The organism is Wolbachia endosymbiont of Drosophila pseudotakahashii (assembly GCF_026015925.1).
Lineage (GTDB): Bacteria > Pseudomonadota > Alphaproteobacteria > Rickettsiales > Anaplasmataceae > Wolbachia > Wolbachia pipientis.
The window spans coordinates 1,093,746-1,151,416 of sequence record NZ_CP110359.1 but is presented as its reverse complement, the minus strand read 5'-3'; the positions used below and the strand labels follow the sequence as shown (position 1 = coordinate 1,151,416).

Annotated in this window: 56 protein-coding genes, 2 tRNA genes, 1 other RNA gene and 3 pseudogenes (2 of these 62 cut by a window edge); 37 read left to right on the top strand and 25 right to left on the bottom strand. The window is 35.0% G+C overall.

The genetic code is table 11. The features are described from left to right. Window positions 1-450, bottom strand: the 5' end (the start) of a protein-coding gene (gene ftsA, locus ONI09_RS05995; RefSeq protein WP_010962406.1) for a cell division protein FtsA. 789 nt of this gene lie to the left of the window's left edge; the window shows 450 of its 1,239 coding nt (coding positions 1-450); its start codon is at window positions 448-450; its stop codon lies off the left edge, out of view. Between the two features lie 138 nt (window positions 451-588). Here ftsA and def point away from each other — a divergent pair, with 138 nt between their 5' ends. The 11 genes from def (at window position 589) to uvrC (ending at window position 12,833) form a co-directional block, all read left to right on the top strand. Beyond that, on the top strand, window positions 589-1,128 hold the full coding sequence (gene def / locus ONI09_RS05990) for a peptide deformylase (RefSeq protein ID WP_006279678.1): 540 nt from the start codon (window positions 589-591) through the stop codon (window positions 1,126-1,128). Further along, window positions 1,118-1,939, top strand: a complete 822-nt coding sequence (locus tag ONI09_RS05985; protein WP_265013956.1) for a uracil-DNA glycosylase — start codon at window positions 1,118-1,120, stop codon at window positions 1,937-1,939. The genes def and ONI09_RS05985 overlap by 11 nt, the downstream gene beginning before the upstream one ends. A 646-nt stretch (window positions 1,940-2,585) precedes the next feature. After that, window positions 2,586-2,792 (top strand): hypothetical protein, encoded by a 207-nt coding sequence (locus ONI09_RS05980; protein ID WP_265013955.1) that lies wholly within the window; start codon window positions 2,586-2,588, stop codon window positions 2,790-2,792. Window positions 2,793-2,858: 66 nt separating this feature from the next. Continuing rightward, on the top strand, window positions 2,859-3,071 hold the full coding sequence (locus tag ONI09_RS05975) for a hypothetical protein (protein WP_017532424.1): 213 nt from the start codon (window positions 2,859-2,861) through the stop codon (window positions 3,069-3,071). 5 nt (window positions 3,072-3,076) lie between these two features. Beyond that, window positions 3,077-5,125 (top strand): NADH-quinone oxidoreductase subunit NuoG, encoded by a 2,049-nt coding sequence (gene nuoG, locus ONI09_RS05970; protein WP_265013954.1) that lies wholly within the window; start codon window positions 3,077-3,079, stop codon window positions 5,123-5,125. Then, complete coding sequence (gene nuoH, locus ONI09_RS05965; protein WP_265013953.1) at window positions 5,109-6,134, top strand: NADH-quinone oxidoreductase subunit NuoH; 1,026 nt, start codon at window positions 5,109-5,111, stop codon at window positions 6,132-6,134. The genes nuoG and nuoH overlap by 17 nt, the downstream gene beginning before the upstream one ends. After that, on the top strand, window positions 6,127-7,122 hold the full coding sequence (gene hemB / locus ONI09_RS05960; protein ID WP_265013952.1) for a porphobilinogen synthase: 996 nt from the start codon (window positions 6,127-6,129) through the stop codon (window positions 7,120-7,122). The genes nuoH and hemB overlap by 8 nt, the downstream gene beginning before the upstream one ends. A 146-nt stretch (window positions 7,123-7,268) precedes the next feature. Continuing rightward, window positions 7,269-8,027, top strand: coding sequence for a phosphatidylglycerophosphatase (locus ONI09_RS05955; protein ID WP_265013951.1), 759 nt, complete (start codon window positions 7,269-7,271; stop codon window positions 8,025-8,027). A 44-nt stretch (window positions 8,028-8,071) separates the two neighbouring features. After that, window positions 8,072-8,911, top strand: coding sequence for a glycine--tRNA ligase subunit alpha (locus tag ONI09_RS05950; protein WP_264707059.1), 840 nt, complete (start codon window positions 8,072-8,074; stop codon window positions 8,909-8,911). 3 nt (window positions 8,912-8,914) lie between these two features. Then, window positions 8,915-11,032, top strand: a complete 2,118-nt coding sequence (glyS, locus tag ONI09_RS05945; protein ID WP_265013950.1) for a glycine--tRNA ligase subunit beta — start codon at window positions 8,915-8,917, stop codon at window positions 11,030-11,032. Next, window positions 11,016-12,833, top strand: a complete 1,818-nt coding sequence (gene uvrC, locus ONI09_RS05940) for an excinuclease ABC subunit UvrC (RefSeq protein ID WP_264705548.1) — start codon at window positions 11,016-11,018, stop codon at window positions 12,831-12,833. The genes glyS and uvrC overlap by 17 nt, the downstream gene beginning before the upstream one ends. Before the next feature lie 101 nt (window positions 12,834-12,934). On the opposite strand, the gene ONI09_RS05935 is transcribed toward uvrC, so the two are convergent. Then, window positions 12,935-13,011 (bottom strand) — tRNA-Arg (locus ONI09_RS05935). Window positions 13,012-13,159: 148 nt separating this feature from the next. On the opposite strand from ONI09_RS05935, the gene ONI09_RS05930 reads away from it, so the two are divergent. From ONI09_RS05930 to ONI09_RS05905, 6 genes are all read left to right on the top strand, one after another. Then, entirely contained in the window at window positions 13,160-13,933 is a 774-nt protein-coding gene (locus tag ONI09_RS05930; RefSeq protein ID WP_265013949.1) for an ABC transporter ATP-binding protein, read from the top strand. Window positions 13,934-14,061: 128 nt separating this feature from the next. After that, complete coding sequence (gene tatA / locus ONI09_RS05925) at window positions 14,062-14,229, top strand: twin-arginine translocase TatA (protein ID WP_006013840.1); 168 nt, start codon at window positions 14,062-14,064, stop codon at window positions 14,227-14,229. Between the two features lie 166 nt (window positions 14,230-14,395). Beyond that, entirely contained in the window at window positions 14,396-15,052 is a 657-nt protein-coding gene (locus ONI09_RS05920; RefSeq protein ID WP_010962397.1) for an exopolysaccharide biosynthesis protein, read from the top strand. Between the two features lie 90 nt (window positions 15,053-15,142). Continuing rightward, window positions 15,143-15,799, top strand: a complete 657-nt coding sequence (locus tag ONI09_RS05915; protein ID WP_038249253.1) for an exopolysaccharide biosynthesis protein — start codon at window positions 15,143-15,145, stop codon at window positions 15,797-15,799. Continuing rightward, window positions 15,792-17,165 carry a cysteine--tRNA ligase gene (cysS, locus tag ONI09_RS05910; protein ID WP_265013948.1) on the top strand — a complete coding sequence of 458 codons (1,374 nt, stop codon included), beginning with the start codon at window positions 15,792-15,794 and terminating at the stop codon, window positions 17,163-17,165. Before ONI09_RS05915 ends, cysS begins: the two co-directional genes overlap by 8 nt. A 6-nt stretch (window positions 17,166-17,171) precedes the next feature. Beyond that, a complete protein-coding gene (locus ONI09_RS05905) occupies window positions 17,172-17,591 on the top strand; it encodes a YqaA family protein (RefSeq protein WP_077188498.1) in 420 nt (139 codons plus the stop codon). Here the strand turns inward: ONI09_RS05905 and ONI09_RS05900 are convergent. The 3 genes from ONI09_RS05900 to gatB form a co-directional block, all read right to left on the bottom strand. After that, window positions 17,575-17,958 carry an ankyrin repeat domain-containing protein gene (locus ONI09_RS05900; protein WP_265013947.1) on the bottom strand — a complete coding sequence of 128 codons (384 nt, stop codon included), beginning with the start codon at window positions 17,956-17,958 and terminating at the stop codon, window positions 17,575-17,577. The two genes, ONI09_RS05905 and ONI09_RS05900, sit on opposite strands and share 17 nt — an antisense overlap. After that, window positions 17,927-20,896, bottom strand: a complete 2,970-nt coding sequence (locus ONI09_RS05895; protein ID WP_265013946.1) for an ankyrin repeat domain-containing protein — start codon at window positions 20,894-20,896, stop codon at window positions 17,927-17,929. The genes ONI09_RS05900 and ONI09_RS05895 overlap by 32 nt, the downstream gene beginning before the upstream one ends. Before the next feature lie 132 nt (window positions 20,897-21,028). Beyond that, the gene (gene gatB, locus ONI09_RS05890) at window positions 21,029-22,453 is read right to left on the bottom strand and encodes an Asp-tRNA(Asn)/Glu-tRNA(Gln) amidotransferase subunit GatB (RefSeq protein WP_264707063.1); all 1,425 of its coding nucleotides are present in this window, start codon (window positions 22,451-22,453) and stop codon (window positions 21,029-21,031) included. Window positions 22,454-23,147: 694 nt separating this feature from the next. Here gatB and ONI09_RS05885 point away from each other — a divergent pair. Together ONI09_RS05885 and ruvX are read left to right on the top strand one after the other, a co-directional pair. Further along, the gene (locus ONI09_RS05885; RefSeq protein ID WP_138264918.1) at window positions 23,148-23,333 is read left to right on the top strand and encodes a hypothetical protein; all 186 of its coding nucleotides are present in this window, start codon (window positions 23,148-23,150) and stop codon (window positions 23,331-23,333) included. A 295-nt stretch (window positions 23,334-23,628) separates the two neighbouring features. After that, the gene (ruvX, locus tag ONI09_RS05880) at window positions 23,629-24,096 is read left to right on the top strand and encodes a Holliday junction resolvase RuvX (protein WP_010082183.1); all 468 of its coding nucleotides are present in this window, start codon (window positions 23,629-23,631) and stop codon (window positions 24,094-24,096) included. Window positions 24,097-24,140: 44 nt separating this feature from the next. Here ruvX and ruvC read toward each other — a convergent pair whose 3' ends face one another. The 10 genes from ruvC to pheS form a co-directional block, all read right to left on the bottom strand. Then, window positions 24,141-24,629 (bottom strand): crossover junction endodeoxyribonuclease RuvC, encoded by a 489-nt coding sequence (gene ruvC, locus ONI09_RS05875; protein WP_038199503.1) that lies wholly within the window; start codon window positions 24,627-24,629, stop codon window positions 24,141-24,143. Next, window positions 24,630-25,457, bottom strand: coding sequence for a cytochrome c oxidase subunit 3 (locus ONI09_RS05870; protein ID WP_264707209.1), 828 nt, complete (start codon window positions 25,455-25,457; stop codon window positions 24,630-24,632). 47 nt (window positions 25,458-25,504) lie between these two features. Next, the gene (locus tag ONI09_RS05865) at window positions 25,505-26,164 is read right to left on the bottom strand and encodes a TenA family protein (protein ID WP_265013945.1); all 660 of its coding nucleotides are present in this window, start codon (window positions 26,162-26,164) and stop codon (window positions 25,505-25,507) included. A gap of 44 nt (window positions 26,165-26,208) precedes the next feature. Next, the gene (locus ONI09_RS05860; RefSeq protein ID WP_265013944.1) at window positions 26,209-26,892 is read right to left on the bottom strand and encodes a TenA family protein; all 684 of its coding nucleotides are present in this window, start codon (window positions 26,890-26,892) and stop codon (window positions 26,209-26,211) included. Between the two features lie 126 nt (window positions 26,893-27,018). After that, window positions 27,019-28,191, bottom strand: coding sequence for a methionine adenosyltransferase (metK, locus tag ONI09_RS05855; protein ID WP_265013943.1), 1,173 nt, complete (start codon window positions 28,189-28,191; stop codon window positions 27,019-27,021). 57 nt (window positions 28,192-28,248) lie between these two features. Further along, window positions 28,249-28,325 (bottom strand) — tRNA-Ile (locus ONI09_RS05850). Window positions 28,326-28,334: 9 nt separating this feature from the next. Beyond that, on the bottom strand, window positions 28,335-28,604 hold the full coding sequence (rpmA, locus tag ONI09_RS05845; RefSeq protein WP_006279564.1) for a 50S ribosomal protein L27: 270 nt from the start codon (window positions 28,602-28,604) through the stop codon (window positions 28,335-28,337). Between the two features lie 10 nt (window positions 28,605-28,614). After that, window positions 28,615-28,917, bottom strand: a complete 303-nt coding sequence (gene rplU, locus ONI09_RS05840) for a 50S ribosomal protein L21 (RefSeq protein WP_006279565.1) — start codon at window positions 28,915-28,917, stop codon at window positions 28,615-28,617. 1,020 nt (window positions 28,918-29,937) lie between these two features. Continuing rightward, entirely contained in the window at window positions 29,938-31,230 is a 1,293-nt protein-coding gene (gene glmU / locus ONI09_RS05835; RefSeq protein WP_265013942.1) for a bifunctional UDP-N-acetylglucosamine diphosphorylase/glucosamine-1-phosphate N-acetyltransferase GlmU, read from the bottom strand. Then, window positions 31,231-32,274 (bottom strand): phenylalanine--tRNA ligase subunit alpha, encoded by a 1,044-nt coding sequence (pheS, locus tag ONI09_RS05830; protein WP_265013941.1) that lies wholly within the window; start codon window positions 32,272-32,274, stop codon window positions 31,231-31,233. It lies immediately after the preceding gene. A 146-nt stretch (window positions 32,275-32,420) separates the two neighbouring features. Between pheS and ONI09_RS05825 the strand changes: the two are divergent. The 15 genes and pseudogenes from ONI09_RS05825 to ispG all read left to right on the top strand — a co-directional run bounded on the left by ONI09_RS05825 (window position 32,421) and on the right by ispG (window position 43,123). Further along, window positions 32,421-34,161, top strand: a pseudogene (locus tag ONI09_RS05825) (hypothetical protein). Between the two features lie 67 nt (window positions 34,162-34,228). After that, the gene (locus ONI09_RS05820; RefSeq protein WP_264705558.1) at window positions 34,229-34,969 is read left to right on the top strand and encodes a riboflavin synthase; all 741 of its coding nucleotides are present in this window, start codon (window positions 34,229-34,231) and stop codon (window positions 34,967-34,969) included. A gap of 57 nt (window positions 34,970-35,026) precedes the next feature. Further along, complete coding sequence (locus ONI09_RS05815; protein ID WP_265013940.1) at window positions 35,027-35,617, top strand: CvpA family protein; 591 nt, start codon at window positions 35,027-35,029, stop codon at window positions 35,615-35,617. A gap of 124 nt (window positions 35,618-35,741) precedes the next feature. Next, window positions 35,742-36,078: a transfer-messenger RNA gene (ssrA, locus tag ONI09_RS05810) on the top strand. 23 nt (window positions 36,079-36,101) lie between these two features. Then, a complete protein-coding gene (locus ONI09_RS05805; RefSeq protein ID WP_006279412.1) occupies window positions 36,102-36,539 on the top strand; it encodes a ClpXP protease specificity-enhancing factor SspB in 438 nt (145 codons plus the stop codon). 200 nt (window positions 36,540-36,739) lie between these two features. Next, entirely contained in the window at window positions 36,740-36,958 is a 219-nt protein-coding gene (locus ONI09_RS05800) for a hypothetical protein (RefSeq protein ID WP_265013939.1), read from the top strand. Continuing rightward, on the top strand, window positions 36,939-37,232 hold the full coding sequence (locus ONI09_RS05795) for a type II toxin-antitoxin system RelE family toxin (RefSeq protein WP_320109957.1): 294 nt from the start codon (window positions 36,939-36,941) through the stop codon (window positions 37,230-37,232). The genes ONI09_RS05800 and ONI09_RS05795 overlap by 20 nt, the downstream gene beginning before the upstream one ends. 97 nt (window positions 37,233-37,329) lie before the next feature. After that, window positions 37,330-37,551 (top strand): hypothetical protein, encoded by a 222-nt coding sequence (locus tag ONI09_RS05790; protein WP_265013938.1) that lies wholly within the window; start codon window positions 37,330-37,332, stop codon window positions 37,549-37,551. Beyond that, window positions 37,542-37,817, top strand: a complete 276-nt coding sequence (locus ONI09_RS05785) for a type II toxin-antitoxin system RelE family toxin (RefSeq protein WP_015588829.1) — start codon at window positions 37,542-37,544, stop codon at window positions 37,815-37,817. Before ONI09_RS05790 ends, ONI09_RS05785 begins: the two co-directional genes overlap by 10 nt. A gap of 171 nt (window positions 37,818-37,988) precedes the next feature. Next, a complete protein-coding gene (locus ONI09_RS05780; RefSeq protein ID WP_006279515.1) occupies window positions 37,989-38,267 on the top strand; it encodes a YggT family protein in 279 nt (92 codons plus the stop codon). Further along, entirely contained in the window at window positions 38,268-40,382 is a 2,115-nt protein-coding gene (locus tag ONI09_RS05775; protein ID WP_265013937.1) for an FtsK/SpoIIIE family DNA translocase, read from the top strand. It begins immediately after the preceding gene. Window positions 40,383-40,553: 171 nt separating this feature from the next. Then, a complete protein-coding gene (locus ONI09_RS05770; protein ID WP_265013936.1) occupies window positions 40,554-40,787 on the top strand; it encodes a hypothetical protein in 234 nt (77 codons plus the stop codon). After that, the gene (locus ONI09_RS05765; RefSeq protein ID WP_265013935.1) at window positions 40,763-41,017 is read left to right on the top strand and encodes a hypothetical protein; all 255 of its coding nucleotides are present in this window, start codon (window positions 40,763-40,765) and stop codon (window positions 41,015-41,017) included. Before ONI09_RS05770 ends, ONI09_RS05765 begins: the two co-directional genes overlap by 25 nt. A 188-nt stretch (window positions 41,018-41,205) precedes the next feature. Beyond that, on the top strand, window positions 41,206-41,826 hold the full coding sequence (locus ONI09_RS05760) for a TRP75-related protein (protein ID WP_065094679.1): 621 nt from the start codon (window positions 41,206-41,208) through the stop codon (window positions 41,824-41,826). A 16-nt stretch (window positions 41,827-41,842) separates the two neighbouring features. Further along, complete coding sequence (ispG, locus tag ONI09_RS05755; RefSeq protein ID WP_265013934.1) at window positions 41,843-43,123, top strand: flavodoxin-dependent (E)-4-hydroxy-3-methylbut-2-enyl-diphosphate synthase; 1,281 nt, start codon at window positions 41,843-41,845, stop codon at window positions 43,121-43,123. 14 nt (window positions 43,124-43,137) lie between these two features. On the opposite strand, the gene ONI09_RS05750 is transcribed toward ispG, so the two are convergent. The 9 genes from ONI09_RS05750 to ONI09_RS05710 form a co-directional block, all read right to left on the bottom strand. Continuing rightward, entirely contained in the window at window positions 43,138-43,608 is a 471-nt protein-coding gene (locus tag ONI09_RS05750; protein ID WP_265013933.1) for a hypothetical protein, read from the bottom strand. Window positions 43,609-43,758: 150 nt separating this feature from the next. Further along, complete coding sequence (locus ONI09_RS05745) at window positions 43,759-44,715, bottom strand: IS5 family transposase (RefSeq protein WP_253303014.1); 957 nt, start codon at window positions 44,713-44,715, stop codon at window positions 43,759-43,761. 197 nt (window positions 44,716-44,912) lie between these two features. Continuing rightward, complete coding sequence (gene gyrB, locus ONI09_RS05740) at window positions 44,913-47,300, bottom strand: DNA topoisomerase (ATP-hydrolyzing) subunit B (RefSeq protein WP_265013932.1); 2,388 nt, start codon at window positions 47,298-47,300, stop codon at window positions 44,913-44,915. Between the two features lie 95 nt (window positions 47,301-47,395). Beyond that, window positions 47,396-47,641: a hypothetical protein gene (locus tag ONI09_RS05735; RefSeq protein ID WP_264707604.1), complete on the bottom strand. Its 246-nt coding sequence runs from the start codon at window positions 47,639-47,641 to the stop codon at window positions 47,396-47,398. A 5-nt stretch (window positions 47,642-47,646) separates the two neighbouring features. Continuing rightward, window positions 47,647-48,609, bottom strand: coding sequence for an IS110 family RNA-guided transposase (locus tag ONI09_RS05730; protein ID WP_265013931.1), 963 nt, complete (start codon window positions 48,607-48,609; stop codon window positions 47,647-47,649). A 184-nt stretch (window positions 48,610-48,793) separates the two neighbouring features. Continuing rightward, a complete protein-coding gene (locus ONI09_RS05725; RefSeq protein ID WP_265013930.1) occupies window positions 48,794-48,928 on the bottom strand; it encodes a hypothetical protein in 135 nt (44 codons plus the stop codon). A 30-nt stretch (window positions 48,929-48,958) separates the two neighbouring features. Then, window positions 48,959-49,567 (bottom strand): SCO family protein, encoded by a 609-nt coding sequence (locus tag ONI09_RS05720; protein ID WP_265013929.1) that lies wholly within the window; start codon window positions 49,565-49,567, stop codon window positions 48,959-48,961. A 44-nt stretch (window positions 49,568-49,611) separates the two neighbouring features. Then, entirely contained in the window at window positions 49,612-50,307 is a 696-nt protein-coding gene (gene dnaQ / locus ONI09_RS05715; RefSeq protein WP_065094937.1) for a DNA polymerase III subunit epsilon, read from the bottom strand. Between the two features lie 17 nt (window positions 50,308-50,324). Continuing rightward, window positions 50,325-50,975 carry a Tim44/TimA family putative adaptor protein gene (locus ONI09_RS05710; RefSeq protein ID WP_010962367.1) on the bottom strand — a complete coding sequence of 217 codons (651 nt, stop codon included), beginning with the start codon at window positions 50,973-50,975 and terminating at the stop codon, window positions 50,325-50,327. Window positions 50,976-51,132: 157 nt separating this feature from the next. Between ONI09_RS05710 and secB the strand changes: the two genes are divergently transcribed. From secB to putA, 3 genes and pseudogenes are all read left to right on the top strand, one after another. After that, on the top strand, window positions 51,133-51,636 hold the full coding sequence (gene secB / locus ONI09_RS05705) for a protein-export chaperone SecB (RefSeq protein WP_265013928.1): 504 nt from the start codon (window positions 51,133-51,135) through the stop codon (window positions 51,634-51,636). A gap of 14 nt (window positions 51,637-51,650) precedes the next feature. Beyond that, entirely contained in the window at window positions 51,651-54,236 is a 2,586-nt protein-coding gene (acnA, locus tag ONI09_RS05700) for an aconitate hydratase AcnA (RefSeq protein WP_265013927.1), read from the top strand. A gap of 134 nt (window positions 54,237-54,370) precedes the next feature. Continuing rightward, window positions 54,371-57,511 (top strand): annotated as a pseudogene (gene putA, locus ONI09_RS05695) (bifunctional proline dehydrogenase/L-glutamate gamma-semialdehyde dehydrogenase PutA). Window positions 57,512-57,652: 141 nt separating this feature from the next. Here putA and ONI09_RS05690 read toward each other — a convergent pair. Continuing rightward, a pseudogene (locus tag ONI09_RS05690) lies at window positions 57,653-57,671 on the bottom strand (IS4 family transposase) (it continues 1,142 nt past the right edge of the window).

Below are 57,671 nucleotides of genomic sequence, written 5' to 3'. Positions count from 1 at the left end.
ACCAACTTCTTTTATGTCAGTCATGTCATCTAAGTGATATTTTAGTGGTATATTGTGAATGATAACATTGTCTTCAATATATTTCTCAAATGTTTGAAAAACTACACGCCTTATATCACGCTCAGAAATCTCATGGTTAGCTGCAATAATTTCATTATGTACATTGAAAGATGAGATGCCACATCCAGCAATGTTCACATATATCTGATCTATGGTTTCTTCTGATACTTGTTCAGCTAAACCTATAGTTGATGAGATGGAGTAATTTGCGTGTTTTACATTAGTTATTGATCCACCGTTTACACCTTCTGCAATCTTATAACCCGTTCCTGTTACTTTATAGCTGAAGTTGCCATTTATCTTAACGATTAGACAGATAATTTTTGTTGTACCTATGTCTAAAACAGCAAAAACATTTCTCTTTGGTTTTGCTATTACTGCAGAGTACATTAGTTAACCTTATTACGCAATTTCATTTAAATTGTAGCTTTCTTTAATAATTTATATTTCTATTATAGATATAGCAACATTTTAATATACACTAAATTCTGGACAAAAGGAAAAGCAAAACATAAAATTATGATTTTTATGTCCATATTACCAATTGTAATTGCCCCTGATGAAAGACTAATCACACGTGCCAGTGAAGTAACAGATATAAACGATAAAATTAAAGAATTAGTAAACGACATGTTCGAAACTATGTATGATGCAGAAGGTCTTGGCCTTGCTGCAGTGCAAGTTGGAGTGTTAAAGAGAATTTTTGTTGTGGATGTTCAGCTAGAAACAATTGAAAATGAGCCAGCAGGATATGAATCAATTGGCAAATTTTGCATGATTAATCCAGAAATTACGGAATTATCTGATGAACAAGTGACTCTCAAGGAAGGGTGCCTTTCAATTCCAGAGCAAAGCTATGAAATTAAGCGTCCAAAGTATTTAACTGTGAAATACAGAGACTTAAATAACGAAGAACAGACGCTAAAAGCTAGTGGTTGGCTTGCAAGGTGTATTCAGCATGAATTAGATCACTTAAACGGCATATTATATATTAGACATTTATCTAAATTAAAGTATGATATGGCCATGAAAAAAGCACAAAAGGTTAAAAAGCATTATGAGCAATAAAGACCTAGAATTATTAAAATTTTACCATGAAGTGGGCGTTGATTGCACACTAATGGAGGGTGAAGAGGAAAAAAAATTGGAGAGCAAAGAGAGTGTACAACCCTCTGTTATCCAAACTGGGACCAAGAAGAAAGATGGAGATACGCGCTGGGGTGACACTAAAGATGGAAAAGACATGTTTCCAAGTGACTGGATAATCGAAGCAAGGAAACTTGCAAGCAAATGTAATAGTGTGGATGAACTAAGAAGTGCAGTTGAATCATTTGAAGGTTGTGAGATAAAAAAAACTGCAACTAATACTGTCTTTTCCGATGGTAATCCAAACGCAAAAGTTATGCTCGTTGGTGAAGCTCCAGGAGCAAATGAAGACCTTCAAGGCATACCATTTTGTGGTGCAAGTGGAATGTTGCTCGATAAAATGTTAAATGCAATCAATCTTGATCGCACTAAGGTATACATAAGCAATACTGTATTTTGGCGTCCACCTGGCAATAGAAAGCCAACCGACCTAGAGCTTGATATGTGCAGACCATTTGTCGAAAAACACGTTGCACTAGTTTCACCACAAATTTTAATTTTGGTCGGGGGAATCGCATGTTATAGCCTTCTTGACAGCACAAAAACTATATCGAATTTGCGTGGTAGATTTCATACGTACACTAACCAATATTTGTCCAATTCAATCACCACAGCCGCTATATTTCATCCAGCTTACTTACTTCGCCAACCGGCACAAAAACGTTTAGCCTGGGAGGATTTGAAGAAGATTAGGGAGTATCTTGATAACACCAATAACTGTACGAATACTTAACACCACTGGTGTCGGAAAGTAGCCTGCAGAAACGAAAAAACTTCCTTGACAAACTCCGCCACCCCCCTTATCATGACAGTGAAGCTATTGTATTTGCTTTCGCCAATCTGGAGATTAAAAGGTAAGGATTACTTAATGTATCGGCGTCTTATGTTCAATTTTTTGCAGTATATAGATACTGTATGTCTTTACAAAACTTCATCTACATCTAGATTTTTATCTAAATAAGCTGAACGCGCTTATAAAGCGTTACAAGACATCAAAAAATGCCAATACTCGACAGAGATAGTAAAAGACTAGCTAACTCGGGGATTCTTTGTCTTTTTTTCTGCTTAGTAAATTTCTTAAACATTTGCAGCGTAGGTTAGTTGCAATTAAAAGCAGCTGAATCTCGCTTGTCAAGCGTTTAAAACATAAAAAACGCCAATATTTTAAAGCAGATAATAACCCCAGGGCTTCTTTTGCCTTTTTTTTATTTGGTAAATTTCTTAAATATTTATAGCTAAACGACAATCGTCATCCCGCTGCTTGTTAGCGGGGTCTATGCTTTGAGATACCGCGAATAAATCGCGGTATGACGTAGAGCTCGCGTTAGCTATACTTTTATGCTTACCAACTCAGTATCCAATCAAAATCCTGGATTTCAGTGTCAAGCACTGAAATGACACCAAAAGGGCTACTGCTGTTTTGGATGGAAACCAGTGTCAGCTACTTGAATCTGCCACGCAAATTGCCTGTAAATTGCAATGTTCGTACAGCTGTGCGTCATGCGCTGGAATGGCATCAAGGGGTAACTTTTTATTTAAACAATGATTGTAAAATGATTATAATAAGAGATCTATTGAAATTTTAAAGTTATTAAATATTGACGCTGTATACTTAAGTGTTAAAATAAAATGAAAAGTTTTTAGGAGTTTATATGGCAGCAGGTGGGAAAGCAAAGACAGCTAGTAAAAATAACCCTACTCAGCGTAAGAAGGCCGAGCAAAAAATGTATAAAGATAAACCGGTAAAACCTGTTAGATATATAGATCGTGACTCGCGCATGAATTATATGTCTGCTCAATATGACAACGGCAATCTGGTTGAAGATGAGATAAGCGGCAATCCTATAAAGTGGGAAGCTGTATAATAGTTGTGGTTAAAGTTACTATTAATTCTAAGGAATGTGAAGTAGAGCATGGGCTCACTATAATTCAAGCTTGTGAAGTTGTGGGCGTTGAAATTCCACGTTTTTGTTATCATGAGCGTTTAGCAATTGCTGGTAACTGCAGAATGTGTTTGGTTGAAGTGGAGGGTGGACCTCCAAAACCAGTAGCCTCTTGTGCAATGCCAGTTGCAGAAGGGATGGTTATTCACACTGATACCCCTAAGGTTAAAAAAGCACGTGAAGGTGTGCTTGAGTTTTTGCTAATTAACCACCCGCTTGATTGCCCAATTTGCGATCAAGGTGGTGAATGCGATTTGCAAGATATCACGATGGCTTATGGGAAAGGAACCAGCAGACTTGATGAGCATAAGAGGGCTGTGCCAAAAAAACACTTCGGACCACTGATTGAGACTGCGATGAATCGATGCATTCATTGCACTCGGTGTGTTAGATTTTTGTCTGATGTTGCAGGTACAAATGAACTTGGAGGAATCGGAAGGGGAGAAAATGTAGAGATTAGCACTTACATAAAAAGGCATATTAGTTCTGAATTATCTGGAAATATCATAGATCTCTGCCCGGTAGGGGCTTTAACTTCAAAGCCTTACTCCTTTACAGCGCGTCCATGGGAGCTATCACATTGTGAGACTATAGATGTGCTAGATGCTGTGGGTAGCGCAATTAGAGTTGATTATCGTGGCCCGGAGGTTATGAGGATATTACCAAGGCTGAGCGAAGAGGTAAATGAAGAATGGATATCAGATAAAACCCGCTTTGCCTATGATGGACTAAAAGTTCAGCGTCTTGATCGACCTTATATAAAAAAAGATGGTAAATTAGCCCCAGTTGATTGGAATGAAGCATTAACTGTTGCTGCAAAGAAATTAAAGAATACAAAATCAAATAAAATAGCTGCAATTGCAGGTGATTTAGCAGATTGTGAGTCTATGCTTCTACTCAAAGAAGTGATGCAGAAGCTCGGCTCGGGGAATATAGACTGTAGGCAAGATGGTGCAAAGCTTATACCAAGTAATCGTGGATCGTATGTGTTCAATACCACTATTGAAGGTATAGAAAATGCAGATTTATGTCTGCTTATAAATACAAATCCAAGGATAGAAGCACCGATTATTAACGTAAGATTGAGAAAGAGATATTTACAGGGCAACTTTCCTGTTGCAAGTGTTGGTCCTAACATTGAATATTTGTATCATGTTGAGAAATTGGGCGATAATCCTGATATTTTGAGTGAAATAGCAAATGGAAATCATAAGTTCTGTGAGCTGCTGAGTGCTGCTCAGAGCCCTATGCTGATTATCGGTCAAGATGCATTAGTAAGAGACGATTCTGAATCAGTTCTAGTTCTAGCTGGCAAAATTGCAGAAAAATTTAACATGGTCAGAGATGACTGGAATGGCTTTAATATGCTGCATAAAGCTGCAGCAAGAGTTGGTGGGCTAGATACTGGGTTTGTTCCTAAAAAAGGCGAAAGGGATATTAATCAAATATTGGAACATGCAGAAAGTGGTGAAATAGAAGTGGTTTATCTTCTTGGTGCAGATGAAATTGATACATCAAAATTAGAAAATACATTTGTAATTTATCAAGGTCATCACGGTGATAAGGGTGCACATGTGGCAGATGTTATCTTGCCTGGTGCTGCATATACAGAAAAATATGCAACTTATGTAAACACTGAAGGTCGAGTGCAAAGAACAAATTTAGCTGTATTTCCTCCAGGTGAAGCAAAGGAGGATTGGTTAATTATTAAAAATCTCTCGCAATATTTGGATCTTTCCTTACCATATGATAGTTTATTTGACGTAAGAAAAAAATTAGATACTATCGGTCCACAGTTTAGAAATGCTGATCAAGTGGTAAAAAACACATGGGTACCAATCAGCAATGGTAAAATAAATTTAAGTAATACACCTTTTACTTTAAAGGGGTGTAATTTTTATATGACGGATTCAATAAGTCGCGCTTCAAAAATAATGGCAGATTGTACTAAAGCTTTTTATGAACACGCTAGTTAATATTTTATTTATTTTAGTACCGCTACTACTTTCAGTTGCATATTTGACATACTTTGAGCGTAAGGTCCTTGCTGCAATTCAACTAAGGCACGGCCCGAGTGTAGTTGGACCTTTTGGGCTATTGCAGCCATTTGCAGATGCTATTAAGCTACTGATTAAAGAGCCGATAATACCATTTAGAGCGAGCACCATACTGTTCATTATGGCTCCAATGCTTACCTTTATCTTGGCATTAATTGCCTGGGCAGTTATACCGTTTGGTGCTGAAGTAATTGTAGAAAATGGCCAGCAAGTAGTTATTCCTAAGGTTATAGCAAATATTAATGTTGGAGTGCTTTACGTGCTAGCTATATCGTCGCTGGGAGTATACGGCGTGATTATTGCAGGCTGGTCAAGCAACTCCAATTATGCATTCCTTGGCGCTATACGGTCGGCTGCTCAGATGATTTCATATGAAGTTTCAATAGGCTTAATAGTTGCTGCAGTCGTTATTACCACTGGAACATTAAATCTTGGAGAGATGGTGGTAGCGAAACACAATATGCCATTTTGGGTTGATTTGCTACTAATGCCTATAGGAATAATATTTTTTATTTCTTTGCTTGCAGAAACTAATCGTCACCCATTTGATTTACCAGAAGCTGAAGCAGAGCTTGTCTCTGGATATAACGTTGAATATTCATCCATGCCTTTTGCCCTCTTTTTTCTTGGAGAATATGCAAATATGATTTTAGTAAGTGCTATGATGACGATATTCTTTCTAGGAGGGTGGTATCCTCCGTTAGAACTTGGTTTGCTTTATAAAATTCCAGGTTTAATTTGGTTCGTTTTGAAGATAATTATACTTTTATTCGTATTTATTTGGATTAGAGCAACAATACCTCGTTATCGATATGATCAGCTAATGCGCCTTGGTTGGAAAGTGTTTCTGCCAATATCGGTGCTTTGGGTGATACTCATTTCAGGGGTGTTGCTCTTTACTGGGAATTTACCTGGATCCAATGTTTAATTTTCCAAATACAAGATTAAGGCGCAGGCGCTCGAGCAAATGGGTTCGCAATTTAACAAGTGAAAATAGTTTATCAGTAAATGATCTGGTTCTTCCTCTGTTTGTTCATAACAGAGAAGAAACAACTGAACCAATTTCTGGCTTACCAGGCGTAAAGTGTTATTCAATAGATGGATTAGTGTCTATAGTTAAGGAAGCTAAAGATTTAGAAATTAATGCTGTTGCAATTTTTCCTGTAGTTGATAGTAAACTAAAATCTGAAAACGCTGAGGGAGCATATAATTCTGACAACTTAATCTGCAAAGCAATCCGTGCTGTAAAATTAAAGGTACCTGAAATTGGTATTATTGCAGACGTTGCACTGGATCCATACACTATTCATGGCCATGACGGCATTTTAAAAGATAATCAGATGGATGTAGAAAACGATGAAACTATATCAGTGCTGTGTAAGCAAGCGTTTGCTTTAGCGAAAGCAGGATGTGATATAGTTGCTCCTTCTGATATGATGGATGGTAGAATAGGAAGAATCAGAAAATCATTAGATGATAACAACTTTCAAGACGTATTAATATTATCTTATGCAGTGAAATACTGCTCTAGCTTCTATGCTCCATTCAGGCAAGTCGTTGGTTCATGTGGGCTATCACATTCTATAGACAAAAGTGGTTATCAAATGGGTTATAAAAATGCGCGCGAAGCAATGTGCGAAATTGAAATGGATATAAATGAAGGTGCAGATTTTATTATGGTTAAACCGGGTATGCCATATTTGGATATTATCAAAACAGCAAGTGATAAGTTTAATTTTCCGATTTTTGCTTACCAAGTAAGCGGTGAGTACGCAATGATAAAAGCTGCTGCAAATAATGGCTGGCTAGATTATGACAAGGTGATTTATGAATCTTTAATTGGCTTCAAACGTGCGGGTGCAAGTGCAATATTCACTTACGCTGCACTTGATATTGCAAAAAATTTAAGTGCATAAGCCCTATAAAATTATTAAATTTTTGGCGCACGTTCTTCTACTGTTGCTGCATATTACCTAAAATCTTCCAATACATGTTTTAAGCTATTGATAAGTCTATTACAATACAGTATTATAAATAATATAAACCAAGTGTTACTTAGAACATGGGGATTTTTTTTAAATTTTTGGGGAAGATGCTAGGCAAGGTTTTTCCTGCTAAAACAGTAAGCTCTCTTTTAGGAATAGGATATTTACCAAGTTGGCAGAACTATTGGTCTTCTTTTTTAATATTATTTATTGTCGATGTTATATTAATTCTTACATATGGAGGCGAATACTTACTATATAAAATGCCAGACTCAGGAATAGTTGTAGCTGCTGTTTTTACAAAATTGGCAATAGTTATGTTAGTAATGCAATTAATTGGAATATTTATTTTTCATGCTCAAGACCCTTCAGCAAACAGTGGTGAAGAAATAGTAATACAAATAGCGTCAGGGCAAGTACTGACTGTAGCACTTTCAATGCCATCAATAATGTCAATTTATTATGCTGTAAGTAAACTCTATGGGAATATATGTAAGCAGATGTTTCAATGCCCATTTTGGTTTAATGATTTTATGCACTTTTTCTTTTTTCTTATGATACCTTACGTATTTTTTAATGTCGTAGAAGTGATAAAACCATGGCCAATAAGTTCAATACAGCTCAGCTATAATAATGCAATGTCAATTACATTTGAGGGGATTTTTCACACATTTTATGCGGTGATTTTACTGTATTTAACAGCATTTATATTCTGCGATTTAACTATGCATGATGCAATTGTCCTAAATAAAAGCATAATTCAGTATGTGAGAGAAAGTTCAGCAGTCTTAGGTGATTATTTACATGATACTGTTAAAAAAATAGGTATTGAATAGTACTTATTTATTTATATATTTAGTATAAAAAGTGTGCAATTTGTGTGAATTTACAAAGTATAATAAAAGAGTTACAAGATTTTTGGGCTAGTGAAGGATGTGTTATACTTCACCCATACACATCTGAAGTTGGTGCTGGCACATTACATCCTGCAACAATTATGTCTGCAATTGATACAAAACCGGCAAAAATTGCATATCTACAACCAGTAATTAGGCCAGCAGATGGGCGCTATAGTGATAATCCTAATCGTTTGTATCAACATCACCAATATCAAGTTATAATAAAGCCATCTGGTAATAATTTACAAGACGTCTATTTAGATAGCTTAAAAGTTCTTGGCATATCTACAGAAAAATATGATATTAAGTTTGTTGAAGATGATTGGGAAAATCCGAGCGTTGGAGCATCAGGACTTGGATGGGAAGTTACATGCAATGGAATGGAAGTAACACAGCTTACTTATATACAGCAAGTTGGAGGAATTGACTGCAAGATGATTCCTGGTGAGGTGGCATATGGGTTGGAACGTTTAGCAATGTGCATACAAGGTGTAGATAATGTTTACGATATAATTTGGAACGATAACGGTGTAACTTACGGAAATATTTTTAAACAAAGAGAATATGAATTTTCTTATCTAGCATTAGATTATTATGATACTAAAGTGGTACAGCAGCAATTCGAAGATACGGAAAAATTGTGCAAGTTTCTTATTGAAAAGGAGCTACCAATGGCAGCTTATGACCAATGTATTAAAACTAGTCACCTACTTAATCTGCTTGATGCAAGAGGTGTGCTTGGTGTGAATGAACGTACAGCTTATATTGGTAGAGTTAGAGAGCTGACAAAAAAATGTTGTGAATTGTACATGAGTAAATAGCGTATGTCGTTGCAGTTGTTATTTGAGTGCCTTTCAGAAGAAATACCACCGAGAATGCAGAATTCAGCTACAGTTCAAGTTAAGAGCTGTATTGCCAATGTTTTTAACAAAAATAATGTAAAATTTACATCAATGGAGGTTTTTATAACGGCACGTCGCATTACCCTATTTGTCGACAACATAAATGCTTTGGAGCTAAAGGATTCCAATAACGAAGTTAAGGGACCAAACATTAACGCACCAAAAAGTGCTATCGAAGGTTTTTTAAGAAAATATCAGAAAAATGAAGAAGATTTGCTCGTTCGAAAAGTAAATAATGAGGATTTTTACTTCATTAAAAGAGAAAGCTGCTCGTTTAACATTCAAGAGTTTCTTAAAAATCAACTGGAGGAAATGCTCAAAAACTTTTCTTGGTTGAAGAGCATGAGATGGAGCAAAGGAAAAGAAAGGTGGGTTAGGCCAATTAAAAACATTTTATGCATTTTAAATGATGAAATAATACCTGTATCTTTTGCAGGGATTACAGCATCTAACACAACATATGGCCATCGATTTCTCTCAAGTGGTACGGCGCTTACTGTTAAAACACCTAAAGACTATTTTGAATTGCTAGAAAAAAACAGTGTAATTCTCCAAATGGACAAAAGAAAGCAATTTATACTAGATCAGATTAATAAATTCACAAAAGAGCAGAATTTACAACTTGAGAAAAATGATTATTTACTAAATGAATTGACAGGGCTTATAGAGTGGCCAATCGTACTGTTTGGTGAAGTGAATCAAGAAAAGTCATTTGGATTACCGAAGGAAGTAATACTTAGTATAGTTAATACACAACAAAAATACCTTGCTTTAAGTAATGGAAAGAGAATTTCACACTTTGTCACTGTTGTCAACGTCAACAATGGTGAAGTTGTTAAAGGACACGAAAGAATATTAGAAGCACGTCTTGCTGATGCCCAATTTTTAATATCTCAAGATAAAAAGGAAAATCTAGATTATTATGTCAAAAGATTAGGTTCAATATTATTTCATGCTTCACTTGGCAGCGTGGGGGAAAAGGTGAAGCGTATTACGGCTTTGTCAAAGTATATAGCTATATTTATTCCACATGCTTCGCTGATAAAAGTTGAACGTGCTGCATATTTGGCAAAAGCTGATTTGGCAACATCGATAGTAAGAGAGTTTCCAGAATTACAAGGAGTAATGGGTGGATATTATGCTTCTTATTTTCAAGAAGATAGAGAAATAGTGGAAGCTATAACTGAGCATTATAAGCCAATCGGGCCAGAGCAGGAGTGTCCTAAATCTCCTTCTGCAATTGCTGTGTCAATTGCAGACAAAGTGGATAGCTTAGTTGGTTTAATTGCAGCAGGTGAGAAAATCTCTGGTTCGTATGATCAATTTGGTTTGCGGAGAATGACAATTGGTATAATTAGGACAATACTTGAAAATAATTTGCATGTTCCAATTAGGCTAATGATAGACAAGTCAGTATCTTTATATTCAAGGCTTCTATTTAATAAAAATACAGCGTCAGTTGATAAGCCGAATAGAAAACAAATTTCAGAACTAGTATTTAGATTTTGCTTAGAAAGATTCAAGGTTATTTTAAAAAATAGAGATATAAGGCAAGATGTTGTAGATTCAATACTATATAAAATCGATATTAATGATCTGCTGACAGCAGAAAAGCAAACTGTTATATTGGATCGTTATCTTAGTACTCCAGAAGGTGAACAAATTCTAAGCACTTACAAAAGAGTCAGTAACATGATGAGCAAAGCAAGGAAAAGTGATGGCACTACTTATAGTGCATCTTACGGTAAGAGGTTTTTGATTGAAAGTGAAGAAATTGCGCTATCAAATTGTGCTATAACTGCTTGTAAAAACATAAAACAAGCGATAAAAAATAACCACTTTAATGTAGCACTTGATGAACTTGCTGGTTTTGCTCCGTTTATCAATCAGTTTATGGACAGTATAAAGATTAACTGTGATTCTGATAAGCTGAGAAGAAACAGATTATCTTTGCTTGAAAATGTAGTTTCCATCTTTCATTTAGTAGCAGATTTTAACCTCATACAGGTTAAACAATGGATAAATGCTCAGGCAATATAAAGAACAAATCAAATCATCTCCACAATCCTGTGGCGTGTATAAGATGGTTGGAGATAAGAATAAAGTTTTATATGTTGGAAAAGCAAAAAACTTAAAGTCAAGGTTATCCGACTACCTTCAATTCGAAAACCTTTCTGAACGAATTAGAGTTATGCTCTTACAGGTTATTAAGGTTGAAATATTCATCACTGAGAATGAAATCGAAGCACTGCTTCTTGAAGCACAGCTAATAAAATCATTGAAACCACTTTATAATATTGTGCTCAAGGATGGAAAATTTTATCCTTATATAACAATTTCCAAGCACGATTATCCAAGAATAGCAAAATATAGAGGCAAATTTAAGAAAAATGAGTTTCATTATTATGGTCCCTTTACATCTGCCGCTGCTGTTAAGCAAACTATATTGTCATTGCAAAAAGCTTTTCTCCTAAGAGTATGTTCAGATCAATACTTTTCCTCAACAAAAAGACCATGTATTGAATATCAAATTAAGCGCTGCTCAGCACCATGCATAAACAAAATCACAAAAGACAACTACTGCCAATCAGTAAAACAGGCACGAAATACATTGCTTGGAAGAAATAAGGAAGTGAAAGAACAGTTACTTTTCACAATGAGAAAGTGCAGCAGTGAAGAAAACTATGAGCTTGCTGCTATATATAGAGATCGGGTAAAGTTTCTTGAGCAAATTCAAATACAGCACACGGATTTTTCTTTTGAAAAAGATGCAGATTTCTTCAGTATTGTACGTGAAGAGGATCTAGCATGTATTAGTGTGTTATCGTTCAGAAATAAAGACAACTACGGCAGCACTCCTTACTTTGCCGAGAACTGTGGTGATCACTCAAATGATGAAATTTTATCCACCTTTTTGGTCAATTTTTATAATTCAGCTAACATACCTCCAATACAAATTTACGTTCCAGATTCTATTGTGGATAAGGAAATTATAGAACAAGCACTATATAAGGTTGCTCAAAAGCCAGTAAAAGTTCTGCATGCAAAGAATAAAAAAGAGCGTGATTTATTGAAATTTGTTTATGATAACTCTCAGCATAGCTTAGAGCAGAAGCTTATCGATTATAGAAATAACCTAGAAAAGCTTGAGGAGCTTAGCAAAATCTTCTTGTTACCAAATATTCCAAAGCGTATTGAAGTTTATGACAATAGCCATATATTTGGAAATCAACAAATTGGTGTAATGGTTGTTGCAGGGCAGGAGGGTTTTTTAAAGAGTGAGTACAGAAAATTTACTATAAAGGAAAAATTTTCAGGCGATGACTATAAAATGATGAGGGAAGTGCTAACCAGACGTTTCTCCGGCAATATAAAAGGCATAATACCTGATTTTTTACTGATTGATGGTGGACCAGGACATGTTTCCATAGTACAGAATGTACTCGAAGTATTGAATATAAACGTTCCTTTTGCTTGTATGGCAAAAGGTCCTGATCGTAACGCAGGAAATGAAAGATTTTATATGCTGGGCAGGGAAGAATTCAGTCTGGCAAATGACAGCAAAGTCATGCTTTACTTACAATCGCTGCGTAATGAAGCCCACCGTTTTGCGATAACTTCACATAGAAAAAAACGCGATAAACAGTTTATAGTTTCACAATTAAGCAAAATACCCGGCATTGGCAACAAAAGAAAAAAAGCGTTGATGTCTTATTTTGGTTCAGTGAAAAATATAAGCAAAGCTTCTCTGGCTGAAATTCAAAACGTACCTGGAATTAGTAAAGGTTTAGCAGAAGTCATTCTTAAATATGTTAATTATAAGAGAGGAGTACTGGAATGACACAAAACCCGTTTTATTATTAGGGAATTTATATCTTAAAACCGCAAAAAAAGGTGTGCGTATTTGTAAAAAAAAATCTCCATAAAATTTGTGAAGCAATGTGGTGGGACTAGTGCGATTCGAACGCACGACCTTCGGATTAGGAGTCCAACGCTCTATCCTGCTGAGCTATAGTCCCGTGTTTCCTACCATTTATGTAAAGTTATAGCAAAAAATCCTTCTCTTTTCTAGATTTCTTGCATAACCAATTTATGACGACAAAAAACATTTCTGTACTTCTTGAGTATAATTCTATTATATTTAATAACATGGTTTAAGTAAGATTAATGCTAGTTAACAATATTGGTTATTTCTATAACAATCAAAACGACTTTGCTTTAAGCAATATAAACATTAAAGTAAAGAAAGGAAATGTTGCATGTTTATTGGGGCATTCTGGCTGTGGCAAGTCAACAATTTTGAAATTAATTGCGGGGATAGAAAATCCAAAATCTGGAACTATTTTTATAAATGATAGGTTAGTTGCGAGCAATAAGGCATCAGTCGCTATAGAGCATAGAAATATCGGATTGATTTTTCAGCATTCTGCATTATTTCCTCACAAAACAGTAGTAGAAAATATAACCTTTGCTATCCGCAGCTCTTCCAAGAGAGAAAAGCACCTAATTGCATTGGAAATCTTGAAGTTACTCAATATAGAAAAATATGAAAATATGTACCCTAACGCCTTATCTGGAGGACAACAACAATTAGTTGCAATAGCAAGAGTGATGGCACAAAACCCTGATGTTGTGTTGTTAGATGAACCATTTTCTAATTTGGATATACTGCTCAAGTGCCGAATAAGACAACATATATTGTCCCTTTTTAGAAGTAAAAATATCCCTGTGCTAATGGTAACTCATGACCCGCAAGAAGCATTGAAAGTTGCAGATTTTATCTACGTAATGAAAAATGGTAAAATTATTCAATCAGGAGTTCCTAGCGATATATACCATAAGCCTAAAGACGATACGCTAGCAAAGTTTTTTAGTGAGCTCTCTTCTACTCTACAGTTAAGCGAAAAGTTTCCACTTATTCGCTGCAAGAAAATAATCTAGTTTGGGATTGTTATAAAATAATTAAAAAACCTTGATTTATAATTAAATAAAGGTGATATAATCTATGTGTTACTTGACTTCAGTCAAGTTTTAATATTTAAAGGTCAATATTTTAAATGGAGGTGAAAATGAGTTTAGGACCATGGCAATTGTTTCTAGTCTTAATAATAATTTTAGTTCTGTTTGGTGCAGGCAGATTACCGCAAGTTATGGGTGATTTAGGAAAAGGCATCAAAAACCTTAAACAGGAGCTTAAGGACTCAGAAAAATTATCGTCTAACGAACCAGATCGTTAGCGTCCTCATACTTCGTGACATGCACCTTAGTGCATGTCATCTGTTTAAAAACTTAGTCAGGTTAAAGAATGAAAGAGATGAAGTGTTGGTATGAAATAAATAACAAATATTGAAATACAGCAACAACTATGTTAGCTTAAGAGGAATATTTTATTAAAGGATAATTGTGCAAAAAAGTGAGAAACTAACTAAAGATAAAAAACTAGCTTCTGATATTCTAAAAGAGGTTGCAGATACCAATAACAATGATAGCAATAAAGTAACTTTGTTTGACATTAAAACAGCTTTGCATGAGCGCGGTTTTGGTATTTTAATAATCATCTTCTCCTTGCCGCTATCGGTGCCTATACCGGTTCCACCTGGTTATACAACTATTCTTTCTATACCTTTAATCTTATTCTCACTGCAGCTTCTGTTTGGATTTGATTCTCCTTGGATGCCCAGTTGGCTAGAAAGAAGATCTTTTCAGCGTTCAACACTAGCTCTTGTGGTAGAGAAAACTTCCCCTGTATTAGAAAAAATAGAAAAATTCATGAAGCCAAGACTGTCTTTCATTTTCTATGGGCCTGGTGAGAAGATTCTGGCTTTTATGATGTTGCTTTGTGCAATAATAATAGCTCTTCCATTACCTTTTACTCACTTCCTTCCTGCAATTGGCACAACTCTTATTTCACTTAGCATTATGAGTAAAGACGGGTTTCTATCCATATTGGGAGTTTTAGTGTCATTGTGTGCGTTGTTGCTTACTCTTGTTGTAATAGTCAAAGGACCACAACTTATAACCGGAGCACTTTCTCTTCTTAAAAGCTTTACAACACTTTAACAAAAGAACGAATTACTAGCGCAAAATGAATAATGCATATTGAAATAAAACAATAATTGTGTTAAGAATTATTTTTATCAAAGGTTTTTCGTGTCAAAAAATGATAAGTTGACTAAAAGTGATAAATTAGCTTCTGATATTCTAAAAGAAGTTGCAGATACCAATAACAATGATAGCGATAAAGTAACTTTGTTTGACATTAAAACAGCTTTGCATGAGCGTGGTTTTGGTATTTTAATAATCATCTTCTCCTTGCCGCTATCGGTGCCTATACCGGTTCCACCTGGTTATACAACTATTCTTTCTATACCTTTAATCTTATTCTCATTGCAGCTTTTATTTGGATTTGATTCTCCTTGGATGCCCAGTTGGCTAGAAAGAAGATCTTTTCAGCGTTCAACACTAGCTCTTGTGGTGGAAAAAACTTCTCCAGCATTAAAAAAAATAGAAAAGTTCATGAGACCAAGAATGTCTTTTATTTTCTATGGGCCCGGTGAAAAAATTTTAGCTTTTATAATGCTGCTTTGTGCGTTATCAATAGCTCTTCCACTACCTCTTACTAACTTCATTCCTGCAATTGGTACGACTCTTATTTCACTTGGTATTATGAGTAAAGATGGGTTTCTATCTATATTGGGAATTTTAATATCATTGTGTGGACTATTGCTTACTCTTGTTGTAGTAGTCAAAGGGCCACAACTTATCATTGGGGCATTTTCTTTTCTCAAAAGCTTCGTATATGGTTAGGCTTTACAACACTTTAACAAAAAAAAAAGAGCTCTTGACACCGATCGACAAAGATCATGTAAAGATGTATGTTTGTGGACCAACAGTATATGATACGGCACACATAGGCAATGCACGTTCTGTTGTTGTTTACGACGTATTATTTCAACTGCTCAAGTTTTGTTATGGCAAAGTTACTTATGTGCGCAACATAACTGATATTGATGACAAGATAATCAACGTGGCAAGTGAGAAAAATAGTAGTATAGAAAGCATCAGCACATACTACACTAGGGCTTTTCATGAAGACATGAAAAGCCTAAACTGTGCAGAACCAACATACGAACCAAAAGCAACAGAAAATATAGATTGTATCATCAAATTAATTGAACATTTGCTGCTATCTGGTCATGCCTATGAATCCAATAAGCATGTATATTTTAGCGTAGAATCTTACTCTGAGTATGGTGCTTTATCAGGAAAAAAAACTGATGAATTGGTTCCAGGTAGCAGAGTTGAAGTTAATGAAAATAAAAAGCACCCTGGAGATTTTGTACTGTGGAAGCCTGCAAGTGATATTGACTACAAACTTTCAAGTTATTGGGATAGCCCATGGGGAGAGGGCAGGCCTGGATGGCATATAGAATGCTCAGCAATGTCATATGCTTATCTTGGCAAAGATTTTGATATTCATGGTGGCGGCATAGATTTACAATTTCCTCACCATGAAAATGAAATTGCACAGAGTAAGTCTGCATTTGCTGGATCAATGTTTGCAAAATACTGGATACATAACGGCTTTCTTACAGTAAATGAAGAAAAAATGAGCAAGTCCTTATTTAATATAGTCAAAGTAAGAGATTTGCTAGATAGTCGAATAAAGGGTGAAGTAATACGCTATGCACTGCTCAAAACTCACTACAGAAAACCACTTGATTGGACAGAAAACGTTATTTCTGATGCACAGGAAACCTTAAACAAATTTTATCGGTTATTACGTGGTTTAGATATAACGAATATTGATGAAAGTAACGCAGAGATTTCTAAAGATTTTATAGACGCTTTAAAAAACGACTTAAACATTCCTGAAGCTCTAGCTATATTACATGAAATGGCTACAAAAATTAATAAAACGAGTAATGAAAATGAGAAGCTTAAATTAACTGAGAGTTTTGTTAAAAGTGCCAGATTTATTGGTCTTCTTGAGTCAAGTTATGAAAAGTGGTTTGCTGTGGATGTAAATCATCAAGAAATAGAAAGGTTGATAGACTTAAGAAAAATTGCAAAAAAAAATAAAAATTACGATACTGCAGACAAAATAAGAAATCAGTTGAAACAAATGGGGATTACAATTTCTGACAATGAAGATGGTACAACAACCTGGTAAACTCATATGGAAAATTACTTTCTGTTATTCACAGATAGTCTAGTATCATCATTAGTCTTACCCATACATCAAGGTTTTGTGTTCAATACCATGCTTTATTTCAGGTCGTATCACACTCCACTACTTATGTTATTTTTTGGAGTACTAGGATCAAGCCTTGGTGGAATAGTTAACTGGTACTTAGGTAGAATAACAATCTCTATACGAAAATCATACCACAAACTAGAGAACGAGCATAAAACACCAAAAATCGTAAGAAATCTACTGATTTGTGCAGTTGCATTACTTTCATGGGTGCCAGCACTTGGAAGTGTGATTCAAATTTTATCAGGTTATTTTAAGTTAAACCTTTATATCCTTGCCCCTTTAATCATTCTATCTAATTTCTTCTATTTATTATATCTAATACTTACTTTTGGAGTATAACAGCTATAGTACTACAGCTATTAAAGCCCAAGCATAGGATGGATGCACCATGAGCTAAAAGCAATTCCACAAGCTCTTGGTCAGCGGCATAACCTAATACTGTCATTCCCCAATTATTTCTAGCATTAACATTTGCATTGTGTTTTAGTAATATTTTTGCTATATCAACTTTTCCCATCAGAACAGCATGATGTAGTGGAGTATCACTATTTCTATTTCTGGCATTAACATCTGCACCCTTTTCAATAAGGTATTCTGTTATTTCTAAGTTTCCATGAAAAACAGCATAGTGTAGTGGAGTTTCATAATATCCACCCTCAGCACTAGCAGCCTTCTTAAAAAAATATCCTACTATATCCAAGCCCACGTAAACTAGATAGATGTAATGGAAGGAACTTGCTCTTAGCATTAATGTCAACCCCTCTACTCACGAGATACTTTGCTACATCCAGTTCTCCACTACAAACAGCCAAATGCAATAGAGTATCATTATATTTATTATTAATATCAGTTTTATCAACTAGATATTTTACTATTTCCAATTTTCTATTCCGAATAGCAAAGTATAGAGGGATGTTAGCATATTCATCTTCAGCGTTAATATCAGCTCCTTTCCTTATAAGATATTTTATTACACTCAAGTTTCCATTATCAGCAGCAAAGTGCAATGGAGTTCTACAATCTATGTTCTTAGCGTTAACGTTAGCACCTTTAAAGACCAGGCACTTTACTATGTCCAATTCTCCACTATCAGCAGCAAAGTGCAATAAAGTACTGCAAAGTCTGCTCTTGGCATTAATGTCAGCACCTATATCAATTAGGTACCTTACTGTATTCAATTCTCCACCATAAACAGCTGACATCAAAGGAGTCCAGTCAGCTTCATCTCTGGAGTTAATATCAATACCTTTACTAATTAGGTATTTTACTACATACAATTTCCCATTTTTAGCAGCAACGTGTAGTGCTGTCTTACCATAATTTTTCCTAGCATTAATAACGTTATTAAAACTACTTGAATGTTCTTTTTCTATATGTGTTAATAGAGCCTTAATTGCTTTATAGTTACCATTCTCAGCAAGTAAATGCAAAGGGGTACTTATCTCCGTATAAGAAATTTCCTGGTAGGTATAAACCGAGTCAAAATAAAAATCATCAATTAACCCACTGTGTTTACTTGCATATCCCCAAACAGATGTAACATGACTCATACTATCTTGTACTAAATTACCACTATTTACCAATTCTAGAGCCTTTCTAAGAACTTTTTCTCTTCTGCCTTTCTCTTGCAATTTTAATCTTGTTACTTCCTGTACTAACCTATGGACATTTAATACACTTTGGTTTTGTTCACCGCCCACCATGGAATATCTCACAAGTAAACGGATGGCTAGCTTTAACTGCTTTTTCTTATAATCACTTACCGAATTTAAGAATATTTCTCTAGCGATTTTATCAGGTGCAAAATAAGCCAAAACATCTAAAATCTCTGAAGCTAATGGTCCATATTGTTCATCACTTCTTACTTTATCCATCGTAACTTCCCAAGCTGTAAAAGTTGTTTTAGTATAGTTATTATCAATTCCTTGAAATATTTTAGACTTAAGCCACTTCTTAGCTTTCTTTTCATACTCTTTTAGGTAATCACTAATTTTAAACTTCTCTATTATTCTCTGATCTTCGATATATGATATTGCTTGTTGTATAGCTAAAGGAAAGCATTGCAACCTTCTTACCAAATTTTCTATCTCCCGATCTTGCGATTTATCTTTTTTTAGTATATTAAATCCTTTTTTAACAAACTCTATAGCGTCTCTTTGTTCCAATTCTCCTAGCTTTATAACGTCTATTCCCTTTTCCAGTTCCTGATCATGCGAGGTAATCAAAATATGAGGCTTGTTAAGATCAGGAGATAAAGAAAATGGCAAAAATTTACTTATCTTTTTGTACTCCTGAACGTTATCGAAAATGAACAGGCTCCTCCTTCTTGCGAAGAAAGCATATACTTCTCTAACAATAGTTTCTATCGTTTTGTCGTTTCCATACTTATCTTTAGGAGAAATACCTAATCTATTTCTAGCTAACCTTAAGAAAGAATCTTTCATAGCTTCAAAGTTTTCAGCGTCTATCCATATAACATTGTCGTCATAATATCTTCTATATTTACAAGCATATTTTCTAGCTAACTGGCTTTTTTCCATCCCCCCAGGACCACTAATAGACGTTATGTATGAAATTACAGCACCTTTGGGATTGCGTTGTAGCGAATCATGTAGCATTCCCAAATCCTCATCTCTTACTGTAAATAGTCTGACTGGACCTCTTACATCAAACCATACCGCTCCTAAAATTTCCTCTCTTATTTTTTCAAAAAACTCATTTATTTCTTCATGTGATAGAAACTTTCCCTCTCTTGCTTTCATCCAATCCAGAACTTCTACCAGAAAGCGACCATAAACGTTCTTTTTATCGATATTATTAAATTCTTTGCCTAACTCATTCTCAATGATTTCCGCTAGTTTTATCTCGTTAGGTTGATTTACTGCAAATACTAATTTATCAAAAAATTCCCTTATATTCTCTTCTAACCTGCCTTCATTTGTCATTCGCTCAAACTCACGTTGCCATACCTGATTTCTTTCCAATTTTCTTTTTGAGTTTTGATCTGATTTACCTTGAAGTTCTTTTATCTCCTTTTCCAATTCTTCTATTGCTTCTTTTACAGCACTCTTAAATGCCGGTTGCACTATTGAAATCATGTTATCGTGAGTACAAGAGAACTTGTATCTCGTACCGCCGTATTTAAAAAAAATATCACTAGTGCTTATTACTTCAACTGCAATTTCTATTCCCTTGTTTGGTCCCGAAGTTTTTGCTTTCAACTTTTTTATTGTATTTTGTGTTGTACTTTGAGCTAGATCGAAACCGATATTAGTACAGATAGTAAAGTCCTTTAGGTCACCATCTGCAAAATCTGGATTAATTTTAATCTTTAGATAGGAAACAAAATATTTTGGAACGCTAAATTCACCACTTTTATTTTTTGAAAGCAATTTACCTACACCGATTTTTTCGCATTCATTTTGCTTGTGTTTGTTTTGTATAAACCTATGTACTATTTTTTCATTTTTCCTATCCTGAAAAACAATATCATCAAAACCCGTAGCTGATTCCATTTCTGTGGCTAAGCGGAAAGAATATTCTCTATCTACTGCACGTTTGAGAAACAGCATTAGCCACTTCAATTGGTAAATATCACCATGAAAAGAGCGTTTTCTCCCTCCAGCAGGATAAGTTTCAGGCATCCTCAGCCTCACGTAATTTTAAAAATAGTACCAACAAATGGTAAAAAAGTTATATGTCATGATATACAGATATCGTAGCGTAAAACTGAGAATATCTACGAGATGTGCTGTTATGTAAATAAAAAAATGTGACTAATTACTTAATCTCTCACTCAAAATTGAATTCACCACATCAGGGCTGGCTTTTCCTTTGGTAAGTTTCATAACTTCGCCGACAAAGAATCCGTATAACTTTGTTTTACCGCTTTTGTATTCTTGAACTTTATCTTGGTTGTTATTGACGATTGTGTCGATAACTCCTGATATTTGACCTCTATCGGTTATTTGTTTTAGGTCTTGCTCTTCTATAATTAAAGATGCAGGTTTGCCAGTTTCAAACATACTATCGAATACCTGCTTGCCAAGTTTAGCAGAGATTGTTCCATCAACGATAAAATCTAAGAGTTCGGACAAAGCATTTGCTTTGATTGGGGAGCTCACAATATCAATACCTGCTTTATTTAAACGACCAAAAAGCTCTACGGTTAACCAGGTAACCGCGAGCTTTGAATCATGTTTTTTTATCAATTCCTCAAAATAATCAGCAATTGCCTTATCGGAAGTAATGACGTTTGCATCGTATTCGTTGATACCCAATTCTTCAATGTATCGCAGCTTTTTTTGATCTGGTAGCTCGGGCAAAGATGATTTAATAGAATCGATTTTATCCTGGCTTACCTCAATTGGCAACAAGTCAGGCTCAGGGAAGTATCTATAGTCGCTTGCATCCTCTTTGTTTCGCATCACTTTTGTTTTTCCCGAAGCAACGTCAAACAATAAGGTATCTTGACTTATTTCTTCTCCACTTTCTAAAATTTCAATTTGTCTTTGTATTTCATAGTCTATAGCTTGCACAATATAACGTATCGAGTTCAGATTTTTTATCTCACAACGAGTGCCAAATGTGCTACTGCCTTTTAGGCGGACAGAAACATTTGCATCACAACGAAGTGATCCCTTTTCCATATCACCATCACACGAACCAATATAACGCAAAATCTGCCTCAATTTTTTCATGCATTCTGCAGCTTCTGCAGATGAACGGAGATCTGGTTCTGAAACAATTTCCATTAAAGCAACCCCTGCACGATTTAAATCTACATAAGTTTTGCTTTCCTCATGAACGCTCTTTCCTGCATCTTGCTCTAAATGAATTCTCGCGATTCTTATTTCTTTTTCATTATCGTTGATAAATACTCTACCATTTTTAACTATTGGCTCAAAAAACTGGGTTATCTGGTACCCTTGCGGTAAATCAGGATAAAAATAATTTTTCCGATCAAAGTAAGAATACTTATTAATTTCTGCAGAAAGTGCAAGACCGGTGCGTATTGCTTGCTCTATGCAGTAATAATTTAGTATTGGCAGCGTACCTGGCATTGCCGCATCAACTAGAGAAACTTGAGTGTTATGCTCAGCACCAAACTCCGTTGATGAGCTAGAAAATAGCTTCGTATTAGAAGAAACTTGAGCGTGCACCTCAAGCCCAATTACTGCTTCCCAATCCTCTTTCGTCATGTATTTTATTTAAATGATAATCTTAATATTCTGCAAAATTAGCACAAAAAGTCAAAACAAAACTCATGTTAGCTAAGTGGTATGCAGATTGTTTTACCCATAGAAACGGGTTAAATGCAAAAGATTACTTGACAAGCTTCGCCAGCCCTCTTATCATAAAATTGAAGCTATTTATTTATCTTCTCTGTACAGGTTAAATGACAAAAAAACTCACGTATCTGGCGTCTCATGTTTAATTTTTTGCACTATGTGCACCTTATGTCTTTATAAAACTTCTACCTACATAAGCTGAAACGCGCTTATAAAGCGTTTAAAACATAAAAAAACGCCAACTTAAAAAATGGATAGTGAATAACTAGCTACCCTAGGGTTTCTTTTGCCTTTTTTTCTGTTTAGTAAATTTCTTAACGTTTATAATTTAGATTAGTTGCGGTTTAAAAGCAACTGAATCGCGGTTATTAAGTGTTTAGAATAAAAAAACGCCATACTTGAAAGTATAATGTAAGTAATTAGCCAACCACGGGGCTTCTTTTGCTTTTTTTTTCGTTTGGTAAATTTCTTAATGTTTATAGCTAAACGATAACCGTCATCCCGCTACTTGTTAGCGGCCGAGATACCGCGAATGAATCGCGGTATGACGTAGGATTGCTGTCATTCCAGTGCCAAGCACTGGGATCCAGCCTTTATTATTTGGTTGAAATTAAGTCTTCTGGATCCCAGTGTCAGCTACTTGGATGACACCATTCTTTTTCCTGGATTCCAGTGTCTGGGCACTGGAATGACATCCTCCCTTGTGGAGATTGCTCTCAAATCACAATGTTCGTACAGCTATGCAAACACAAAGGTGTCATTCCAGCGCGTGACACTGGAATCCAGTTGAGCTATTTCAACAAAAATACTACATTTTGAGATGAACGTTCCAGACTTATTTACAAGTATAACAATTGAAGTCTGGATTCCAGTGCCAAGCACTGGAATGACATCATAGGGGCACTGCCCTTTTGGATGGAAACCAGTGTCAGCTACTTAGATGATACCTTTTTTCTACTTAGTTTGGGTTATGCAAGAAGTCTATTGCATTCCTGAGCAATTTGATTCATCATTCTTTTTGTAAAAAATTTTCTTAACTTTCTCTCCACTTTTTTGGTAAGGTCACTTTAAAGGAAGTCTAATAGATGCTACATAGAAATCCAGATGAGTTTCTAAAGTCTATTCCAAAAGATAAGCGCATAATGTGCCTTGACATGGGAGAAAAGCAAATAGGCATAGCATTTAGCGATAAAACACAGCTCATAGCCACAGCTCATAGCATATATCACAGAAAAAATATGAGCAAAGATTTAGGTTATCTGCATAGAATATTCAAAGAAAATGAATCTGGATCAATGGTAATAGGACTACCATTAAAAATGGACGAGCAAGAAACTAAATGGTGTAAAACTATAATCCAATTCGCAAATAAAATAATAAAAAAATATAAAGTAAATATATACTTACAAGACGAAAGCTTCTCAACATCTATCGCAACTCATACACTAAAAATTACCGGAATATCAATCACAAAATCGAAAAAAATAGATGATAAAATCTCCGCATGTATTATTTTGCAACGAACGTTAGACAAGATAAATACAATCAAATAGTTTTTCCAGATCTGGAAATCTTCAAACTGAATCCCATATAAAAGTTACTCAACAAAACAAGAACCTTTCGTATAAGCATGACAAATTGCTACAGCAAGAGCGTCAGCAGCATGGTGGCATTTTATACTCAAATTTTTAACTATTTGCTTCACCATAAATATAATCTGATCCTTATCAGCATGGCCATTTCCGGTAATGCTTTTTTTTACATAGTTTGCATCATATTCATTCATAGTTAGCTTTGTTATTTTTAACGCTAAAATTACAACCCCTCTTGCATATCCTAAAGTTAGTGAAGATTTAGGATTTTTATTAACAAAAATTTTCTCCACCGCAGCTTCATTCGGAGAGTATAGGGAAATTACTTTCTTTAATTGTTCAAAAATTATATGTAGGCGTTCACCTGTACCCAATTTACCATCAGTTGATATGGTACCGCCGCCCAAAAATTCAATATTATTTTTTTCGTTCAGGCTGATAATGGCCCACCCAGTCTTGCTTATTCCTGGATCTAGACCTATTATTTTAACCACTTAATAAACGCTTAACCAATAGACAAACAAAAATAAAAATATCCAGACTACATCTACAAAGTGCCAATACCAGGAGGCAAACTCAAAGCACAAATGGTCCTGAAGTGTAAATTGGCCTTTCCGTGCTCTAAATAAACACACTGATAAAAATATTATTCCTATTATAACGTGTGCGCAGTGAAAACCGGTAATCATATAAAAATTGGATGTATAAATAAGCTTTTCTCCTGTTTCTTGTAGAGAAAAACTCGCTTCATTATACTCTATTGCTTGCACTATTATAAAAAAAACTCCAAGCAATATAGTTATGGACAGCATTTTAATCATGCTCTTTTTATCATTTTTAAGTAAAGAGTGATTTGCCCAAGTAATTGTTGTACCAGAAAGCAATAATATTAATGTATTCATGAATGGTAGTGACCACGGATCAGGTGGCAAAATTCCCTCAGGGGGCCATTCAACTTTTTTTGCAGGAGAAAACGCCTCAAATAAAAAAACTGGATCAAGCCAGGCTTTAAAGAATGAACAAAAGAACACTATAAAAAATACGACCTCCGAGAGAATAAACAAGTACATTGCAAATTTGAGTCCATGTTTTACAATGGCAGTGTGACATTTGTCATAAATGGCCTCCCTTATTACATCTCTCCACCAATAAAACAGCACCCCTGATACTGCGGAGATTCCCAAAACTAAACAAAACATTCCGACAATTTGTTTATGAAGCGCGCCAACTAATCCAAGTGCAAGAATAAGAATTGCTGCTGATACAGCAATTGGCCAAGGGCTTGGATCCACTAAATGAAAATCATGTTCTTTACTTTTCATAGCATTTTAAAAAATACTTATTAAGGATACAAATTAGCTTAAAATTGTCAATGTTCCTTAGGAAATTGATTGAATCTTGAAAAATTATATGCACCGTTCAAAAAATCTAACACAAATTGTGCAGTTATTCCAAACAACTCAAGCATTCTGCTCTTTTCGTTTTCTCTTGCTCTGCTGCAATATCCATCAACAATATTTTCCAAAATAATGCATCCAGACTTTACTGAATCACTGTAACAAAAATTAAACCAATCCCTATATCTATTATTTTTCTTGAATCTATTTTTCATGCTATCAACGACAGTCTCGTATATAAACATGCAAGAATACAAAACCGTCATAGCCTCATAGGTATTACTATGCGAGATGGATAAAAGAAAATTAGTGAAATTAAAACACTCAAGAGATTTCTTTTCGCGACTTATACCGTACATAGTAAAGTAGTAGTCATATAGCATTCTATTAACAGTCACTACTCTTTGGGCTACTTCAGCAAGCGAGATAATACTACTATAATCTTCCATTCTGGATGCAGTAATTAAGGTGGTACGAATATAATCACCTAAGAACAACGTCTTTTGTTGAGCATAGAACTTGAAGTTCTCTATATTTAGGGTGTTATTCGCTAACTCAACATCAAAAGGGTGCTCAATTATATCCTTTAAAAGATTTGACCCGTAACAGCTCCTAATTATGCCACCGAACACTGTAGTTACCGATAAAAGATCAAGTTAACGTAAATAATCCGCTGCTAATATTCTTTGCTAGATATATTAGAGTAATATGCCTCATCCCAAAACATTATTTCTAATTCCAGCCCTTTCTTAAAAAACTCATACATCCTCTTTTTTTCACATTCACTAGCTTTTTTATATAGCTTATTTGTAATATCAGTAACCTCATCAATTACAGCATTTACTGTTTCGCTACTATAAATGTTGATCCACTCTTTGTATTTGTTATTTTTAACCCCTTTAGTTGTTATCTCATTTACCATATGGCGTATAACGATTTGGTATATGTTAAAGCAAGAATAAGATGCTACTAAAGCTTCATTAACAGAATTGTGATATGCGGCACTCATGAAAAAGTCAGTAAAGGCAGAACAAGCTCTTGACTTTTTGTGATCATCAGATAGATCACAATCTTCAAAATATTTTTTATACTGTTCTCGAACATAAAATGCTCCTTGTGCCAAATTGATTAAACTACTCATCATTTCAATATCATCAACTCTAGCTGCAACAATTAAAAAAGCACGAGCGCAATCTATACAATACAGAAAATCCTGCTGAAGGTAGAATTTGAATTTTTCATAATCTAATGTATTATTTATCAATTCAACATTAAAAGGGTGTTCTTTTATTTTATCAATAAGATCAGAAAACTCTTTTACAATTACGTTGTAGAGTTCTCCTTCTATTTCGTTATACACTTTATAAGCCTCACAATAAAAATTGAATATAAAAATTATTACTAATGTAGTATAATTATTATGAAAAAGCGTGCTATGCCTTAACAATAAGCTAGTATATAAATATGGGGCTGTAAATCAAAAATTTTAGCAATCTAAAGAAATTTTACTATTACCTTCTATATTGAATTCTCTACAAAGATCAGCAGACAAGTTCATGCTTTCCCAAGAAAATCCACCGTCCCTTTCCGACTGTTTACCAAAATGTCCATAACAGGCTGTACGTTTATATATAGGATGATTAAGCGATAAATGCTTGATTATGCCTTTTGTTGATAAATCTATATTGTTCTCGATAAACTTTTTAATTACTCTTTCCTCTACCTTATTCGCACCAAATGTATCAATATAGAATGAAGTAGGTTTTGATACACCAATTGCATAAGAAAGCTGCACAAGACAACGTTCAGCTAAACCTGCAAAGACAATATTTTTAGCAAGATATCTTGCCATATAAGCCGCAGATCTATCAACTTTGGTTGCATCTTTTCCGGAAAACGCTCCTCCACCGTGTGGAATATAACCTCCATAAGTATCAACCATAATTTTTCGTCCGGTTAATCCACAATCACTAACCGGTCCACCAATAACAAATCTACCAGTTGGATTGACTAAGAGATTTTCCTCAGAACACATCCATCCTTCAGGTAAAGATGAAACTATGTAAGGGTAAATTATTTCTTTTACTTTTGATTGATCCAAATCCTCAGGGTGCTGTATTGAGACAATAATACTTTCAGCACGTACCGGGAGGTTATTCTCATATGCCAAAGTGATTTGTGACTTTGCATCTGGACCAAGTTTTGCTTCTTTAACTGCGCTCATGATATTTTTCAGAATCGAGTGTGCATAAAAAATGGGTGCCGGCATAAGGTTTTCTGTCTCTGTTGTTGCATAGCCATACATTATGCCCTGATCTCCAGCACCTTGATCCAACCCTATTGCAATGTCATTTGATTGCTCATGCAGCAATATGTTTACTTTCACTTTTCTCCAGTGGAACCCATCGTGCTTGTAACCAATATCTTTTATTGTATTCCGTACAATACTTTCAATCCTGCTATTTTTGATGTTAGGCCCAAACACTTCCCCAGCTATAATAACGTTATCTTTGGTGACTAAAGTCTCTATTGAAGCTCGCGTAAAAGGATCAGTAAAAAGGTACTCATCAAGTATTGCATCTGAAATTTGATCTGCTACTTTATCTGGATGACCAGCCGCCACTGATTCACTGGTTACTAAATTTTTATATAAACTCATGTTTTTGCTTATACAATATCAAAACCGCTATAGAAAACACAGTTAGTAACTACTAAATGGTGGGTCTGGAAAGAGTTGAACCTCCGACCTCACGCTTATCAGGCGTGCGCTCTAACCACCTGAGCTACAGACCCATTATTTATTCAAGCTGAAGCTTTCATATTATCTGTAGGCACGATATCAATAAAAGTCTTTTTATTTGCTGACCTTCTAAAGCTGACCCAGCCTTCTATTTTAGCAAAAATCGTATGATCTTTACCTATACCAACATTCTTCCCAGGATGGAATTTTGTGCCTCTTTGGCGCACAATTATGTTACCAGGAATAACCTTCCCATTCTTCTTTATTCCTAACCTACGACCCGCTGAATCTCTACCATTACAGGAACTACCACCTGATTTTTTAGTTGCCATATCTTACCTCTTACTTTTGAAGACTAATTTCATTTATACGAAGAACAGTTATATACTGCCTATGACCAGTTTTCCTACGGTAATTTTTTCTTCTTTTCTTCTTAAAGATTATAATTTTTTCCCCCCTGCACTGCTCCAACACTTCAGCTTTAACAGTAGCATTAGATGAATAAGATAAGCCATTATTTGAAATACAAATCACCTTATTGATTTCCACCTCTTTTTTTTCTTCGGCTTCTAACTTCTCTACCTTTATTATACTACCTTCTTTTACTAAATACTGCTTTCCACCAGTCTCAATTACTGCAAACATGATAAATATAAATCATTGTTATTAACTTTAATCGTAAACGATGTCATATACGCTGTCAATATAAATAAAAAGCATGACTTAACGTTCTTTTTGAGCTACTAAAATACTTCTATCTGTTTTCATCTTTTATCTACCTTTTCTCAGACAGTAGACTTCTTGCATAACCTAAGCAGAAAAAAGGCAAATAGTTATTATAGCTCTAAGTTTACCGACACCGTCATGCAAGTAGCCCCTTCTCCTGTCATCCGAGTAGCTTGACACTGGTTCCTTTATGACGATGTCATCCAAGTGTCAGCTACTCGGATGACAAAAAAAGGAGCACTAGGATGACATCATCCTTTTTTGGGATTCCAGTGTCACGCACTGGGATGACAGCAGTCCTACGTCATACCGCCGCGAACCGTCATACCGCGATTCATTCGCGGTATCTCAGCAATAGATCCCGCTAACAAGCAGCGGGATGACGATTGTCGTTTAGCCATAAACATTAAGGAATTTACCAAATGAAAAAAAAGGCAAAAGAAACCCTAGTCATTGTCTATTTTCAGTATTGGCGTTTTTTAAGTCTTAAACACTGCAATTTAGCTGCTTTTAATTGCAACTAACCTACGCTGCAAATGTTTAAGAAATTTACTAAGCAGAAAAAAAGACAAAGGACTCCCGAGTTAGCTAGTCTTTTACTATCTCTGTCGAGTATTGGCATTTTTTGATGTCTTGTAACGCTTTATAAGCGCGTTCAGCTTATTTAGATAAAAATCTAGATGTAGATGAAGTTTTGTAAAGACATACAGTATCTATATACTGCAAAAAATTAAACATAAGACGCCGATACATTAAGTAATCCTTACCTTTTAATCTGCAGATTGGCGAAAGCAAATACAATAGCTCCACTGCTGTGATAAGGGGGCTGGCGGAGTTTGTCAAGGAAGTTTTTTTGTTTCTATTCCCAATAAAAGTTTGTTATATGGTTATGCAAGAAGTCTAATATTAAAAATGACACAACAACATAATTAAATTAGACTACTTTATTCTCTTAGTTACTTGCTTTTCTCTTGCTATTGCAAGGCTTTTTTCTGGTACATCCTCAACTATAACACTACCTGCTGCAATTACAGATTCATCATGAATATTAAGCGGCGCAATTAGTGAGCTATTGGCGCCAACAAAGCAATTGCTCCCTATATTCGTTTCATGTTTATTTTTCCCATCATAATTACAAACAATAGTGCCTGCTCCTATATTACTCTCCTGCCCTACTTTAGCATTTCCTATATAACTTAAGTGTTTTATTCTAGTGTTTTGACCAACTTCACTTGTTTTCACTTCCACAAAATTTCCTATTTTTGCCTTATTACCAATTGTTGTGTTTCCGCGTATTCTGGTAAATGGACCGACCTCAGCATTACTTTTAATTAAGCAATTTTCTAAATGCGAAAATGGCAGTATTTTCGCACCAGACTCTATTTTCACTCCAGTACCGAAAAAAACATATGGGTAAATAACTGAATCTCTGGCAATTTGCGTATCAAGAGAAAAGAAAACAGTCTCTGGTGCAACAAGCGTTACTCCGGAGTCGGTAAAAATTTTTCTTTTATTTTCTTGAAAGTAAAATTCAGCTTTTATAAGGTCATTTCTGTTATTTATTCCCGTTGCTTCTTCTCCACCGGTAATAACGTAACCGACATTTAAATTACTCTTCACTGCAATGGAAACTATATCGGTCAAGTAATATTCATGAGTTGAGCTATTGCACTCTATTTTCTCCACCAATTCACGTAAATTCTTTGCACATGCAACCATTATTCCAGCATTTGCAAGAAATTCTTCATGATTATTTTTATCACTCTTTGCTTCTACGATTTCTCTTAAGGAACCATTCTCAATAATTAACCTACCGTATTCTTTATTGCTTGTCCTAAAACCTAGGCAAACTAGAGCCTTGCCTTCTAAATAACTAATCATTTTAGTTATTGTGCTGCTTTTTATGAGCGGAGTATCCCCATACTGCACAACAACTATGCTTGAATCTGGCAATTCTCTTAGGTTTCTCATCGCAGTTTTGACCGCATCTCCCGTGCCAAGTGTTGATTCTTGTGTAATTAACTGTATATCCTCAAAGCACTTTAGTCTTTCAATTAAAGGCTGATCAACTACAACAGCAATATTTTCAGGATTTAACTGTTTTGCATTGTAAATGACATGCTGAAGCATGGAAAAATTGCCTATTTCGTGCAGAACCTTAGGCAAATCTGAATTCATCCGCCTGCCATGCCCGGCAGCAAGTATGATAAAAGTATGAGCTTTATTTATCACTTATCTTAAAGATGAAAAATGAAAACCGTAATGATCAAGCCAGCTGATTTTGTTGTCATAAAAGCTCCTCAAGTCGCTAATTTGATATTTTAGCATTGCAAGCCTTTCTATACCAATGCCAAACGCAAAACCGTTGTATTTAGTATGGTCTATTCCAACATTTTGAAATACATTTGGATGCGTCATACCGCATCCCAGTACTTCTATCCATTTACTACCTTTATAACTTATGTCCACTTCCGCAGAAGGCTCGGTAAAAGGGAAAAAACTATTACGAAAACGTATCTTCAGCCCTTTATCGCCAAAGAACTTATTAAGGAAGTGATGAATAGTAAATTTTAACTGGCCCATATTGACATTCTCATCGACATATAACCCCTCTATTTGATGGAACATAGGGGTGTGAGTTGCATCAAAGTCGTTTCTGTATACTCTACCTGCGGCTACTATTTTAATTGGGAATTTTTTTGTTTTTTCCATGGTTCTAATCTGTACAGATGAGGTGTGAGTGCGCAGTACCATTCTTTTATCATCTATTTTATTCTTTAAGTAGAAGGTATCTTGCTCCTCTCGTGCAGGATGATGACTTGGAGTATTCAGTGCATCAAATACATGAAATTCATCTTCAATGTCAGGGCCATCAACTGCCTTAAAACCCATATGTGCAAAAATAAGCTTTACTTCATTTAGAACCTTACTGAGTGGATGGACCTTGCCCATTTTTTCTGGTCTAACGGGCAACGTGATATCAACCGCCTCGTTCTGCAATTTAAAGCTAACTTCTTCGGCTTTTAGTATATTTTCCTTATTCATTATAAGCTGATCTAGCTTATTACGTAAAACGTTGATAACTTCGCCTAAATCACGCTTTTTCTCTGCATTTTCTATCTTTTTTAAGTTATCAAAATACGCTCTAACTACACCCTTTTTTCCCAAATATAATAGTCTAACTTTTTCTAAATCTTGCAAAAAAGAAGCATTCTCAATTTCGGAAACTGCTTTATCTTCAAGTGAAAGTATGTCATCTAATAACTCTTTATTCATCTTAAAAACGCTGGCTTAAACTTTCATTATAGTGAAATTTTAAATATCATCAACAATTCGAAAAATTGCCCTATTCTAATTATTAATTTATTGACTGATTAATCTTTTTTATTTACCTTTGCGTTGATGAATTCACTGTATCAACTATGCACAACAGTAACACTGAAACTAAGAATAAGTATAAAATAGAGGATTTACCTAAGCTCTTTAAGGAAAAATCCAAAAACATAAGTAAAGCATTTTCTAGCGAAACAATTAAGATCAGTGCTATTCGCTCGAGAAGTATTGAAAGCAATATACAAAAATTTTCATTTGAGCTAACAGCAACAGATAAAGACACCTTTAATATAAGATTATTTCGAATAAACCCTTTAATTGATTTTTTCAAAATCTGTCTTCCTCAGGAAAAAAATTTTACAGTCAACATGAAAGTGCCGAAAGAAAGCAGTGAATTATATAATAACCACTGTAAAACTAACAGTTACAAAACTGTAGAAGAATTCATAAATAATGCTCCATCTCAAATTCTCTTACAAGGAGTAACAATAACACTACAAACAGATGTTAAAGACATTAACTTAGATAATTTGCACCGATAATTTGCACCAAATAGGGTCATTTTTAAATGAAAAGCTAAAACATGCAGAAAAAACTGAAAATGAGGAACGGAGTCAAGTTACACTACAAGTAAAAGAAGCAGAAAATAAAAACAGACAAGAACAGAGTGAAACTGAGCAAAAAAACGCACAAAATAGACAAATTGTACTATTTACAGGCTCGTTTGGCTTTAACATAGCAAGCAAAGTAAATTGTAAAGCTCCAGTGGTTACTGCTGCAATAAAAGCTAATATACCAAAATATAGAATCTTCCTTCCCTTATCTAATTTTTTTAATGATGTAATAAGGTTATCCCTTTTAAGAACACCAAAACTTTCTATACAGAGCAACAATATACCATTTGGTGTCATTCCAGCGCTTGACCAGAAAAAAAGAGACATGGATCCAAGTAGTATAGGAAATCTAATACCTCAAGAAGCAGAACAGAATGTAGGTCAAACTACTTCGCACACAGAGTATTTTAAAGCTAATAGAAAAAAATCGAAAAAGCAAGCTCAAGAATTACCAGAAGAAGAAAAACAACCTACCATAAAACAAGCACGAAATGATGCTAGAGTAGCTATGATAGATAACCAAATTGAGCACAGGGGAAAAAAACTCGATGAAATATTTATTGAAGTGATAAATGGATACAAAGATCAAGATCCAGAAACATTTCGCAATGTTTTTAACTCAATATTCAATATTATTTATTTTCAAGATAAACAATTACATGAAATCTTAGAGCCAGGCGAAATAACAGAAGTATTACAGATACTCGAAAGGCCACAACCTCTTAGTAACTCACTTTTAGGTAAAGAATATTTACAAAAACAAGTATATAGAAAAAAAGAGCAATTGCTTAAATTAGTTTCAGGTGTTTATATACAACAACCTTCTCCACAACATGAAAATACTCCTCATAAATCTACAAACCCTTTACCAATTAAAGATCCTTCACCAGCAACAAATGAAGCTAAAACTCTACCACCTACTAACATTGCACTCAAATCACCGTTAAAAACTGTATTTTCCTCAAAAAAGGCTTATTTTTGTCTATTTATAATAGTAGCATCTGCATCAACACTTTGCTTATGGCATTTTCCATCAGGAAAAGTGTCAATGTTAAAAGGATTAGTGCCACCAGAAAAAAGAGAAAGTATTGGGCTAGCATTGAACATAGGGTTACCAATATTAACTGCATTATGTGTTTTGAGTTTAGCTTACTTTATATATTCTGAGTATTCTATAGAATCTATTGAACAGAACAAATCTCCTTCTCGCATTTAAACTTATCCAAAATGTAAATAAGTTGTCCTAAGAGATCTTTCATGGTAAAATTATTTATTTTCACCATATGTTTAAAGGGATTATTACGGATATTGGAACTATAACTGATACTACCACTCACCCCAACTCTGATCAAATTTTCCATATCAAAACACAAAATTTATCCTCTATAAGTAAAGGAGATTCAATAGCTTGCTCTGGTGCGTGTTTAACTGTTGTTGATATAATGAGCGATATATTTACAGTCCAAGTGTCTCAAGAAACTATGAAGGTTGCTAACTTAAATACGTGGAAAATAGGGAAAAAAATAAACCTAGAACAAGCAATGAGATTAAGTGATAAGATCGATGGCCACCTGGTTCAGGGTCATGTTGATGGGATAGTAAAAATTTTAACAATTAATCAAAATTTAGATTCTCATGAAATCAAGCTATCGTGCTCACAAGAATTAATTAAATTTGTTGCAAAAAAAGGCTCCGTTACACTAAATGGGGTTTCCCTCACAGTGAACTCAGTTATCACCAGACCCCTTTCGAAATTTGTTTGTGGTGAGAAATTTTTAGGAGAAGCACAGGCAAGCACCGCAGAATACTTAAATGTATTTGAGGAGCACAGTCAAGCTTTGACAACAAAATTGCCATCAGAAATCGAATTTCAAAAGGGGTCTGCCGAATTTACAGTAAATATAATTCCCTACACATGGGAAAATACAACTTTTCAGTACAACAAAGTAAATGATTATTTGAATTTAGAAATTGACATGATCGCTAGGTATTTAGATCAATTGATGCAGCATAAATACAATTAATTTTACAACCTTGTTATTTACAACTATTATATCTTGAAAACCATATAGATATAAAACATGCTTTTCGATAGCCTAATTATCTTCATTGTTGTCCTATGCGTAATAATCTCGGTAACTAGAGGCTTTATAAAAGAGCTATGCGCACTAATGTTTCTATTTTTATCGGTCTTTCTGACAGCTAATCACTATGATTTTTTCACTCCAAATTATAGTAAATATTTTGATTCTAAAGTTACACTAAACATACTTTCTACAATCTCTGTATTTATTATACTTAATCTTATATTCATGATAATAAATAACTGGCTAATGTACATATTATCACCCATAAGGTTGGGGTTTATCGATAGAGTTACTGGAATCTTTCTCGGAGTGCTTAAAGGAATATTGCTCTCTTATGTATTATTTTTTGCTGTGCACTTATATTGCTACACAGTATATGACAAAAAAGAGGGAGAGTATAAAATAGAAGCAGAAGACATATTGTCTAATTGGATAATAAATTCACACTCTTATCAGGCTTTATTTGTGACAGCAGAAGAAGTAATTGACATGTATGTACCAGAGTCGTTGATACTAAAAATAAAAGAGATCGGTGGAGAAATGGTTGATCAAGGAAAACCTAAAAACAATAAAAAAGAAGAGTAAATATTTATTTATAAATATTTTCATTGAGAGTATTCAAAAAGCCATATGTGTCAGGTTAAGAGCACAGAATTTTTTACTGGAAATATTAATTTTGTTTTAGCAATAAATCAACTTAAGGTCATAATATCTTGACATTTATTTAATGTTGCTATATAATAGCTATGTACATTTTGTGTACTATAGCAATAAAATTACCTTGTAATAGGTGTATTGGACCCGAGGGCAGTACTCGGCGTCTCCACCATGTTTTTTAATTTATACGGGGACGAATAAGGATCGACATGCATAGTAAAGATGGTAGCTTTGCTCGGTTAGACACCACCGCTAAGAGTTCATAATTTAAATGCAAACGATAACTTTGCTGCTGGTAGTAATGAATGTTGTGTTGCTGCTTAATTTAGCACAATCAATTTATTACTAAAGCACGGTTCAGGGAACGCCGGGTAACAGAAGTTCCCCCAAAATTTACGTATGTGAAAGTTATATGGAGCAAACAGATTACAAAAAACTGCTTAATTCTGCTAAGTTTCAAGTTATCAAAAAGACTTTAGATGTTATATCAGGTAATGGTTTTATCCCTCACTTAGAAATATTATTTTTCACATATTTTAATGGTGTGACCATGCCAGATCGTTTGAAAAAGTCATACCCTACTCAAATGCTTATTATATTACAGCATCAATTCTATGATTTAAAAGTTTCTGAGGATAAATTTAGCGTCAGTTTGAGTTTTCAAGGAAAACAAGAGCGAATTACTATACCGTTTTTTGCTATTAGTGAGTTTCGTGATAAAATTTCAGGAGATGTTTTAATATTTGACAAAATCAGTATCGACTCTGATAAAGAATACAAAAGTGAAAAATGTACTGAAAAACTATCAAACGGTAGTATTATATCCATAGATCAACTGCGTGATGAGTAACTGCTCATCTTTATAAACAAAAAATATTAATAGAAAGAAGTGGTCTAACTTAAGTAATAGAATAGAGGGTAGATAAATATGCTAAATCTTTAATTATTTATTAACGCAGGTGGCAAAATTTTTCTTACATATCATCAACTTCCTTTATTGAAAAATTCAGAAAAATGTTGTATAATTATTAGTAGACTTTGGTAAAACATATGACAGATTCAGGAATTAGTGTAACTTTTGACCCAAAAACTTCACATAACCTTACTAAGTTAGCTGAAATCACCAAGGAGTCCGTTCAAGAACTAGCAAAAAGGTTAGTCATCGAAGGAATCGAGTGCGAAGTAGAAGATATTGCGTTATATAAAACTATTAAGGAATGTGAGGATGTAGACTGGAACACAGTACTATCTGAAAGGGAGAGGACATAAACTGAAATACGATATTGTCTACTCAAAAAACTTTACTGAAAGAGATTTTCTAAATCTTCCAAAAACAATAAGATCAAGGATTACAAAAGCGATAAACGAGCGGCTTACAACTGATCCAATTAAATTTGATAAACCATTACGTGGCAGGCTAAAAGGGTATAGAAGAATAAGGGTTAGTGATTATCGAATTATTTATACTGTAAATATTGCAAAACATAAGGTATTTGTTGCTACAGCAGGACATAGAGACACCATTTATGAGAAGGCTACTTGATAAACATTAAATATATTTTTATACAGCCCTCCTTCCTTCCTTTATTGAAAAATTAAAAAAAATGTTGTATAATTATTAGTGGACTTTGGTAAAACATATGGCAAATTCAGGCATTAACATAGCTCTTAGCGAAGAAACTTTAAAGCATCTTGCTGAATTATCTGAATTTACTAAACAGCCCGTTCAAGAATTAGCAGGAAAACTATTTAGAGAAGCAGTTGAGCTTGAAATGGAGGATTTTTTAGTATCTAAAATTTCTGATGAGCGTGATGTTGAAAATGCAGAAACAGTTGATTTTGAAGATATTAAGTGGGATTAGAGCGTTACAAGGTTAAGTCTCTAAAGAGTGTTGTTGAAAAAGATTTACCAAACCTTCCAAAGACAATAAGGCTAAGAGTTCAAAAGGCTATAAAAGAACGTCTTACAGTTGACCCAATAAATTTTGGTGAACCACTACATCATAACTTAAAAGGATGTAGAAGGCTAAGAGTTGGTGACTATCGTGTAATTTACAGAGTAAATCAATTAGATCATATAGTAACTATCACAGAGATAGGACATAGAGATGATATTTATAAGAAATAAATACCAACATTAATATATATTATACACCCCTCCTTCCTTGTCCATTCTCTACTTTAGGTGGCTTTGCCCAGCTCAAAAAATGAAGTTTTTTTTGGTTCAGCAAAAACAACATTTTGAGTTTGAAAAGGCTAAATACTTGTCTTTTATATAACTTTCGTGTAATAGATATGTATGCATCCAATCATATATCTACTCAATACGTTACTTGATCTTTATAGCTTCATTCTAATATGTTGGGTTGTCCTAAACTGGCTGGTTAAACTTAATATGGTGAACATATATAATGAAACTGTCAGTAGCATAATGCACATCTTGAACCAATTGACATATCCACCACTAAAGATTATTAGAAGATATATACCACCGTTCAACGGATTAGATTTATCTATAATGATATTGCTAATAACAATTCACTTTGTAAAATATACAGTAGCTTACTACTTTAGGTAGATGTTAAAAAAATATCTAAAATCATCAATATATCTATCCCTTTTAATATATATATATATATCAGTTTTTAGCTATAACTATAAAGATCCTTCCTTAAACACGGCTACAAATGAGGAAGTGACAAATTTAGGTGGAATAGTAGGTTCATATTTAGCTGATATATTGGTTCAATTTCTTGGATTAACTAGTGTTACAATAGCTACAACCATAGTTTACTTGTTGATCTTCAGGCCAGCAAAAATACTGCTGAAAATTCTCTATTTAATATTAATCAATTTAGGGGTATGTGCTATATTACCACAACTTTCGCTAGGCATCACAGCAAGGTATAGACACAGTGGAATAATAGGGAATGCACTCGTTAATAACTGCCCGTTTTATGTTTTTGTGATAGTAACATTAATAGGTCTTGTAGGATCTGTTGGTTGGAAGAGAGCAATTTACTCTCTATTCTTCTTATGTAAAAAAATAGCTTGCTTATTTGTAAATGTTCCATTCTTCAGATCACATAAAACTACTGAGTATTCAATTGCACCATTAGTAGTAGAAGAAAAACATAGAACTAAAATCACTACTAAACAACAACCAAAAGAAAGACAGAAAAAAGCTACCGAAGAAATTTTCAGTGAGTTCGAATTTCCAAGCATTCATTTACTTTCCAAAGCAGAGGAGTCTTTGCAGAGAAAACAGCTGAATGAAATGGAGAGCAATAAAAATTTATCTCTGCTGGAACAAGTCCTGAGTGATTTTGGCGTGCAAGGAAAAATTATCAGTGTATGCTATGGGCCGGTTGTGACTTTATACAAACTTGAACCACAAGCTGGTACGAAATCTGCAAGAGTAATTGGCCTTGCAGATGACATTGCACGTTCGATGAGTGCACTCTCTGCACGTATTTCAATAATTCGTGGGCAAAATGCTATGGGAATAGAGTTGCCGAACAAGGAACGGGAAATTGTAATGCTGCGTGATTTGCTTGAATCACCAGAATACCAAAATGCAAACTTAAATCTTCCAATTGCGCTTGGCAAAGAAATAAGTGGAAAACCAGTTATTGCAGATCTAACTAAAATGCCTCACTTGCTCGTTGCTGGAACCACAGGGTCTGGTAAATCAGTTGCGATTAACACTATGATTCTTTCACTCGTTTATCGATTAAGTCCTGACGAATGCAAGATGATAATGATCGACCCCAAAATGCTTGAGCTTTCAATATATGATGCAATACCACATCTAATAACGCCAGTGGTAACAGAGCCAAAAAAGGCTGTAGTCGCTCTTAAGTGGATAGTGAAAGAAATGGAAAACCGCTATCGCATGATGTCGTATTTGAATGTACGCAATGTTATAAACTATAATCAAAAAATCACAGAAGCGATGAATAGTGGAATAGAATTGGAGCGCGTTGTGCAGATTGGCTTTAACTCAACAACAGGCAAACCTCTGTTTGAAAAAATACCAATCAAGATGGAAACATTTCCATATATTGTAGTGATCGTGGATGAAATGGCAGATTTGATGCTTGTTGCCGGCAAAGAAATAGAGTGCTCTATTCAACGCTTAGCTCAGATGGCTCGTGCTGCAGGAATACACATCATAATGGCAACACAACGCCCATCTGTGGATGTGATCACAGGTGTGATAAAGGCGAACTTTCCAACGAGAATCAGTTTTGCTGTTACTTCTAAAATAGATAGCCGTACAATACTTGGCGAACAAGGGGCTGAACAATTGCTCGGCATGGGTGACATGCTCTATATGGCCTCTGGTGGTAAGATCATTCGAGTTCACGGCCCATTTGTAAGTGATAATGAGGTGCAAGATATAGTTGATCATCTGAAAATGCAAGGTGAGCCAAACTACATGGAGGAAATCACTAAAGAAGATGAAAATTCTTCTACAGAATCACACGATGAAACGGAGGATGAAGAAAATGACCTCTATAACCAAGCAGTGGCCATCATTCAAAGAGATCAAAAAGTTTCAACCAGTTACATTCAAAGGCAGCTTAGAATAGGCTATAACAGAGCAGCAAACATCGTTGAGAGAATGGAAAAGGAAGGTATTGTCAGCGCTCCAAATTACTCAGGGAAAAGAGAGATATTGGTTGAATAACAATCTTGTAATACCTTAATTTAAGTTTCCGCACTTTCAAAAAGCAAGTCAAACAAAATGATTAAAAGGTCAATACATAATGACAGTTAATTTAATAATAATTTAAACATTGGGAATGTAAAATTATAATATATTAATTAACTAGGGGGTTAAAATGGTAAAAGGAATTTTGTGCAATTGGTTAGGTGTAACAGAATTGCAAGAAAGTCAAAAATCGATGCTGAGCAGTTTGAAAAAGTTTTTGGTGCATTAAAAGAATGGCAAGAAGCTCAAAAGATAGATGCTGAGCAGTTTGAAAAAGTTTTTAGTGCATTAAAAGACAAGATTGGTACTGAGCAGTTTCAAGGTATGCAAGAGCACTTAAACGGCCTGCAAAAAAAGTGGAAACACTTGCAGAGGCAGTAGCAGATCAAGAAAAAACACTACTAATTTGTACCATAGCCACTGCTGTTGCCGTAATAGCGATAACTAGTTTTGTTGCATTCTGTATCTATCAGGGAGTTAAGTGTGAAAGGGAGAAAGAAAAGAACTTGTCTAAAGATACACCAGACGCAAAACTTAATAATGTAGATGCTACCGATGGTACTAAAAAACTACGGAATGACTTAAAAGTTGACAAACATATAGCTGCATAACACTTTTCTTGAAAAGGTGTTACGCAACTTGTAACACCTTCCTCTTCTCTTAGCCTATGTAGATTTTTTGATAGTAAACATATCACTTTTTAGAAAAATATTTGTATTGTAAAGTTAGTAAAGATTCTGGTTTACTTAAAGTTTGTTAATTGCTATCTTTTAAAACACGATATTTACTATAGCACCATATGCTTAGGATTTTTTCTAAAGTTTTGTTTATATTAATGTTTTTGGTTTCTAGCTTTTTTACTGTGCATAGTGCTGGAGCTAAATCTAAGCTCAGTAAGAGATACATACCTCCTGGTAACCCTGGTGGTGCAAACTTTCATACAGATGAGGATTTTGCTGAGTCATATAAACTGTATGAGAAGCGTAGGGAATTGCTCAAGAAAAAAAAGTCACAAGATCGAGCCATAAATAAAGAAGATCTAATCAAAAAATTAAAAGAGAAAAAAATTGCTAGTCTTGATAATGAGCCAAATGACATGGAAGCGTGCATAGTCGACGATGAAGAGAGCGCTATGATAAATCAGCATGGTATTAATATCGCACGTTTAAAGGGTGCTGTATTTATAGATCAAGAGCCAGTTTCTCAGTATGAAAGTAAGCAGCATGAAAGTGAACAACAAGAAGGGAAGAAAGTTACTTCAACACGAGAAAAGAAAGTTTCTCCTATAAATATCACTATAAAAGAAACTCCTTCAAGAAGAACGTGCTCACATGATTCTATTGCTAATTTGGATAACGTAGATGCTTATAGTTTGAATGGTTCAAGTTCGTTTGGCAGCGTAGCTGACACAGTAAAATAGTATCACAATTAATAATATGCTAGATACAGACCTGATATTGAATGACGATGCATGTGAATTATCGCCAATTTCCGGGCACAAAACTCATGTTGTAGAAGTTGGAAAAGTAAAGATAGGCGGAAATAATCCTGTAGTTGTACAATCTATGGCGCTTGGTGTGCATATAGATTCTGATAATATAAAAAGTAGCGCAAAACATTATGCAAAAGAGATAACAGAACTAGCGCGTACAGGTTCAGAATTGGTGCGAATTGCCTTGAACTCAGAGGAGGTAGCAAGAGCAATACCTTATATAGTAGAAGAGATAAATAAAGAAGGTTTTGACGGTAAAATATTGGTAGGCTGCGGTCAATATGAGCTAGATAAATTAGTTCAAGATTATCCAGACAACATCAAAATGCTGGGTAAAATTAGAATCAATCCAGGCAATATAGGCTTTGGCGACAAACGTGATGAGAAGTTTGAAAGGGTGATAGAGTATGCAATAATGCACGATCTTCCGGTTAGAATTGGGGTAAATTGGGGTAGTCTTGATAAATACCTTTTGCAAAAATTGATGGATGAAAACTCTTCGCTTAGTAATTCAAGGCCTTCTGATGTTATACTGCGCAAAGCACTTGTAATGTCTGCTCTTGATAGTGCAAAAAAAGCTGAAGGAATTGGTCTAAATTCAAACAAAATAATCATTTCATGTAAAGTTAGCAAAGTGCAAGATTTAATTTTAGTTTATATGGCACTTGCAAAATCTTCCAATTATGCGCTGCATTTGGGTTTAACTGAGGCTGGTATGGGCAATAAAGGTGTGGTAAATACCGCAGCAGGGCTTACTTATTTATTGCAAAATGGCATTGGAGATACAATACGGGCTTCTTTGACTCAACGTCCTGGTGAATCGCGCACTAATGAAGTGGTGGTGTGTCAGGAAATATTGCAGTCTATAGGCTTGCGATACTTTAACCCTCAGGTTAATTCATGTCCTGGTTGTGGGCGCACGAGCAGCGATCGTTTTCGTATATTAACTGAAGAAGTGAATGGCTATATAAAAACTCATATGCCGATGTGGAAGAAAAAAAATCCAGGTGTAGAGCATATGAACATTGCTGTTATGGGATGCATAGTAAATGGTCCTGGAGAAAGCAAACACGCAAATTTGGGAATCAGCTTACCTGGATATGGAGAAAAACCTGTTTCAGCAGTCTACAAAAACGGCAAATATTTCAAAACTTTACAAGGTGATAATGTCTCTGAAGAATTTAAGGCAATTATTGATAATTATGTGAAGAAGCATTACACGTAACCTTTCACGGTTAATTATGACCTTACCCATAAATGGAAGAAGATCTGATAGGCTTTCATATACTTAACTTCAATATTAGCTTTTCTTGATCTCTGGTTTCCACCTTTAGTAACTTCTAGAGAAATTTTCTTTTTTACTGGCAGTTGAGTGATGCGTGTTTGCAAATCTGTTTTTCCGACTTCAGTACAGATAAATCTTCTATTAGCTCGATTGCGGATTACATAAAAACTACCTAACGTCTCAGCCACCCATAAAAATTTGAAGATGTCTGCTTCCCTATCACCAAGGGTAACAAGTTGTACAGTTGGAGGAAGGTTGTTTATAGTTTCTTTGAGAGCTGTTATCCACTTGTAACTTTCTTTTTCTTCTATGGAGGTACGGTATTTTCTGTTTGCTTTTTCTTGTGCCGTTTCTTCTTCCCTAATAGAACGCGCCCAACATTGTTGGGAAGATAGACCTAAAGGTAATCCGTCTTTGCTAGGCACTATGCAACAGTAAACCCATTTTATGCTTTGTATAAGCTTTAGAAATACTGCCTAGTCTCTTGGTCTTTATATGAGAGTCAAAATCCAAATAACTGGATTCCAGTGGGCTTTGTTGCATCACACTTTATGAGATGGTGATTTATGGTAAATTCATGTAACTATTTCAAATTTAGCCATACCAATATCAGTGAATTTATTAAGCAAATAGCATTTGATTAGCAGTTCTTTTTCTCGATTTATCTCAGATTTATTCCTAAAACTAAATCCGAATATTTGCTTTAATCTTGAGAAAAACCCTTCAATATAAGATCTTTTCCCATAATTTACTTCTTTTTTCCATTCTTTCATGCCATCTTCACCGTATAATTTTATTAACCTAATAGCAGCATTCCTGTCAGACATATAATCTATTTCTGGATGTTCTGCCGCATTGTTTATTGGTGGAATTTTTGTCTTTATATCATATTTGTTACACAACTTATAAAACTTGTGCCTATCACATGCTCTATCTGCATATAGTGCTTTTATGGCATGCTGAAAATCAACTTCTTTTAGCAAATCACAAGCTCCATAGTGATCAGAGTAGACACCATTACTGTATTTTACAGCTATGGCTTTTTTGTTGTTTATATTCAACATTACGTGCAATTTTCTCGTTTGCTCATAGCCACGATATTTTCTGTCAGTGCTATTTTCCTTGCTGTGACCAGGAGTGTTGTTGTATATACTAATTCCTGTACTGTCTATAGCAATTTCGATATCTTCCATATTATTTTTATCAATTCTGCAATCATTTATCTTAATATTAAGTTTCTTAAACCTTCTTGATGCTTGTGAATAGCTGATAACTGCCAAATCTCTTCCTATTTGTTGCAAGTACCCTTTTATAAACCCGACTGTTTGTCTTAAACCAATTCTAAAGAAACTGACGATTATATGCACCAAAATCACAACTTTATCACTATAAATATAGTTGCCGCCCTGCATTTTTGGACAATTCTCGTACCAATTTTCTATGGCGTCATTGATATAACAAAAAATGCTTCCTCTTTCTTGGAGAAATTTGTTATATTCATGGCAGTTACTGACTCTCATTTTTTGTGGCATATTTTTTCTTCAACAGTTAAATGGCTATTTATAATGAATTTTGTCAGTAACTGCCGGTTCTTTTCACTTGAGCGATGCAACAAAGCCATTCCAGTGTCAAGCACTGAAATGACACCGTTATAAAGGAACCAGTGTCAGCTACTTGAATGACACAGTCTTTGCTTAAACCCGTAACGTTCGTACATTTTGCTAAAAGTTCAAATATCAACATCATGCACGTTGAGTGCATTTCTATTAATAAAATCACGGCGTGGTTCAACTATATCACCCATTAGTATTGAAAATATGGAATCAGCTTCTTCACAATCTTTTATTTCAACCTTTAGTAAAGTTCTAGCCTCAGGATTTAACGTAGTATCCCATAGCTGATCAGCATTCATTTCACCAAGACCTTTAAATCTCTGCAGAGTTAAACCCTTTTTACCATAGTCCATTATTATTTTTGCAAGCGTACTTGGAGAAGTGATTCTTATTTCAGTTTCTTGTGACTTTAAAAATGAATCACCATTAAATAAATTACTTATACCATCAAGCAAACTTAATATGTTTTGCATATCTTTGCCTTCAAGCATACTAAGTGCAAATATATATTTGTCTGCCAATCCTTGAAACAATTTAGAGATATGAATTTCTTTTTCTTCATCTTTTATTTCCACTTCCCAAGTGTATTCGCTGTACATTAACTTCAAATACTTTAATATCTCATCAGCCGATGATAGAGCATTCTTTTTACTTAAAATTAGCAATGACTCTAAGAGATTTTGTGGTATTTCTCTATCATAATTTTTGCTAATATTAGAAGTGCTAACGCATTTATTCAAAATAAGGCGCAAGTTGTGAAATTCTGTAGCTGTACCACTTAGTGTTAATCTTTTAACTGCTGAGTTTATTATATACTCTTCAAAAGTTTCGTCATCTTTAATATAAGTGTCTTTGGCATTCTTTGTAACTTTATAGAGGGGTGGCTGTGCTATGTATAAGTAACCTTTTTCAATAACTTCACGCATATGTCTAAAAAAGAAAGTTAGAATCAAAGTTCTTATATGTGAACCATCAACATCTGCATCTGTCATGATGATAATTTTATGATATCTAGCTTTTTCAATATCGAAGTGTTCACTCCCTATTCCAGCACCAATTGCAGTAATTAAAGAGCCTATTTCTGCAGATGAAAAAATACGATCTAAACTTACACGTTCTACGTTTAGAATTTTTCCTCTTAAGGCAAGCACTGCTTGTGTTTTACGATTACGCCCCTGCTTTGCAGTACCACCTGCTGAATTACCCTCTACTATAAATAATTCCGATAACTCAGGAGCTTTTTCCTGACAATCAGCAAGCTTTCCTGGCAGAGTTGCAATATCAATATTGTTTTTGCTTTTAACTAGCTCGCGCGCTTTTCTTGCAGCTTCTCTTCCTTTTGCTGACCTGATTGCTCTTTCTACTATGCTTGCTGCCAATTTGGGATCAGTTTCAAGGATTGTGCTCAATTTATCAGAAACTATACTTTCTACAACTGCACGTGCTTCAGAACTAACTAGTTTATCTTTTGTTTGTGAAGAAAACTTAGGATCAGGCATCTTAAGAGATAAAACACAAGTTAAACCTTCTCTAACGTCCTCTCCAGTTAAATTTACTTTTGCTTTCTTTAAAAACCCTTCATTAGTTGCATAGGCATTGATACATCTAGTTAGTGCAGATCTAAATCCTGCCAAATGCGTACCACCATCTCGTTGCCGTATATTATTAGTGAAACACAACATATTCTCATAGTAGGAATCATTCCATTCCATCGATATTTCCAAGCTGATGCCAAGATCTTCTGCATCTCCTTTCATACTGGCAATTTTAGTTACATGTGTCTTATTCTTATCTAAATACTGCACAAAATTTGCTGTACCAAAATTGTCTTTAGATTGATTGCTCTGATTGAAATGAGATTCTGTATATGGTTCATTGCGCAGATCACGTAAAGTAATGTCGATATTTGAATTTAAAAATGCTAATTCTCTTATACGACTTTCAAGCGTTGAGTAACTGAAATTAATGCCATTAAAAGTCTCTGTTGATGGCATGAACGTGACTTTAGTTCCTCTTTTGTTTGTATTTTCGTTGACTACCTTTAAAGGTTCAATAGACTCACCATCTTCGAAACGCATAAAGTGTTCTTTCTTATTGCGCCAAATAATTAATTCCAACCAGCTTGATAATGCATTCACAACTGAGATTCCAACACCATGTAATCCCCCAGAAACTTTATAGGTATTGCTGTCAAATTTACCACCAGCATGGAGTTGAGTCATTATTACCTCTGCTGCTGATATTCCTTCTTCTTCATGAATGTCAGTTGGAATGCCACGACCATTATCAGTTACAGATACTGAACCATCTTTATTTATGCTAACTTCAATTTGATCACAATATCCAGCTAAAGATTCATCTATTGCGTTATCAACAACCTCATATACCATGTGGTGCAAGCCAGATCCATCGTCAGTGTCACCAATATACATACCTGGACGTTTCCTTACAGCATCAAGACCCCTTAAGATTTTTATTGCATCGGCATTATAACTATTTTCCATGGTATTGCTTCGTTTATGAATGTTAATTAATATTACATTCATATATGCTGATTAGCAACATTTTTAAACTGATAACCCATATTAAAAGCACAACTTTACGAATGTTTATTTTTGAAGACAGCAAATAGTGTCATTCCAATGTGTCTTCCATAACTGTACGAACATTCATTTTTGAAGGTAAATTGCACAACAGATGATGTCATTCCAGTGCTTGACACTGGAATCCAGAAATTTTGCTTATAACTGAGCTGATGAGCTAAAGGTAGTTGTCTTACGCTAAAACAAACGTTTTTAATTAAGTTGCATAGAAGCTGGATCCCAGATACTGTCTCTGCTGTCAAACAAATTATCCAACAAAATTACAATTAAATGGTTGATTCTTTTTAAGAATACCAAAAAAGACATGCATTAATTTTCGCATTAACGCAAGAACTATGACTTTTGGACATTTGCCTTTACTTGCTAGACGCTGACAAAACTTTTGAAAATGATTATTATGGTTTTTGACTACTATAGCTGGCATATAAAGAGCTTTTCGAATACGCTCAGATCCTATTTTGCATATGCAACTTCTCTTACTTACTGACGATCCCGATTGATAATGTCCTGGATTTAGACCAGCAAAAGCTGTAAATTGTTTAGCATTGTCAAAGTTATCAACTGATGGCATTTCTGCGACAACAGCAGTAAGATATCCTATACCTTTTATAGTCTTAAGGTTTTCCACCATATTTTTTAGATGTGGATAGTTATTTATATGCTCATTAATTTCTTTTTCGAGAACAATAATTTGCTCCTCTATTGCCAAAATTACTTTAGATATAGCTTCTTTGCAACTGGAATGCATATTTTTGTTTTCCAAGCGATTTGTCTGTTGCACCTTATCATCTTTTAGCGATTGCATGCAACGGTAAAGCTCCCTCAAATGCCTCATTTCAGGTGCAATGGGCTTCCAAAGAGCAGGTTTGTTGGCGATACAAAATCTAGCTATCATAGCTGCATCTGATTTATCTGTCTTATTTCTGAGCAGCTCACTTTTGCCAAAAGCTTTGATTTGGGCTGGGTTTACTATACTGACATTATGTCCTAAATCGTGCATAAAAGTAGCCAAATCTTCTCCATACCAACTAGTTGCTTCAAGACATAAATGAGTAAGATTTGCTCCATGGCCATTGCACCAAACTACAAGTTTTGCAAAACCATCTTGATTATTTTGAAAGACTTTGTGTCGTTTTTTACTGTCCACTAACAAACAAACATCAAATTTCTTTTTTGAAATATCCACACCTAAAATAGCATTTACTTGCATAAAATTGCCTCCAAGACTATAAATAAACTGAGAGTTTAGACTAACCTTGTAATACGGGATATAATTCCAAAAGATACTGTTCAGTCTTTAACTCTATGGAAGGGAAGCAAAATCTGGCTTAATGGCATTAGTGTCGCATCAGCTTCACCCTCCCTGTGAGGTATTTTAGCTCTAATGCCTCACATCATAAAGATACAAGTGTCACGCACTGGGATGACACCCCACTGGTGGGAATTGCTCCCAAACTACAACGTTCGTACAGTTGTGTGTGTCTTCCCATGGAGATTGCTCTCAAATCATAATGCTCATGCAGTTGCATGCTCGACTAATTAACAGAAAAATCTATAATTCAGTTTACGTATTTTCTTATCTCAGCCAAAATCTTATCAGATTGACTTTCGTCTGAATTTAAATCAGCTGCAAAGTGTGTAACATATTTTCCTCCAGGGCCAATAAGGTACATTATTGAAGAATGGTTGATTTCTTCTTCTCCACCAACTTTGCTAGCATATACTTTATACTTTGCAATTACTTCGTCTATTTTTTCTCTTTCACCAGTTAATATTTGTATTCTGTGGTCAAATTGCTGCTGAAATTCTTTAAGTCTTTCCGTGCTATCGCGCTCAGGATCGACTGTGATGAAGAATGTTTGTAGCTTGTTGTTAGTTTTCTCATCTAACTTTGCAAGTGTTTCTGAAATTATTCCAAGGTTCATAGGGCAAATTCTTTTGCATGAGGAAAACCCAAAGAAAATCATCATGTATTTATCTTTAAAATCACTACTGCGCAAGATCTGTCCGTCCTGATTAATTAAAGAAAAATCTCCGCCTATCTTAACTTCTGCGTTGTGAATCGCTGCTGGGGCAAATATGCCTTTTTTAGTGAAATAACAATAACCTAAAAAAACAACTGCTAATGCTGCTAGCACATTAGATAATAATCTTATAAACCTTACCATTAGAATGCTCTCAGTAAAATTGAATTGTATCTTTATTGGTTAACCTATTCAATATATTTATTCCAAAGTGTATTGTTAATTTTGTCTAACAGTTTCTTATGTTCATCAATTTCTTCACTATTTGGTAAATGTTCTCTGGGAGTTAGATTACGTACTTTATGCTGAACGAATGTGGAGTTACTGTCCTGATTGCATTCATTATCAAACAGAAAGGTTTGTAACCCTCCTGTAAGTTCAACATATACCTTTGCAAGCAATTGAGCATCAACTAGTGCTCCGTGCAATTCTCTATTCTCTAGCGATATATCAAAACGCTTACATAATGCATTCAAAGAAGCAGGTGATCCTGCGAATTTTTTCCTCGCAAGAGGTAATGTATCTAGCACTCTGTCTGAGGAAATTAACCCAGCATTCAGCTTGCTTAACTCCATGTTAAGGAACTTAACATCGAATTCAGCGTTGTGAATTACCAAAATATCATTAGATATAAAGTCAAGAAATTCAAGTGCAACATCTGAAAATAATGGTTTATCTTCTAAAAATTCTTCACTAATACCGTGAATCTTAAACGAGTGATAAGGTATATCTCTTTCTGGGTTAAGGTACCGATGGAATACTTTACCTGTTGGAATGCGGTTAATTAATTCCACACACCCTATTTCAATAATTCGATGACCAGATTCAGTGTCAAGACCTGTCGTTTCAGTGTCAAGTACTATTTCGCGTAGCTTGCTTTCCATTTCAAATAAAACTCATCTTACTTATCATTTGTCTTATCGTTACTTGTCTTTTTATAGTGAATAGAAACAAGCAACCAGCTCGGGTCTGATGAATTAACATTTTTTTTGAATTGCCATACATCCTCAACTTTATTAATAGTGGATGTACTACCTGATATTATATCTCCTTCATTGTTCTTAACGAAGTTAATTTGCTCTGAAAGGAAATATACTGCAATAAACACTGCGTTTTTTACTAGCTTTATTTCTAAAATCTTTTGTGAAACGATAGAAACAATTATAGACTCGTGCACCTCTTTACGATGTTTAATCTTCTCTGCAAAATTATCATATAAGTCTTTATCGAGAAGTGGTTTTAACTGAGACAAATTTCCTTGATTGAAACATTTTATTATTAATTCAAAAGCTATGCTTGAACCTTCTATAAAGTGGGAAATAGAAAAATCTTTGTTTTTTTTTAATATTTGTTTATAAGTAACTTTTATTGAATTTTCATCATTGCTATCAATGTAACCCTCAATGTTTTCTACTACATCTTCTCTACTTCGGCTTACATCCAATACATTAGTTAGCTTTTTTAGGTTGAGGTTGGCTGACCTTCCTAAAGAATTATACAAACGTGAAAAAATGAACGCCGCTAATAAAGCATATATTACAAGCTCTATCATAGTAACTCAACTCCTTGGCATATAAAGTATCCGAACATTATTAATGAAAATATGTTTTTCATATCAACTTATAATCAGGTTTGCTATTCGTTTGTAAATGAATATATTATATAAGAAAGTATTAAATATCTCAACTTAATTAAAGGAGACGTAAGAAATGCCACAACAAAAAATGAGAATTCACGTTCAATATGTTAAAGATCTATCATTTGAGAATCCGAATTCGCCATTCCTTTCTTCTAGTAAAGCTCCAGATATTAATGTAATGGTTAATATCAATTCAGCAAAATTAGAAGGGACGAAAAACAAAGAAGAAGTGAATGAAGAAAAATCTTTCCATGAAATTACTTTGCATATAGAAGTCAAAGCAACGGTAAAAGATGAAGGCATAAAGGATGGCGTAGCTTTCATTTGTGAAACGAAATATTGTGGCATTTTTTCAATAGAAAATTTAAAAGAGTTGAGTGAGGAAGAAGTAAGACAAGCTTTGTTTATTGGTGGACCTACTTTTCTTTTTCCTTTTGCAAGAGAAATAATTGCAAGAGTTACAAGTAGTGGTGGATTTCCCCCACTGATGCTGGATCCTATAGATTTTGAAACTATGTATGAGCAGCAAGGTCAACAACAAAAAAGTAACGGTAGTAATTCCAATTTTAACTAATATAGTGTGATAGGATGAACAATTCTTTAAACGCAAAAACGACTTTAAACATTGACGGGAAGTCATACAGCTATTTTAGCCTAAGTAGTGCTAGTGAATTTTTAGGGACAGATGTAACTAAATTGCCCTGCTCACTTAAGGTGCTGCTTGAAAATTTATTGCGTAATGAAGATGGAGTAAACGTAAAGCTGGATGACATAAGAGTACTAGCAGACTGCGTTAATAAACACACTAATCACGAAATTAGCTATAAACCAGCAAGGGTGTTGATGCAAGATTTTACAGGGGTTCCTGCTGTTGTTGATCTAGCTTCAATGCGGAGCTATGTTAAGAAAAATGGAGGAAACCCGAGCAACATAAATCCTTCTGTACCGGTTGATCTTGTGATTGACCATTCTGTTCAAGTAGATAATTATGGAAGTGTTTCCGCATTCAGTAAGAATGTTGAGCTAGAAGTAAAAAGAAATTTGGAGAGATATCAATTTTTAAAGTGGGGAGAATCGTCCTTCACAAATTTTAGAGTAGTGCCGCCTGGCACAGGGATTTGCCACCAAGTGAATCTTGAATATTTAGCGCAAGTTGTGTGTAATAATGATGGAGTCATATATCCTGATACTTTAGTTGGTACTGACAGCCATACTACAATGGTTAACGGATTATCAGTTCTTGGTTGGGGTGTTGGAGGCATAGAAGCTGAGTCTGTGATGCTTGGTCAACCAATTAGTATGGTGATTCCAGAAGTAGTTGGATTTAAATTAATTGGCAGATTGTCGGAAGGAGTAACTGCGACCGATTTAGTGCTGACGGTTACCAATATCCTAAGAACAAAAGGCGTTGTTGGTAAGTTTGTAGAATTTTATGGTGATGGTTTAGATTATTTATCTTTGGCAGATAGAGCCACTATAGCAAACATGGCCCCGGAGTATGGCGCAACTTGTGGATTTTTTCCAATTGATCAAAAAACGCTAGATTATTTAAGCTTAACCGGAAGGCCAGAAAAGCTGATTAAGCTAGTTGAGGCTTATGCGAAAGAGCAAGGACTGTGGCGTAGTAGTGACGAGTTAGCATTTTTTGACACACTAGAGCTTGATTTATCAAGCGTGGAGCCAGTAATGGCTGGTCCCAAAAGACCACAAGATAAGGTTTTTCTTTCACAAGTGGCAGAGTCTTTTTCTAAATCATTTTTAGTTAATGAGTCAAAGGAAAGCGATAAACTCCAAGATGGAAGTGTAGTTATTGCAGCAATAACAAGCTGCACTAATACTTCTAATCCAAGTGTGATGATTGCTGCAGGTCTTGTAGCTCGTAATGCAATTAAACTTGGATTAAAATCAAAGCCTTGGGTTAAAACTTCTCTTGCTCCAGGGTCACAAGTTGTAACAGAATATTTAGAAAAGTCTGGATTGCAGGTAGATCTAAATGCTTTGGGTTTTAATCTAGTTGGATATGGTTGCACAACTTGCATTGGGAATTCTGGTCCACTTAATAAAGATATAGAAGATGGCATTAAAAACAAAAACTTAACCGTTGCTGCAGTTTTATCTGGCAATCGTAACTTTGAAGGAAGAATTCATCCGTTAGTCAAAGCTAATTACTTGGCATCTACGCCACTTGTTGTTGCATATGCACTTGCTGGTACTGTGCAAATTGATCTGACAAAAGATTCAATATGCAAAGATAAGAATGGAAATGACGTCCATCTCAAGGATATATGGCCAACAAACAATGAAATCGAAGATTGTGTTAAAAATGTGGTAACACGTGAGATGTTTATACAAAAGTATAAGGATGTTTTTTCTGGTGATGAACATTGGCGAAAGATAAAGTGTGAAAAAAGTGAAATCTATAATTGGGATGCAAATAGCACTTACATACAAAATCCGCCCTATTTTGATAATTTATCACCTAAAAATAATAAAATCGATATAAAAGGTGCACAAATATTGGCAATGTTTGGCGATAGCGTAACCACTGACCACATTTCCCCTGCTGGAAATATTGCCTCAAGTAGTCCTGCAGGTATATATTTAAAAAATCTTGGAATTGAGCTACAGGACTTTAATTCGTATGGGTCTCGTCGTGGTAACCACAATGTAATGATGCGTGGGACTTTTGCTAACATTAGAATAAAAAATGAAATGGTAAGCATCGAAGGCGGCTATACAAAATATATTCCTTCTCAAGAAACTATGTCGATTTTTGATGCAGCAATGCGCTACAAGGAAGCTCTCATCATTGTGGCAGGAAAGGAGTATGGCACAGGTTCAAGTAGGGATTGGGCAGCAAAGGGTACTTTATTGTTGGGGGTTAAAGTTGTCATTGCAGAAAGCTTTGAGCGTATACATAGGTCCAACTTGGTCGGCATGGGTGTTCTTCCACTTATATTCCAAAATGGAATAACCAGAAAGATATTTGATGGTAGCGAGGTAATAAGCATAAAAGGTGAAATAGTGCCAGGTGGAAATCTAGAATGCATCATCAAAAGAAAGGATAATTCAAAGCAATCAATTCAACTCAAATGCTGTGTACAAACCGCAACTGAGACTAAATACTTGATGTGTGGTGGAGTGTTGAGCTACATACTTGCACAATCTTTTTGATTTAGTGAAGTTATTGCATTGACTTCTTTTAGCCAGCCCTGATCCCTTTGTAAATAGCAATTTGCTCTGCGCAAAGTTATGATATAATTTCACCATACATATGGTGTCGGAGTATTTTTTGGAGATAATTATATATGATAAGCTCTATACAAGAACCTAATGAACTCAGAAAACGTTTACAAGGATTTTATCGTACTGATGAAAAGAGTTATATACGTTATCTTGTAGAAAAAGCAGAGCTTTCGGCTGATTCAAAAAATAGAATTTATAATATTGCAAAACAAGTTATTGAAAAAATCAAACACAATAAATTAAGTATTGTAGATTCCTTTATGCAGCAATACTCGCTTTCCAATGATGAAGGAATAGCATTGATGTGCCTTGCTGAATCGCTACTTAGAATACCAGATGATTATACAATAGACGAGCTAATCAAAGATAAAATTGCCAATCAAGAATGGAGTAAATATTTAGGATATTCTTCTTCATTGTTCGTCAATGCTTCCACGTGGAGTTTAATGATAGGTAGCAGTATATTGAGAGATAATGAAGGCGATTCGAAGTTCTATTACGCAATTTCTAAGTTACTTAAGAATTTAGGAGAACCGATCATTCGCAAAGCAGTAAAACAAGCAATGTCTATGCTTGGTAATCATTTTGTTGTTGGAGAAACCATAGAAGAAGCTTTAAGGTACGCAAAACTAGATGACAATAGTAAGTTTTTATACTCTTTTGATATGCTTGGCGAAGCTGCTCACACAACTGAGGATGCAGAAGAGTATTTTAATTCATACATGCACTCAATAAAAGCTATAGGTGAATCCACTGAAATAAATGATTGTTTTAAATCCCATGGAATTTCAATCAAACTTTCTGCTTTACACCCACGTTATGAATTTAGTCAATTTGGCCGAATTGCTGGTGAGATATTCACTAAGGTTTTAGAGCTCTGCCGCGAGGCAAAAAAATACAACATTTCACTATGCATAGAGGCAGAAGAAACAGAAAGGCTTGAAATTTCCTTAATCTTGTTTGAACAATTACGGCTTGATGAATCACTTTCTGAGTGGGAAGGGCTCGGCTTGGCTGTACAAGCATATCAAAAACGTGCTTTATCTGTTCTTGACTTTGTAGAGGATGTTGCTATTCGATCAAAGCACAAAATTATGGTGAGGCTTGTAAAAGGTGCATATTGGGATTCAGAAATCAAGTGTACGCAAGAATTGGGATTAAATGATTACTCAGTATTTACAAGAAAAAGCTATACTGACGTATCTTACCTCGCGTGCGCACAGAAACTTTTGAGTAAACCAAACAGCTTTTACCCATGCTTTGGAACTCATAACGTCTATACTTTTGCTTCTATCATGGAACTTGCTGATAAAAACCACCCTGGATTTGAATTTCAACGCTTACATGGAATGGCAAAAGACTTATATGATTATGCAATGTCAGAGCTTGCAACAAATGTTAGCTGTCGTGTCTACGCACCCGTTGGGGAACATAGTGACTTGTTGCCTTATCTTATAAGACGCCTTCTTGAAAATGGAGCTAATAGTTCGTTTGTTAATCAAATAAGTGATCCTAACGTTAAAATCGATGAGTTAATTTCAGATCCACTGGAAAAAGCTATAAATTTTAATTATGAACCTCATCCAGGCATTCCATTACCACAAGATATTTTGGGACCAGAAAGAAAAAATTCCTTGGGGATGGATATTAGTGATTCTGTGATAGTCTCACAATTTGCAGATGATATAAAGGGTTTTAGTGAAAAAAAGTGGCAAATTGGACCAATAATTGATGGAAAAGCACTATTTGATAATGCTGAATTTATCGAAGTAGTGAATCCTGCACATTTGGAAAATGTAATTGGAGAAGTGTCAAGTGCAACAAGCGATCAAGCTTTAAATGCTCTTGAAATAGCACACAGTGCTTTTGCTAAGTGGCAGAATGTTTCAGCAGAAGAGCGCGCTAAATGCCTTGAAAAAGCTGCAGATTTGCTTGAGGAAAGGATGAAAGAGTTAATTTACATTCTGATTGTGGAAGCAGGAAAAATTTTATCCGATGCAATAGCAGAAGTAAGAGAGGCAATCGACTTTCTGCGTTATTATGCAATGATAGCAAAAAATGAACTGAGCGACTGGAAAAAATTGCCGGGCCCAACAGGTGAAGATAACTTCATCTTTTTTGAAGGCAGAGGAGTTTTCTTATGCATATCACCGTAGAATTTTCCGCTCGTTATCTTCATTGGGCAGGTCTCAGCTGCACTTGCAGCAGGTAATGCAGTGCTGGCAAAACCGGCAGAGCAAACGCCGATTATTGCCTACGAAGCTGTTAAGATACTACATGAAGCTGGGATATCAAAGAATGTGTTACACCTCATTCCTGGGGATGGTGGATATTTAGGCAAAATATTAGTTCCAGACAATAGAATTGCCGGAGTAGCTTTTACTGGCTCAACACAAACTGCTCAAATAATCAATAAAATGCTTGCAAATAGGGATGGTCCTATTGTGCCACTTATTGCTGAAACAGGAGGGCTCAATGCTATGATAGTTGATAGCTCTGCTCTTTTAGAGCAAGTGGCTATGGATGCTTTGCTTTCTGCGTTTCGTAGCAGTGGTCAACGCTGTTCTGCACTTAGAGTGCTGTTTATTCAAGAGGACATAGCAGAGAAGCAGATAAAAATGATATGCGGTGCAGCGCAAGAACTCAAGATTGGTGACCCAATACAACTTAGTACTGATATTGGTCCAATAATTGACAAAGCATCTATCGATATGCTAACTCGACATACGCAAAAAATGTCAGAGGACGAAGATTCAAATCTGTTATTTAAAGTACCCATGGATACAAATTCTCATAATGATTATTTCTTTCCTCCATATATTTATGAAATACAAAAAATTTCGCAATTAAAGCAAGAAGTATTTGGTCCTATTTTACATATCATACGTTTTAACAAGTCACAATTAAATGAAGTTATAAGTGATATAAATAGTACTGGATATGGACTCACGTTTTCTTTGCAGAGTCGTATACAAAGTCAAATTGATACTATAAGTAAAAAAATATCAGTTGGAAATGTCTACATCAACCGTAACCAGATAGGTGCAGCAGTTGGGATACAACCATTTGTTGGTAGAGGACTATTTGGCACTGGGCCAAAAGCTGGTGGTTCTCATTATTTACAGCGTTTTTCTACAGAAAAAGTTGTAAGTGTTAACACTACAGCATTTGGTGGTAACACTACACTTATGTGTTTGGATTAATTTGCAGGCCCTAATTTTTCTTACCCCTAAACTAGACGTTCGTGCAGTTATGTACACAGCGCTAAAATCCGAAAAGGACCAGCTCATGCACTGAAATAAATCGTATCCATTCAGCCAATGACGTCAACTTAAGAATTTTCATTAGCAAACTCTCCTAAAG

Coding starts and splice junctions, on each gene's coding strand:
- def (WP_006279678.1), top strand. CDS start 589: ATGTCCATATTACCAATTGTAATTGCCCCTGATGAAAGACTAATCACA.
- ONI09_RS05985 (WP_265013956.1), top strand. CDS start 1,118: ATGAGCAATAAAGACCTAGAATTATTAAAATTTTACCATGAAGTGGGC.
- ONI09_RS05975 (WP_017532424.1), top strand. CDS start 2,859: ATGGCAGCAGGTGGGAAAGCAAAGACAGCTAGTAAAAATAACCCTACT.
- nuoH (WP_265013953.1), top strand. CDS start 5,109: ATGAACACGCTAGTTAATATTTTATTTATTTTAGTACCGCTACTACTT.
- hemB (WP_265013952.1), top strand. CDS start 6,127: ATGTTTAATTTTCCAAATACAAGATTAAGGCGCAGGCGCTCGAGCAAA.
- ONI09_RS05955 (WP_265013951.1), top strand. CDS start 7,269: ATGGGGATTTTTTTTAAATTTTTGGGGAAGATGCTAGGCAAGGTTTTT.
- glyS (WP_265013950.1), top strand. CDS start 8,915: ATGTCGTTGCAGTTGTTATTTGAGTGCCTTTCAGAAGAAATACCACCG.
- uvrC (WP_264705548.1), top strand. CDS start 11,016: ATGCTCAGGCAATATAAAGAACAAATCAAATCATCTCCACAATCCTGT.
- ONI09_RS05930 (WP_265013949.1), top strand. CDS start 13,160: ATGCTAGTTAACAATATTGGTTATTTCTATAACAATCAAAACGACTTT.
- tatA (WP_006013840.1), top strand. CDS start 14,062: ATGAGTTTAGGACCATGGCAATTGTTTCTAGTCTTAATAATAATTTTA.
- cysS (WP_265013948.1), top strand. CDS start 15,792: ATGGTTAGGCTTTACAACACTTTAACAAAAAAAAAAGAGCTCTTGACA.
- ONI09_RS05905 (WP_077188498.1), top strand. CDS start 17,172: ATGGAAAATTACTTTCTGTTATTCACAGATAGTCTAGTATCATCATTA.
- ONI09_RS05895 (WP_265013946.1), bottom strand. CDS start 20,896: ATGCCTGAAACTTATCCTGCTGGAGGGAGAAAACGCTCTTTTCATGGT.
- gatB (WP_264707063.1), bottom strand. CDS start 22,453: ATGACGAAAGAGGATTGGGAAGCAGTAATTGGGCTTGAGGTGCACGCT.
- ruvX (WP_010082183.1), top strand. CDS start 23,629: ATGCTACATAGAAATCCAGATGAGTTTCTAAAGTCTATTCCAAAAGAT.
- ONI09_RS05870 (WP_264707209.1), bottom strand. CDS start 25,457: ATGAAAAGTAAAGAACATGATTTTCATTTAGTGGATCCAAGCCCTTGG.
- metK (WP_265013943.1), bottom strand. CDS start 28,191: ATGAGTTTATATAAAAATTTAGTAACCAGTGAATCAGTGGCGGCTGGT.
- rpmA (WP_006279564.1), bottom strand. CDS start 28,604: ATGGCAACTAAAAAATCAGGTGGTAGTTCCTGTAATGGTAGAGATTCA.
- rplU (WP_006279565.1), bottom strand. CDS start 28,917: ATGTTTGCAGTAATTGAGACTGGTGGAAAGCAGTATTTAGTAAAAGAA.
- pheS (WP_265013941.1), bottom strand. CDS start 32,274: ATGAATAAAGAGTTATTAGATGACATACTTTCACTTGAAGATAAAGCA.
- ONI09_RS05820 (WP_264705558.1), top strand. CDS start 34,229: ATGTTTAAAGGGATTATTACGGATATTGGAACTATAACTGATACTACC.
- ONI09_RS05815 (WP_265013940.1), top strand. CDS start 35,027: ATGCTTTTCGATAGCCTAATTATCTTCATTGTTGTCCTATGCGTAATA.
- ONI09_RS05805 (WP_006279412.1), top strand. CDS start 36,102: ATGGAGCAAACAGATTACAAAAAACTGCTTAATTCTGCTAAGTTTCAA.
- ONI09_RS05800 (WP_265013939.1), top strand. CDS start 36,740: ATGACAGATTCAGGAATTAGTGTAACTTTTGACCCAAAAACTTCACAT.
- ONI09_RS05790 (WP_265013938.1), top strand. CDS start 37,330: ATGGCAAATTCAGGCATTAACATAGCTCTTAGCGAAGAAACTTTAAAG.
- ONI09_RS05780 (WP_006279515.1), top strand. CDS start 37,989: ATGCATCCAATCATATATCTACTCAATACGTTACTTGATCTTTATAGC.
- ONI09_RS05775 (WP_265013937.1), top strand. CDS start 38,268: ATGTTAAAAAAATATCTAAAATCATCAATATATCTATCCCTTTTAATA.
- ONI09_RS05760 (WP_065094679.1), top strand. CDS start 41,206: ATGCTTAGGATTTTTTCTAAAGTTTTGTTTATATTAATGTTTTTGGTT.
- ispG (WP_265013934.1), top strand. CDS start 41,843: ATGCTAGATACAGACCTGATATTGAATGACGATGCATGTGAATTATCG.
- ONI09_RS05745 (WP_253303014.1), bottom strand. CDS start 44,715: ATGCCACAAAAAATGAGAGTCAGTAACTGCCATGAATATAACAAATTT.
- gyrB (WP_265013932.1), bottom strand. CDS start 47,300: ATGGAAAATAGTTATAATGCCGATGCAATAAAAATCTTAAGGGGTCTT.
- ONI09_RS05730 (WP_265013931.1), bottom strand. CDS start 48,609: ATGCAAGTAAATGCTATTTTAGGTGTGGATATTTCAAAAAAGAAATTT.
- ONI09_RS05725 (WP_265013930.1), bottom strand. CDS start 48,928: ATGCAACTGCATGAGCATTATGATTTGAGAGCAATCTCCATGGGAAGA.
- ONI09_RS05720 (WP_265013929.1), bottom strand. CDS start 49,567: ATGGTAAGGTTTATAAGATTATTATCTAATGTGCTAGCAGCATTAGCA.
- dnaQ (WP_065094937.1), bottom strand. CDS start 50,307: ATGGAAAGCAAGCTACGCGAAATAGTACTTGACACTGAAACGACAGGT.
- ONI09_RS05710 (WP_010962367.1), bottom strand. CDS start 50,975: ATGATAGAGCTTGTAATATATGCTTTATTAGCGGCGTTCATTTTTTCA.
- secB (WP_265013928.1), top strand. CDS start 51,133: ATGCCACAACAAAAAATGAGAATTCACGTTCAATATGTTAAAGATCTA.
- acnA (WP_265013927.1), top strand. CDS start 51,651: ATGAACAATTCTTTAAACGCAAAAACGACTTTAAACATTGACGGGAAG.